Source organism: Streptomyces sp. NPDC020362 (genome assembly GCF_040642095.1).
Taxonomy (GTDB): Bacteria; Actinomycetota; Actinomycetes; order Streptomycetales; family Streptomycetaceae; genus Streptomyces.
The window spans coordinates 1-40,624 of sequence record NZ_JBFAET010000075.1 but is presented as its reverse complement, the minus strand read 5'-3'; the positions used below and the strand labels follow the sequence as shown (position 1 = coordinate 40,624).

Sequence of the window (40,624 nt, the reverse complement as noted above, 5' to 3'; positions counted from 1 at the left end):
ACACCCCCCCCCCCCTTCCCCCCCCCCCGCTGTTTGCGGCCGGGGTGTGGGGGGGGGGGGGGGCGGTACTTTGCGGCCCCCCCCCCCCCCCCTCGACCGCATTGGCACGTCCGCAAATTCGTGCCCGAACTGACGCGTACGCGCCGCATATCCACTGTTTCCCAGCGGTACAAAGCACCTTGGTGGCAGTCTGCTCAGCAGCAGATACACAAAGTGTCAGGTACAGGCAGGCAGCCGGAGGTGCACGTCCCGTGGCGTCCAATGTCAATCCCACCGTCAGGCGACGCCGGCTGGGCCAGGAGCTGCGCAGGCTCCGCGAGCTCAAGGGCATGACGGCCGAAGAAGTGGCGGAGCGGCTGCTCGTGTCGCAGTCGAAGATCAGTCGGCTGGAGAACGGCCGCAGAAGTATCAGCCAGCGCGATGTGCGCGACCTGTGCGGGGTGTACGAGGTCGAGGACCAGCGCATCGTCGACTCGCTGATGGAGATGGCCCGGGACTCGCGGCAGCAGGGCTGGTGGCACACGTTCGGCGACATCCCGTACAGCGTCTACATCGGCCTGGAGACCGACGCCGAGTCGCTGCGGGTGTACGAACCCCAGCTGGTGACCGGTCTGCTGCAGACCCGTGCCTATGCGGAGGCCCTGGTGCAGGGCGCGTTGCCGGAGACGTCGACGGCGGAGATCGAGAAGCGCGTGCAGGTGCGCATGCGCCGACAGGAACGTATCACCGCCGAGGGCAACCCCCTGCGGCTGTGGGTGGTGCTGGACGAGGCGGCGCTGCGCCGGGTCGTCGGCAGCAGGCTGGTGATGAGGGAGCAGCTGGAGCACCTGATCGAGATGTCCCAGCTGCCGCACGTCACCGTGCAGGTCCTGCCCTTCGAGGTGGGCGCGCATCCGGGGCTCAACGGGCAGTACGCGATCCTGGAGTTCACGGACGCCGCCGACTCCAGTGTCGTCTACCTGGAGGGCGTCACCAGCGACCTGTACCTGGAGAAGGCGCTGGACGTCCAGAAGTACGCCGTGATGTACGAGCATCTGCGGGCACAGTCCCTCAATGTGGAGCAATCCCGGCAATACATCTCCGATGTAGCGAAAACCTACGCCGATTGACCCCTGCTCCACAGGAAGTGCCGGATCGTACACCGTGAGTCCGCTTTCTCGGAAGGCTCACTTGGAATATGCCATCCGCTTGAGTGAACGGCTACTCCGGCAGAGGCAGTTGCCCGGTAGCGTCGATCACGCCAATCAGACGACAAGGTTGGCGTGAACCGCACCACCAGCAACTCGCAACAGGAGTGGACATGGCACTGATTCAGGGCGCTTCGGAGACGTGGATGAAGTCCTCTTATTCCGCGGGCAACGGCGCCTGCGTCGAGGTCAAGTCGCCCACCACCGCGGAACTCGCCGTACGCGACTCCAAGGTCACCGAGGGGCCGATCCTGGCCTTCCCCACCGAGGCGTGGAACGCCTTCGTGGCCTCGGTCAAGGCGTAGGGAGCCCTCTCTGACGCTCCCTCGTAGACACGTCCGACGACAACTGCACAAGCACCACCCGCGCAGAGCCCTCTCGACGAGTCGCCGTCCTTGCCGAGGGGGCTCGGCCCCTTTCCTGTCGGGCCTGGTTCGCCTCCGGGGCGCCAGAGCCGGTGTCGGGACCACGACCGTACTCAGCCCGTCGGGCCTCCGCCCGCTCGAGCCCTCGACACCGGCGCGCCCCTTCGGCTCACTCGCCCTCGGCGGCCGCCTGCGAACGCACGGGGAAAGCCACGTCGCAGACCGGGTCCCCGGCTCCCGCCGCATCCCAGTCCGCGAAGTACACCTCGCGGCAGGGGCCGGCCATCTCCAGCCCCTCCTGGGCCATCCAGTGCTCCACCGCCTCGAAGGCGGCGAGGATCTGCGGATGCGCCACCTGCGCCTTGCTGATCCGGGTGTAGGCCAGCCGGGCCGCCGGCTCCACCCGGACCCGCGTCGCCCAGGGACCGCCGTGCCGCTCCACCCAGGCCCGGGCCGCCGCCTCGTCGGTCACCGGCACACAGGACTCGGCCGGCCCGTCGCTCTCCATCGACACCTCGGAGTGGTAGACGACGAACGGCGCAGCGGCGACGCCCCCGCACTCCTGCGCGGCCTTCTCCAGACGGCCCAGCGACGCGCCGATCCACGTCGGCAGCTCGTCCGCCAGCGTGTGCCGCGACTCGGTGATCACCACCTGCGCCGGCACGTCCACCGTTTCGACCACGAACTTCTCGTACATCTCGGAGCTCCTCCCCGACAGCCGTCCACGGAGGTACTCGGCGAGGGTCCGCTGCCCGGCCACCCGGGTCTCCACGGCCGCCCAGTAGGCGGCGAGCCGGTCGGCAGCCTCGGCGCCCTCGGCCCCGACCACCTCGGCGATCCCGGCCAGCGGCATGTCCAGCTGCCGCAGCAGAGCCACCAGACGGGCACGCTCCACCTGGCCGGCGCGGTAGTAGCGGTAGCCGCTGGCCTCGTCGACCTGCGCCGGCTCCAGCAGCCCGAGGCGGTCGTACAGCCGTAGCGCCTTGGCCGACAGGCGGGCCCGCGCGGCGAACGCGCCGATGGTGAGCAGCTCCTCGTCCACGATGTCCATCCTCCGTCACCGGGCGGCTCTTTCCGCCCGGTGACAGGGACGCTCTCCCTTGCCCCAGGGGCAAGGTCAACCGGTCAGGCCAGCTGCTTCTCGATGGCCGTCACGACCTCGGCGGACTCCGGCTCGGTCTGCGGCGAGAACCGCGCCACGACCTGCCCGTCCGGGCCGATCAGGAACTTCTCGAAGTTCCAGCGGATGTCCCCGCTGTGTCCCTCGGCGTCGGCGAAGCCCACCAGACGCTCGTACAGCGCGTGCCGGCCCTCCCCGTTCACCTCGACCTTCTCGGTCAGCGGGAAGGTCACGCCGTACGTCGCCGAGCAGAACTCGGCGATCTCCTCGGCGGTGCCGGGCTCCTGCCCGAGGAACTGGTTGCAGGGCACCCCGAGCACGGTGAAGCCCTGCCCGGCGAACCGCTCCTGCAGCCGCTCCAGACCCGAGTACTGCGGGGTCAGGCCGCACTTGGAGGCCACGTTCACGATGAGCACGGTCTTGCCCGCGTACTGGGGCAGGTTCGCGGAGCCGCCCTTGAGGGCTCCGATCTCGGTCTTCAGCACGGAGCCGTTGTGGTCAGTAGTCGTCATGGTCCGGATGCTAGCCCCGGCGGGTTACGGCCCCGGGTTACGGGCACCTTTTTCCAGTCCCCGTCGACACCCGGCCGCCTCGGCTCCCGGCCGCCCCTGCTCCCGTCGGCTCCCGGCCCTCTCGGTTCCCGGCCTCCCTGCTCCCGTCGGCTCCCGGCCGCCCGGCTCCCGTCAGCCGTCCGCCGCCCCTGCTCCCGTCCGCGCCGGCTGCCCGCTCACCGTCCCCGTCCCGCCCGTCCGCCCGTCCCGGCCTCCATCAGCACCTGACCCGCCGGCGTCCGCGAGTAGAGCACCGACCGACCGGCACGCCACCGCTGCACCAGCCCCGCCTCCCGCAGCACCTTCAGATGCCGGCCCGTCGAGCCCAGCCCCTGTCCGGTGATCGCGGTCAGCTGCGTGGTGCTCATGGGGGAGCCGAGGAGGACGAGGACCGCGGCCCGAGCGGGTCCGAGCAGCGCGCCCAGACTCGCGGGCACGGCACGCTCGCCCTCACCCGCGAGAACACCGGCGCAGGGATAGACCACGGCGTACCGCTCTCCCTCCTCCCAGGCCACCCACCCCGTACGCTGCGGGGTCACCGGCACGAAGAGCAGCTCGGAGCCCGAGATCTCGCGGGGCGGGTACTCGTGCAGATTGACCTGGAAGCGGTTGTCCCCGAGCCATCGCGTCCCACCCGGCCGAAGCGAGTCCAGCACGCTCACCCAGCCACCCCGGCTCACCTGGGCGGTCCGTGCCATCACGTCCGCTTCCAGCACCCGCCGGCGCCGCTCCCAGTACGGAAGCACCGTCTCCTCCCACACCCACTCCAGCAGCGCGGCCGCCCGCTCGGGCAGGTCGTCCCGGTCCAGTGCGGCAGGGAGCGGCCCGGCGAGGGAGAGCCGCAGATGGGCGCGGGCGGCGGCGGGCCCGGCCGCGCGCACCCGGGCGACCTCGTCGGCGAAGCCCTCCCCGGCGCGCGGGGTGGGCGTGAGGAAGTCCGCGATCCACTCCCGGCCGAGCCCCGCCCGCACCAGCCGGGCCGTCACCGGGTCGGCCGTGAGCCGTGCCCGGTAGCCGGGCATATGGGCACGCAGCCACTCCCCCTCACCGGGATGCGCGCCCTGCCCCGAGTGCAGCAGCTTCAGACTCGCGAAGGTCTCGGCGAGGGGGGACAGGACGAACCGGCTGCGGGCCAGGGTGTCCGCGTTCAACTGCCACCAGCCCACGGCACCCTCTTCCCAAGACCTTTGCCGCTACCTGTGACACGACCTTTGCCGCTACCTGTGACACGACCCTCGCCATGACCTTCGCCACGACCCATGCCACGATCTCTTCCATGACCTTTCGCGTGACGGCGAAACAATAACGGGGCCTGCCGGGCCCGCCCGAGACTCCGGGGCATGCCCAGCTACCGATCCCTGTTCCGCACCCCGGAGTTCACCCCGCTGTTCCTCGGTGGGGCCCTGACGGCCGCCGCCCAGACGGTCGGCGGACTCGCCCTCGGCACGCTCGTGTACCGGGCGACCGGCTCCCCGCTGCTGTCGGCGATCAGCATGTTCGGCCCGTCGCTGGCCCAGGTGCTGGGCGCGACCCTCCTGCTCTCCGGCGCCGACCGCCTGCCCCCGCGCACGGCCCTCGTCGCCGTCTCGCTCGCCTTCGCGGCCGGTACGGCCCTCCAGGCACTGCCCGGCCTCCCGGCCGGCGCCCTCTTCGCCGTCGTCCTGCTGCTGGGCCCGGTCGAGTCCCTCGGTGGCGGGATCCGCTGGGGCCTGCTGAACGAGATCCTCGCCAAGGACGGCTATCTGCCCGGGCGTTCGCTGTTCAACATGATGAGCGGGCTGATGCAGATCACCGGGTACGCCACCGGCGGCGCCCTGCTGACCACCCTGTCCCCGCGGACCTGTCTGCTCGTTGCGGCGGCCCTGTATCTGACGGCCGCGCTGGTCCTGCGCCTCGGGCTCACCCGCCGCCCGCCCCGTGCCACCGGCCGCCTCTCCCCGGCGGCGACCTGGCGCACCAACGTGCTGCTGTGGTCCGTCCGCCCGCGCCGCCTCACCTATCTGGGCCTGTGGCTGCCCAACGGGCTCGTCGTCGGCTGCGAGTCGCTCTACGTGTCGTACGCCCCCGACGCGGCCGGCACCCTGTTCGCCTGTGCGGCGCTCGGCATGCTGGCCGGGGACGTGACGGTCGGACGGCTGGTCCCGGCCTCCGTACGTCCCCGGCTCGCGACGCCGCTGCTGCTTCTCCTGGCGACGCCGTACCTGCTGTTCTGCGCGCACCCGCCGGTGCCCGTGGCCGCGGTGTGCGTGACGGTGGCCTCCGCCGGGTTCGGGGCGAGCCTGGTCCAGCAGGAGCGGCTGATGAGCCTGACCCCGGACGAACTGGCCGGTCACGCCCTGGGGTTGCACTCGGCAGGAATGCTGACCCTGCAGGGCGTGAGCGCGGCGCTGGCAGGCTCGCTGGCCCAACTCACCTCACCGTCCGCGGCGATGGCCGTGATGGCAGTGGGCTCGCTGGCCGTGACCGGCTCGCTCGTTACGGCCGGGCGTCGTTCTCCTGCGGCTGCTGTTCCGGAACGCTCTTCGCGATGAGGTCGGCGGCGAGACCCAGGGCGTTCTGCATACCGGGGTTCTCCAGGGCCGGGTTCTCCAGAGCGGGATTCTGCGCGACGGCGTTCTGCGTGCCGGCATTCTGTGCGTCGCTGTTCTGCGCGACGGGGTTCTGCGTACCGGCGTTCTGCGTACCGGCGTTCTGGGCGCCGAGGTTCGCGGCGGCGCGGTCGAAGTACCGCAGCAGCTCGACCGGGAACGGCATCACGAGCGTGGAGTTCTTCTCGGCGGCGACCTCGACGACGGTCTGGAGGAGCCGCAGCTGCATGGCCTCGGGGGTGTCCGACATGATCCTCGACGCGTTGGCCAGCTGCTGGGCCGCCTGGAACTCACCGTCCGCGGTGATGACCCGGGCCCGCCTCTCCCGCTCGGCCTCGGCCTGCCGGGACATGGACCGCTTCAGCGACTCGGGGAGCTGGACGTCCTTGATCTCGACGCGGTCGATGTGGATGCCCCACCCCGCGGCAGGGCTGTCGATCATCAGCGCCAGCCCCTCGTGCAGCCGCTCCCGGTCGCTCAGCAGATCGTCCAGGTCGCTCTTGCCGATGATCGAGCGCAGGGAGGACTGGGCGACCTGTCCGACGGCGAAGTGGTAGTCCTGCACCTCGATGGCGGCCCGCACCGGGTCGGTCACCCGGAAGTAGACGACGGCGTCGACCTTCACCGACACGTTGTCCTTGGTGATGCCCTCCTGCGTGGGCACCGGCATGGTCACGACCTGCACGTTCACCTTGCGCATGCGGTCGGCGAACGGGATGAGGAAGGTGATCCCCGGCTGCCGGTGGCTCGGCAGTGCCTTACCCCACCGGAACACGACCCCGCGCTCCACCTGGTTGACGACCCGCATCCCGCTCTTCAGCACGATCAACCCGAGCAGGGCCACGAGCACCACTGCGACGACAGTGCCTTCCATGGCACTCCATTCTCCGACGCGACTTCCATCCGGTTCCGGACAACGGGGAGGACATCACGGGGGCGGCTCGTGGATGCGGTCGCGGCGTCAGGGATCCGTAAAGAAACCGACACGTGTGCGTCGCCGACCGTCCCGCGCGAAGAACCCCGCCGCACCCCTGATCGTCTTCCAGTCGGCCGCGCGGTGCACCTTGCGGGCGGCCGACTGCCGCAAGAGCCGGAACCACGGGGGACACATGCACGATCCGAATCCGACGCCCGAGGCCGTGCCCGCGCCCTCGTCCGCACCGCCGGAGACCGACACCCTGCCGCCGGAGGCGGAGACGCTGACGCGCTTCCTCGCGGCGGATCCGGCCGACCGCGTCCGTCTCGCGCCCGCCGTCGCGGAAGCCGTCGGTGCGGACACCATGGAGCAGATCGTCGCGACGACGCTCGCCCGCACCGGGACCCCCGTCACCGTCACGGACAGCCCCGACGGCCTGATCGTCACCGGCCCGCACGGCAGGGTCCGCGCCTGGGCCAAGCAGACTCCCGACGGCGAGGAGATCACCGGCCTGCTCCTCGAAGGAGTCCCCTACAAGCCCCAGGCCCGCGGCGGACGCCTCGCGGAATCCGTCCCCTGGCTGGTGTACCTCCTGCTGATCACCCTCTGGAACGTCTTCACCATCTGGACCGCCGACGACCGCACCTCATGGGGCGCGGGCATGGCCACCCTCGCCGCCATCGTCGTCTTCGTCGAGGGCCGTAGCGCCCTCGCCCAACAACCCCGTCTCCGGCACCGCTCGGTCCGGGCGCTCGCCCTCACCTCCCTCCTCTCGGCCTACCGTCTGCCGTCCCTGCCGAACGGGCACTTCACCCCGGCGCTGGGCATCGCCCTGGCGTTGCTCGTCGCAGGCGTGTTCCTGGTGGCCAGGGCCCGTCTCCACCACTGGCGCGCCCCCGTCTCCCAGCCTCTCCGCTTTCCCCTGGAGGGCACCTGGTACGTCCTCCAGGGCGGTGGCCGCCTCATCAACCACCACGCCGACATTCCGGAACAGCGCGGCGCCCTGGACCTGGTCGCCCTCGGCCCCCATGGCACCCGTACCCGTCCCGGCCACGACCTGACCGCGTACGCCGCCTACGGCCGCCCCGTCCACGCCCCCTGCAACGGCCGCGTCGTCTCGGCCGCCACCACCTTCCCCGACCAGCGGCCCGGCGAGATCCGCTACGAACCGCCCTACGGCAACCACGTCTTCCTCGACACGGGCCGCGAGATCATCAAGATGGCCCATCTGCGGCCGGGCTCGGTCACCGTGAAGCCGGGCGATGTCGTCGAGGAGGGCCAGTTCCTCGGCGAGGTGGGCAACAGCGGCAACACGACGGAACCGCACCTGCACCTGCATGCCGAACGTGACGGGGTGGGGCTGGATCTGCGCTTCGTCGGGGTCGGGGGACGGTTCTACCGGGGGCGCAGGATCCGGGGGGACGGGGCGAAGTAGGGCCCCGGGGAGCCGGGCCGAGCCGCGTGCAGAGCCGACCGGATCCCGGTCAGCCCAACCCCAATTGCTCGACTTGTTCTATTAATCCAGACTCGGCCGTAGTGGCACCATCCCCTGAAGGAAGGAGTATCCAGATGGACCTCATTAGCCACCTGCTCGGTACAGTGCTCGGCCTCCTCGGCGGCTTGCTCTAGGCAGTTACCGGCAGACCCATTCGGCGTAAGGCCGGCCCAGCCCCGTCGTGTCCGATGGCGGGGCCGGACGCCTTTGCGGACATCGGCCGTCCCACCGGCCGACGGCACCTCCCCGCACCTCAACCCCGGACCCACGGACCGCCGCGCCGCAACACCTGTGGCGCCCGGGCTCGCTACGAGCAGGATCCCGCTCGCCGCGCGGGCGGTCGATCACTACTGGTCGGCTACCCGTCGACCACTCGTCGGCCGATTCCTTGGCCGGCTCCTCGACCAGCTCCTCGACCAGCTCCTCGACCAGCTCCTCGACTACTCGTTGCGCTCAGCGCGGTGGCGCTCGATCTTCAGCGCGAGGTCGCTGCGCTCCCTGCGGGCAGCGTCGGCCTCCTCGCGCACCTTGTCGAGACGGTCCTCCAGCCGGCCGACCCGCTCGCGGTAGCGTTCGAGCTCGGCGCGCACGAACTCGGCGTCGGCCACCTGCTGCGCGGCTTCCTTTCGGATCCTCTCCGTCTCCTCCTCGAACCTCTGCCGGGCCTCGTCCAGCTCCGCGACGGCCATGTCCGCGGCATCTTCCGCCAGCGCGGTGCGCTGCTCGGCTGCCAGGGTCCGCTGAGCCGAGGCCTTGGTCACGGTCTCGATGCGTGCCTCGGCGGCAGCCGAATCCGTGATGATGGCCAGCTCCTCGATGTACACCGGCAGGTCCGTGGCCAGTTGGGACATGAGCGCCAGGAGATCGTCGCGACCGGCAGCGCCGTCCGTCATGGCTTCCACCACCTCCTCGACCGGGACAAGGTCCAGGTCGGGCACCTGGGCTGCGGGCGACGGCGTCATGGGCCGAGCGGCGGGCCGAGCCTCGGTGCCTGCCTCGGCCGCCTTCTTGGCCTCGGCCGCCTGCCGCCTCTCCTCCTTGCGCTGCTGCCTCTTGGCGCGGAACCTGCGGAAGGCACCCAGCGCGTTGTGCTCGGGGTGATCGCAGTAACGAGGCGCCGGGTCGTCGGGCGTCGGCGCGACCGGATGGGTGCATTCCGGGTAAGCGCAGACCGCAAGCGTCTCGACAGTCATCTTCCTGCCCTTCCAGGGATGTACGGAGCTCTCGAAGCCGAACCGGCATACCGACGCAACGGCGCCGACCGTTCGCACACGGGGATGTACCGATCACGCTAGACGCGGCCAGGGCACCATGGATGTCGCCCGAGCCGCTCGTCAGCAATCGGTAAGATCGCCCGCCGGTCTCGGCACTGTGATCGCCGCGGCGGTGACCGGGGCACGGTGCAAGGAACAGCAGCCTCCAGAACTCGGATGCCATGGCTTCGAGTTCGACTTCCCCGGGAAGGAGGGCAGCGGTGCCGAGCAATGTCGGCAGGGATGCGAGGGGCCGCCGGCCGGGCCGCACCTAGCCGGCCGGTTCGAGCCCCTTGTCCGGCGCGCAGAACTCGCACGGGGCGAGGATGCCGAGGGGATCGCGGAGCCCGAGGCGTATCTGATGCGGAGTGATGGGCGACGTCCTGCGCTGGATCATGGTGCAGTCGGCCAGATGGTAGAGCGCGGGCAGCGGGTGCGCCGGGTGCTTCTTCGGCTCGATGACGTATCCGGTCGCCGGGGGTTTGCCGGAGCCGGGTTTGCCGGAGTCCGCTACGGCGGAGCCGGGTTTGCCCGAGCCGGGTTTGCCCGAGCCGGGTCCGGCGGCGGGGGATGACGCCGGGCGCCGTGGCCCGGATCGCCGCTGCCGTGAGGTCGCGGCTTGTTGTTCGGCGGCGGCGAGGGCCTTGCGGGCCGCCTCGCGCCGGAGCTGCAGGTAGATGCCGACGGTCTCGTTGTCCGTTATCTGCCTGTCGAGATACGCCAGGATCGCTCTCAGGCGGGGCAGATCAGGCGGCAGCTCAGACATGTGTTCGATTCTATGCCGGGTGGAGCGCCCCTGGTCGCCCTGTGGAGCAGACTGCCCCGCGTCACCGAACCCTGAGCATGTGCCGTCGCACTCTGACGGATGCACGTTTGCGCCACCGAACGTTGAGTGCGCTGGTCGGAGGCTCGGCAAGGCGGTCCATGCCCTCGGGTCCGGGCTTTCAGAGGCGTGAGGTCAAGCCGCGGTGCCACTGATCCACATGCTGTTGCCACCGTGCGGCCTTAGCGTTCTGAACATGGGCATGAGGTGCTGCGTGGAATGACCGGTTCTGGCGAGCAGCCAGATGCAGCTGATCCGCTCGGTGCGGCCTTGGCGGCGGCTGTGCGCCGTACGAGTGCCTGGCTGGGGGGCGTCTATCTGGTGGACCCGGATGAGTCGGTGCTGGGCCTGGTCGCGCTGTGCGGTGTGCCGGTCGACGCGTTCACGCCGTGGTGGCGGAGTGCTTTCGCCCCGCCGGGTCCGCTGCGGGATTCGATACACGACGGGCGGATCGTCTGGCTGAGTTCCCTGGAGGAGCTGGCACGCCTCTACCCGCGTGCCGCGGCGAACCTCCCGTACCAAGTCGCGCTCGCGACCGCGCCCTTCACGCGAGTCCGACACTGCCGGGGTGCGCTGCTGCTCGCATGGCCTCCCGCCCGTGCGCCGCATCTCAGCCGCAGTGAGCGCCGACGCATCGCCTTCAGCGCCCGCCGCATCGCGGGCGTGCTGAACGCGGCTGTCCGCCCTCCAGTCATTCCGGAGCGGCCCCGTTTCGTCCCTCCCCGTCCCGAAGAGCCGACGCCGCAGTCCCCGTCGTCGGCGGCCGGCCTGGTCGAACGCCTTCCCCTCGGCATCCTCGCCCTCGACCTCGCGGGGCACATCACCTACGTGAACACCGCCGCCGTCGGGCTGCTCGGCAAACCCGTGGAGCAGCTTCTGGGCACCCAGCCGTCGCAGTCACTGCCCTGGCTCGACAACATGACGTACATGGACGCGTACCGCACTGCTCTGAGCAGCCGCGAGGACGTCGCCCTGACCGTCCTGCGCCCGCCGGACCAGTGGTTGGACCTCCGCCTCCACGCGGACGACAGCGGCACGAGCATCCTCGCCATGCCCCACCGCTCGTCGAGGCCTCTCAGCACGCAGCCCTCCACCGGGGCCGCAGCCTCGCCGGAGAGCCGAATCCATCTTCTGATGGTTCTGGCGGCCGCACTGACCGAGACTGTCGGCGTTCAGGACGTCGTCGACCTGGTCGCCGACCAGGTCCTGCCTGCCTTCGGCGCCCACGGCATGATCATGTCCGCTGCCGATCCCGACCGTATTCGGATCATCGGGCACCGCGGGTACGACCCTGACGTCATCGAGCGGTTGGCCGGCCTGCCCACGGACGCCGATCTGACCCCCGCCGGCCGCGCGATGGCAACCGGAATGCCCTTGTTCTTCGCCAACCGGGAAGAGCTTGCCCACCTGTACCCGAAGGCGCCGCAACTCACCGACAAACAAGCATGGGCCTTCCTGCCGCTGCACAGTTCCGGACGCCCGATCGGCGTTCTCCTGCTCGCCCACAACACCCCCCACCGGTTCACCGCCGCCGAGCGTTCCATCCTCACGCCGCTCGCCGGTCTCATCGCCCAGGCCCTGGACCGCGCACGCCTCTACGACGTCAAGCACGGCCTCGCTCACGCTCTGCAGCAGACCCTCCTGCCCCACGCCCTGCCCACGGTGACCGGGCTCGATGTGGCCGCCCGTTACCTCCCCGCCAGCCACGGAGTGAACCTCGGCGGCGACTTCTACGACCTCATCCGCCTCACCGACACCACCGCCGCAGCCGTCATCGGAGACGTGCAAGGCCATGACATGTCGGCAGCTGCCCTCATGGGCCTGGCGCGCATGGCCGTCCACTCCCACGCCACGGCCGGAGCCGCGCCCGACCAGGTCCTCACCCGCACCGACCGCGACCTCGCCGACCTGAACGCCAGCCGCTTCGTCTCCTGTCTCTACGCCCACCTCGACCTCGCCCGCCACCAGGTGACCCTCGCCAGCGCAGGACACCCGCCCCCGCTCCTTCGACACCCCGGCAACCGGGCCCATGCCGTCGCCATCCATCCCGGCCCGCCTCTCGGCGTCGGTCTCGGCACCCACTCCTATCCGCTCACCACGCTGCCGCTGGGCCCGGGGGCGCTCCTGGCCCTCTACACCGACGGCCTCGTGGAGCTCCCCGGCATCGACATCGCCCAGACCATCGCCGATCTCGCAGACCGCCTCGGCGAGTGGAGCGACCTCCCCCTGCACCAACTCGTGGACAGCCTCGTCCACCGCACTCGACAAGCCACTCGACACACCGACGACATCGCCCTGCTCCTGCTTCGGCCCGACCGGATCGCCGAGCTGTGACCAAACCTCAATGACAGACGCTCGGGGTTCGACGTCACGGGACACAGACCCGAGTGGGAGGTGCGGGCACGCCCCGGCATCGGCGCCCATGCTCAGGCTCAAGGCGCCCACTGCGTAGGACACTTCGCAGGGCCGGCAGCTGTCGGAGAAGCAGCTCGGTACGTACGTCGTGCTGCCGAAGGCCGGTGCGACGGCCACGATGACCGGCGTGGGGCCCACGTACCAGGTGACCGTAGAGCTGCGGTGACGGGCCGGATCCGCTGGACGGGCAAGCCGTTCAGGAACCTGTCCGGGGGCGAGGCACCCGGCGTGTTCGCCGTTACCGCGGGCGGCAAGGAATACCCGGTGACCTGGTCCCGGGGAGAGGAGGACGGGGACCATCGTCGGCCTAGGTCTCGGTCCGCTTCTCCAGACGACTGCCACGCGGCACGGTGAGGGACATGATGTCGCTGGGGGCGTCCAGCGCGATGCGGTGCCATCGCCCGCGCGGCACGATGGCCGCGGTGCCCGCCGCCAGCTCGATCTTCTCCTCCTCTCCGCCCGGCCCCTCAGGGCGGAGGTAGAGGCGTATCCCGCCGGTGAGGCAGGAGACGACCTCGTCCGCGGCGGAGTGGACTTCCCAGTGGTCGGCGTGGACGTCGGCGTCGGACTCCACGTGGAAGGTCATCAACTGCCAGCCGGTCCGCCCGGGGTCGAACACGGGCTTCTCGGCGCGCACCTGGCCCCCTTGGCCGAGGTGGATGAAGGAGGCGTAGAGATCGATCGGGGTGACGGTCATGCCAGGACGTCCTCTCTGCGGTGGTCGTTCATCGGGTGGGGTGTGAGACGGGGTGGCCGGCCGCCCCGCTCACTCGGCCAGAGCACGCCGCAGGGCGTCCCCGAGTTCGGCGATCTGCCGCTGCGAGACCTCGGCGGACAGGATGGCCTGCGATCCGTGGAAGGTGCCGGGCCACTGGTGCAGCTCGACCGAGACTCCCGCCTGCAGCATGCGCAGCGCGTAGGCGAGGTCTTCGTCGCGGTTCGGGCAGAACTCCGCGGTGGCGATGTAGGCGGGCGGCAGGCCGGACAGGTCGGCGGCCCGCGCGGGCGCGGCGTACGGCGAGGCGGGCGTGGTGCCCAGGTAGTGACGCCACGACGCGGTGACCTTGTCGCGGTTCATCCAGGGCGTGTCGGTGAAGTTCCGCTGTGACCATGTCTCCTGCCGGTCATCGAGCCCCGGCTGGTTGAGCAGCTGGAAGCGGACGGGCGGCCCCTGCTGGTCGCGGGCCCGCAACGCCACCGCGGCCGCGATGCCCGCGCCGGCGCTGTGACCTCCGACCGCGATCCGCTCCGGGTCGACGCCGAGTTCGGCCGCGTGCTCGGCGGTCCATGCCAGTACGGCGCAGGCGTCGTCCAGTGCGGCCGGGAACCGGTGTTCGGGGGCCAGACGGTAGCCCACCGAGATCACCGTTGCGCCGGAGCCGTCCGCGAGCCGGGCGGCCCACGGGTGCTCGGTGTCCAGGTCACCCATGACGAATCCGCCGCCGTGCAGCCAGACGATGGCGCCCTGCGGTCGATGCGGCCGATAGATCCGCACCGCAACGTCCGGATCGGCGGGCACCGTGCGGTCCTCGATCTCCAGGCCCGTGGTGTCCGGTGCCGGCACCGCGGCGGCCAGCTGGGCGAGGTTCTTGCGCTCGGTGACCGGATCGGTCAGGTCGGCCTTGGGGAACAGCGGGATGAATGCTTCGAGTTCGGGATCCATGTCGGCCATCCTCACGGTCGACACCCACAGGGGGCATCCGCCATCCGTCGGCCAACCTGCCGTGATCACGCACCGATTGGCGGCCCTCCTCCCCGCCATGGAGCCGTATCCTCCTGTCATGGAGGCACTGGCCGCACGGCTGTCGCACCTGGATTCCCAAGCCGAAGGCGCGATCCGCGTCGTCATGTTCTACGACACGCTGATGCGCCGACGGGTGGATCTCCCGGCGCTCGCGCGGGCTTCGGCGGGCCTGGCCGAGTGTGTGGCCGGGATTCGGCTGTACAGCACGGGGCGGGCGATCCGCGTCTCGCCGGACGGCAGGCAAGCGTCCGACGGCAGGCGAGCGTCCGACGGCAGGCGAGCGTCGGAGGGCAGGGAAGCGTCGGAGGGCAGGGAAGCGTCCGTCCCTCCAGCACCCGCGTCCAGCAAGACGCCGATCACTCTCGACGGGGAGGAGATCGGCGCGGTGTGGCTGGAACGGCCCGGTCCGCCCGTACCGCTCGACGAAGTGCTGCTGGACCGGCTCGCCATCGCCGCCGCGGCGGTCGTCGAGAGGTACGGTCCGGCCCGTACCACCATGGCCGACCCCGCCCTCGTCGAGCTGGTGGTCAGCGCCGACAGCGACGATGCGGCCAGAGCCCGGGCGTTACGGCTCCTCGGCTTCGCCGCCGACCTGCCCGTCCGTGTCGTCGCCGTACGGTCGCAGCTTCCGCTCGACCGGATCGGTGGCCTGATCTGCCCGGCCCGCCCGGTGAAGGCGGCACCGCTCGCCGGCGCAGGCGTGCTCCTGGCCACCACCGTGGACGGGGCACGGTTCCCGGCAGGCGTACGAGCGGGCATCGGCGCGGCCGAGAGCCCCGACCGGTCCTGGGAGCAGGCCCGCACCGCCCTGCGTTTCACCACTCCCCGCAGGCCCGTCGTCCACTACGACAGCCTGGGGGCGTTGGCGTTGCTCGCCCAGGTGCCTCCGGACGCGGCACGGGACAACGCCGACGTGACCGCGATCGCCCGTGTCGCCGGCAACCCGGAAGATCTGGAGACCCTGGACGCCTACTGCGCCACCGGCTCCCTGCGCCGGGCCGCCGACCTTCTCCACCTGCACCACAGCAGCGTCGCCCGCCGGCTGGAACAGATCGGAAGGGCCCTGGACATCGAACTCACCGAGCCCACCGGCCTGACACGGGCCGAGCTCGCCCTCACCATGTGGCGGCTGCTCAACGACTGAGGTGCCGGTCGGCCCTTCAGCTGTGGAACGCTGTCGGAGACCGGGGTGGCCCGGCCGCCGCGGGATGACCGTCAGGATGCCGACGAGGCGGCACACGACGGTGGCCGGGCCGTTGGCGCCTGGTACCGCTCGCCCGAAGTATCGGACTACGGTCCGGGTTCGGCCGAGGGCCACCGCATCACGCACGTCATGCAGCACACCCGGGAGAACCCCGCGAAGCCCGCTCACGGAGTTTTCGACACGGGCAACCAGGGCGTGCTGGAGACGGGCGACGAGGCATGGAGCCGCTGCGCGATGGCGGCGTCGGTCAACCGGCAGGGCGCTCGTACGACCTACATCATCCCGATGGGCCGGCAGGTGGGTTACAACCCTGGAGAGGAATGGGTTTCGATCACCGTCGAACACGGCAACGAAGTGATCACGGCCTTCCCTGGGAGCTGGAGCTGATGGACAAGGTCGCCTGTGCGCACTGCGGCCAGGACTGGGTTCGCCGTTACGAGCGTAAGGACACGGGGCAGAGGTTCTTCCTCTGCCCCGAGTGCGAGTCCGTCTGGGACCTGGAGGACGACCTCCTCGAGGACACGGACATGCATCTGAGCGAGTACCTGCTGACCGGTGACCACGCAAAGGACTGGGAGCTCATCACTCCCTGCGGCTGAGAGGCGTCGCCGTGGAGTCCTCTACGACGGCGACCCCACCCCGGAACGTCCACTGCTCCTTCACCCGCGTCGCCCCGTCCGCCGGCCTCCGGGTGATCCGGCTGCACGACGCCCGGCACGGCACCGCCGCCCTCCTCACGGCGGCCGGGGTCGCGCCCCGCGTCGTGACGGAGATCCTCGGCCACTCTCGGATCAGCATCACCACGGATGTCTGCACGCACGTCGTGCGGGACACCCGGCGCGAGGCCATGCGCCACATGGACCGGCTGCTCAGGAAGAGGCGCCCCGACCGCGGGTGACCGCCCGCGTTGATGTCAGAAGTGGATGTCAAAGGCCACCCACCAAGATCTGTAGGTGGTCCTTTCCCTTGTGCCCCCGGCAGGACTCGACCCTGCGACACCTGCTGTGGGTGTTTTCCCTGGACGGGTTGTGACCTGCGGAAATGTCGCCCAGGTGCTGCGCTGTGCTTCCCACGCGCGGAGGGACTGCTGGTCGCAGCCCCTCCGCGAGGCGATCAGCCGGCGGTTCGACCCGGTCCGGCACGGAGGCCGTGGGGCATGACCGCCTGGTCCAGGGAGGCCGGTCAGTCCTCGTTGGGGTCGAGGACCCGGGCCTTGAGCCTGACCGGATTGGCGCTGCCGACCGTGAGCTGTCCGTCGGTGTAGCGGCCGGGTGTTGCTCCGTTGACCGCGGAGATCTGGGCCGAGTAGCCCAGCGCCTCGGTGTTGTCGGAGAAGTAGGGGTTCTGGGTGAAAGCCAGGGTGCGTCCGCCGTCGGAGAGGGTGCCCTGGGTGGTGTTCATGTTGCTCTTTGCCTGCATCGTGTTGACGTCGTGGTAGGCCCAGGAGAGCCAGCCGGTGAATGCGAAGCCCGTGGGGGCCTTGAGGGTGAAGGTGATGTCGCCGGGGTTCACCGGGGTCGGGATGGTGCTGACGATGCCGAAGGCGAGCTGGGTCGGGACTCCACCCGGGGCATCCTCGGGGATGCCCTGCTGGAAGATGTAGAGCTTCTTTTCGTCACCCTGCTTGACGGGCGACTGGGTCTGGGTGGCCATGCGGACTTCCTTTCTGCGAACGCGCCGGCGCGTGAGAGGTATCGCGCAGCGCGGGTCTGGGTGGTCGCTCAGTCCTCTTCGCCGGGGTCGAGGACTTCACCCGGGAGCTTGGCCGGGGGCGCGGTGCCGATCTGGGCGGTGCCGTTGGTGTAGCGGCCGGGCCGGGCACCGTCGGCGGCTTTGATGCCGCAGATGCAGACGAGGACGCCGCGGCCTTCTTCGTCGGTGCAGACGTGGGGGCGTAGGTGAACCTGAAGGCCGTCTTTGCTGACGTGCCTGGCGACTGGTGGGGCCGAAGCCGGTCGCACCAGTCGCGGAGAGGCCGTTGGGCGTTGCTACGGCGCGCCGGTCCTGTTGAAGCCCCTGTCCAGGTAGGGGTACTGGTCCACGACGAAGCCGTCGTGGACCAGGCGGCCGATGCCGCCCTGGTCGCGCCAGACCTCCTCGGAGGAGCCGAAGGAGAATCCGCCGAACTCCTGGTGGACCTCGTCCGTGTAGACCCGGTAACGCTGGCCGGGCTGGATGACTGTCCCTGGAGGGAAGGTGTAGGCGTGCCCGGTGGGCTTGCTCTCCAGGACCCAGCCGGTCAGGTCCTGGGGCGCGCCGCCCTGGTTGAAGATCTCGATGTATTCGTCGGGCTGGCCCGTGCCGTTGCCCAGGTAGCGCAGGCCGGAGATGATCACGTCCGGCTCGTCGAAGGTGAACATGCAGACGACCTCGGCGAAGTTGACTCCGCCCTCGGGGCTGCGGAACTGCCGGACGATCTGGCCGTTTTGCTTGAACCCGCTCAGGACTGCCCTGTACTGCTTGCCGTCGATCGTGACCGGCTGAGGGTGGATGAACTCCTGAAGGTCGACCAGATCGTCGTCCACGGGACTGCTCCCGGTGGTGTTGGGTGTCTCGTAGTGATGGAAGGCGAAGTTCAGATCGGTCGTGCTGCCGTCCTCGAACATGACGTTGATGGCGAGCATGACGTTGAACCGGTCCGGACTGACGCTGGTGGGCAGATTGCGGTGCACGAAGGTACCGACGACGAACTCGGTGCCGTCGAGCTGGACGTCCGCGGCCGAGCCGCGGAACTGGTACCCGCTCTGGGAGCCGCTGCTGCCCCACCTGACGTCCGCGGTGCCCAGCCCGTTGATCGGGGAGACGGCCGGGGTGGTGGAGGGGAAGACGCCGGAGGTGACGACGGTGGTCATGGTGTGTGACTCCTGCTCTCTCAGTCCTCGTCCTCGACGACCTCGGCCTTGAGCTTGGCCGCGGGCGCGGTGCCGATCTGGGCGGTGCCGTCGGTGAAGCGGCCGGGCTTGGCACCGTCGGCGGCCTTGAGACCGCAGATGTAGACGATGCAGTCCTTGTCCTGGCCGTTCGTGTTCAGGTGCACGTGATAGGTGAAGGTCAGAGTGCGCCCGTCGTCGCTGACCTTGGCCTGGACGGGCGGCAGGCCGCCTCCCGTGGTCTGGTCCATGCGCTTGTACTGGGCGCCCACCATGCCGTTCCAGCGGAATCCGGTGGGTGCGGTGAAGACGTGCTCTCGCTCACCGGCGTCGACGGTCTCGGTCCAGTTCGGTGTACGGACGCAGATGTTGATGGTGGTGCCGAGGCCGCCGGGGGCGTCCTCGACGCCGCCTTCCTGCCAGACCACGAGGTCCAGCTTCTGCGCACGGCCCTGTTCGTAACCCCAGTCGTAGCCGTTCGCGTAGTGGTCCTTCTCGCCGCGTGTGCCGTCGCGCGGCGGGTCGGCGTGGGGGCGTCCGGCGAGCGCGTCGGCCCGCCCCTGATCCTCCCCCCGTTTGTAGGCTTCCTTCTTCGCGGACTGCACTTCAGTGGCCATCTCCGAGTCCTCCTGGGCTGTGATCGAAGCGTGCGCAGAGCGGGGACGGCCCTGCGCGGATCACCCCGGCACGCGGGCGCCGGACAGGGCCTGGCACCGCATGCCGCGGGGGAAACGGAGCACAGAGGCGCCATGAGCGGTGCCGGGGAGACGGGCACAGGGCGCCGTCGGCGGCATCGTCCGGGCGCCGCGCAGCAAACGGCATGCACCGGGCCGCCATCCCACGTTCATCGTTAGCCCGGCACGTGAGGGTGCTATGCCGCTGATACCCCATTTGGAATACAAGATCGATTATGTGCCACTTGTTCGAGTGGAGCTGAGGCACGCGGGGGCGCACGGTTGCGGAGCGCAGTAACCCCGCGCTCCCCCTGAAGCCGTCGGCACACGAGGGCGCCTCCCCCCTTCCGCCTGCCGCCGTCCGTCATCGACAGCGGCTCCTCCCTCATGTGGGTGGAGTGCTCGGTGCGCTGCTCCTGCGGGGGTCGGCCCGGCCGGTATGCAGGGGGCTGTCAGTGACGGCCCGGAAGGGAGACGGACATGCGGGTGACGAAGCCACGGAGCGTGAGAGACGCCGTTCGGGCGCCACTGCCACCGCGACGGTGCCGGGCGGTGATGGCGTGATGGCGAAGGCTGCGGCCCGGACACGGAAGGCGGTCACCCCCGACCGACAGGCCCCGCTCGTCACCGTGGCGGGAAACGGCACCGCCGGATTCTCCGGAGACGGGGCATCGGCGACGGAGGCGCAGTTGGCCTTCCCCGCGGATGTGGCCGTGGGGCAGGGGGCTGTGTTCATCGCCGACCACGCCAACCACCGGGTCCGCCGGATCGACGGCGCCGGTGTGCTGACGACGGTCGCCGGGGACGGGCTGCGGGGCTTCGCCGGGGACGGCGCGGATGCGGTACGAGCCCGCCTCGGTTTCCCGTCGGCCCTCGCGGTCGGCGCGGACGGGGGCGTGTTCGTCGCCGACGAGATGAACCACCGCATCCGCCGGATCGACCCCTCGGGCGTCATCGACACCGTTGTGGGAGACGGCTCCCGCGGTGGTGACGGCGACGGAGGCCCCGCCGACCGTGCCCGGCTCGATTCCCCGTGTGCCCTGGCCGTGGACGGCGCGGGATCACTGTATGTCGGGGAAGCAGGCACGCCCCGGGTGCGCAGGGTCGGCGGCGACGGAATCATCAGCACGGTCGTCGCGGTATCGGGAGGGGCCGCGGGCTCCGGTGCGGCCGACGCCGGCGAGGCGTTCTTGCCCGCAGCTCTGGTGGTCGACGCATCGGGGCGGCTGTACATCGCCGACCCGGTGGGCCGCCGGGTGCTGCTGCTGGACCCGGACGGAACGCTTCGGGTGCTGGCGGGACCGCCGGAAGGGAGCGTTGGCAGCGCGGCGGTCGACTGGAGCGCCCCGTGCGCCGCGGCGATCGACGCCCAGGGTGCCGTCTACGTCGCCGACATGAACGGCCACCGCGTGTGGAGGCTGGCCGACGGAGCGGCTCGCGTCGTCGCGGGACCGGATCCAACGGCTGGTGAGGCGGCTCAGGGCGGCGACGCGGCGGATACCGTCATCGGCGCCTCGCTCGCCTATCCCTGCGGTCTGGCCGTGGACCCGGCCGGTCGGCTGCTCGTCGCGGACAATTTCCACCACCGCATCGTGGCCCTGCCACTCCCCACCGCTCCCGTCCAAGTCGTCGAACCGGCACCGGACGAGAAGCCGGAGCCGAGACCGGAGGCAGAAGGGGAGCCGAAGCCGAAACCCGAGCCGGATGAGAAGCCGGACAAGAAGCAGGAGGCGGAAGGGAAACCAAAGCCGAAACCCGAGCCGGAAGGGAAACCCGAACCGGAAGAGAAGCCGAAGCCCGAACCGGAAGAGAAGCCGAAACCCGAACCGGAAGAGAAGCCGAAGCCCGAGCCGGAAGGGAAACCCGAACCGGACCGCGAAGCCGACAGTGCTCGGGGCGGAAAGGAGTCTGCCGCGACGGCCGCGCGGTTGCTGGTACGCCAGGAAGGCGGAGTGGAAATCTCGTGCGGCGGGAGTGAGTTGCTCCATGTGCGGGTCTCGTCCACCGATGCCTGGGCCCCCGGGCGCGTGGAGCACGGCTTCACCGCTCCGACAGGTTTTGTTTTCGACGGCCGGGCGACGTGCGCGTACTACCGCGTGGACGGCTCCGTGGTGGCCGCACCGGAGCCGACGGCAACAGTGCGCGAGAAGGGCAGGTCGATGTCCGTCACGGACGAGCCGAGTCTGAACACTCGCGGCAATCCCGCGGCGGCTCTGGTGTACACCCTCGGCGTGCGGGCCCGGCCCGATGCGGCGCCGGGCCGGTACACCGACGGACGAGCGCTGATCGCGGGACAGCCGGAGGTACGCCTGAAAGCGAGCGTTCTCGGCGACGACGAGGACTGACGACGAGGACTGGCTACGAGGACTGGTGACGAGGACTGGTGACGAGGACTGACGAAGAGGACTGACTGCGAGCACTGACGACGAGGACTGGCGAAGAGGACCGGCGAGAGCCGGTGCGCGAGCCGGCGCAAACCCTGAGCCGTCTGTGGCGTACCGCCTGCCATGGACGGTTCTTTGCGTTCTCAAACTCCACATGGGGAAGTAAACGTTTCTGTGCTCCCAGGTCACCCTCCCTGTCATTACTCAATGTGACATTGAGCGAACGTTGAGTTAGCTTTCGGAACGTGCTCACCTCGACACTGCCGAGCCTCGGGCCTCCGGGACCCTTCCCGAATGCCCCGCTCACCCATCCCCTCGATCGCAAATGGCTGCACTACGCCTTCCTGTCCCGGTGCGGCCGACAGGCCCTGATCGCCAACCTGTCCGTCCTGGGGTCCTCCACCGGCGCGGTCTTCGCGGATCCGGGCGCTCCGGTCACCGGGCGGCGCAGCGGCACCGGCACGGCGGCCGAGGGACAGCACATGGCGATCCTCCTCGTCTACGAGGAGGGGCACGGCTGGAGTGCGACGCAGTTCAACGCCGAACAGCCCGAACTGCCCTGGTCCGCCTTCCGGTTACCGCACCCCCGCGGTGAGTCCGGCGCGTTCCGGGTGGCGGCCCGGCCGGCGGCACCGGCGGCCGATGTCCGGCTGACCCGGACCAGCAGGCCGTGCACTTCGCAGTGCGCGCCCTTCGGCGAGGACGAGTACCTGCGGTGGCAGTCGGAGCCCGGTGTCCTGGGCGAGGGAACCCTGCGGCATCGCGACGGCACGGTCACCATGACGGACCTGCTCGGCTACCACGAACGGGTGCGTGGCCGGTGGTCCTGGCCCACGCTGGGCGGCTGGGTGTTCGGCTTCGTCAACGACCCCTCCGGCCCCGCCGGTGCAGCTCCGCCCTCGGCGGTGGTCTTCACCCTGATCCAGCCCACGCGTCCGGCGGACGCGGCCAACGGATCGGTGATGCTGTGGCGCGACGGGCGCATGGTGCGCCACTTCCCGCGCCGTAACCTGCGGGTCGCGGTCAGCGGCAGCCTGGACCGCGACCGGGTGGCGATGGTGCCGCCGCTGGCGGACATGCTGGGCACCCCGCCGATGGCCGCGGTACCCGGCCGGCTGCTGATCACCGCCCGGCTCGGCGACGACCGGCTCGTCCTCGACTTCCGTTCGTACACGGCGGGCCGCATCGTCAACCCGTCCGAGACGAGCCTGCACCCCTTCAGTGTCCACGAGACCCTCGGCCCGTGCACGGTGGAGGGCCGGGTCGGCGGACGTCCCATCGCCTTTCGCACCGAGGGCATCGTGGAGTTCGCCGGGGGTGCCCATGACTGACCGGCAGTACCCACGACTGACCGGTGGTGCCCATGACTGAGACCATGCCCGCGCCCGAGTTCACGGGCGCCCGGCTGCTGGACGAGACCGTCACCGCACTGTCCGACCGGGCACCGGCCATCCTCGCCGCCGCCGCCGACCAACTGCGCGACATCCGGCTCGGCCTGCACTTCAACGACGGCAGCCAGGCCACGCTCACGGCGCGGCACAGCCGAATCGTCGTACACCAGGAGCGCTGCCCGGACCCCGACGTCGAGGTCGCCTTCGACGACCGGGCCATGAACCTGCTGTTCGACCTCCAGCGCCCACCCGTCGACCAGGTACTCCCCGACAGCCTCGACGTCCGTGGCTCCCAGGAGGACACCCTGGCCGTGTGGCGCGCCTTCATGCTGATGTCCCAGCGCGCGGCGGGCCTGCGCAGCATGCAGGAACTCTGGGGCGCCTACCGTGAACAGGCACCCCAGCTGTGGGGCAGCGCGGCACCGGCCGAACAGGCGCAGGTCGGCGCGCCGGTCGACTGGACCGCGCTGGACTTCCTCGCCCGGCGCTCTCCCGAGGACGCGCCCGCACCACCCCCACTGATCGGCGACACCACCATCAGCGCCCCGCGCCTGCTGTGGGACGGATACACCAGCACCAGCTGGTCGCTGGAAGACGCCGTCCGCGACGCGGACCTGATGGAGACCATGCGCCGCTGCCGGGCCCGCACCAACGAGGAGATCGACCGGCTGATGCCGGACCGCGAGCCGCGCGCCGAGCTGTATGACCTCATGCGCTCCTACCCCTCGCGGCAGGGCAAGGGCCTGCGACCCACCCTCACCATCGCGGCCTGTGCCGCCTTCGGCGGACGACCCGACGACGCCGTACGCGCCGCCGCCGCGCTGGAGCTGTTCCACAACGGCTTCCTCGTCCACGACGACATCGCCGACGAGTCCACCCACCGCCGCGGTCTGCCCACGATGCACGAGGAACACGGTCTGGGCCTGGCGGTGAACGTCGGCGACGGGCTGAACCTGCTCGCCGTCGACGCAGTCCTGTCCAACCTGGAGACACTCGGCCTGGCCCGCACCCTCGGCCTCATCCGCGAGACGCTGCACATGTGCCGGGAGTCCATCGAGGGCCAGGCCATGGAACTGGGCTGGATCCGCCACGACGTCGTCCCCGAGGCGGACGACGCCTACTTCACCATGAGCACCAAGAAAACCGGCTGGTACACCTGCATCAGCCCGTGCCGCATCGGCGCCGTCTGCGCCGGCGTGACCGACCCGGCCGTCCTGGGCCGGTTCGACGAGGCGTTCCGCCTGATCGGCATCGCCTTCCAGATCCAGGACGACATCCTCAACCTGGTCGGTGAGGAGGCCCTCTACGGCAAGGAGCCCCTCGGGGACCTGCTCGAAGGCAAGCGCACGGTGATGCTGATCCACCTCTTCCGCACCGCATACACCCACGAACGCCCCCGCCTCTTCGACGTCCTGCGCCGACGCCGCGTCGACAAGACCCAGCAGCACGCCGAGGAACTCCTCGCCGCGATGCGGCGGCACGGCTCCATCGAGTACGCCACCGACCTCGCCGACCGGCTCGCCGCCGAAGGCATCACACGCTTCGAAGAAGACCTCAGCGTCATCCCCGAAAACGAAGGCAAAGCCGTCCTGCGGCAGATCGCCCACTACGTCACCTCAAGGCCACTGTGACCACCACCACGACCACACCCCCGCCGGCCGACGCCCACGCCACCGGCCCGCTGACCCCGACCGACCACCGGGCGTTCGCCTTCCTCGGCCAGGTCAACAGCCGCCTGCGCCAGCGCCTGTGCACCCTTGCCAGGCACGGCGTGGCGCTGCGTCTGCGCGAGCCCGACCGCGCCCGCCTCCTGCTCGACACGGTCCGGCCCTGGCCCCTCTACAAGGGTGGCCAGTTCCTCTTCGACCTCATGGAGTGGGAGGACCTCATGATTGACGGTGACCCCCCGCCCCTGGAGCCCGTCGAGCAGATCGTCTCCGCCTGCACCCTGCCCGTGCAGTGGCTCGCCGCCACCACGGCGGAGGCCCCCGCCGCGACGAAACTGATCCCCGGCCAGCGCACCGCCGCCGCCCTCGACCTGCCTCTACGCCTGCTGGCCACCACCGCGCGCGCCGCCTTCCAGGGCGCCGCGAAGGACCTCACGGACCTGCTCGGCACGCCTGCTCCCCAGGACGAGATCGACGACGACACCGGACAGGCCGCGGCTCCGGGCGCGGATGTCGAGGGCGGCGATGGCGAACTGCCGTCCCTGGAAGCAGGGTTCTACCTCTACGAGGACGTCATCCTCGGCGCCCTCGTCGTCCTGGGGCCACTCCTGGCCGACCACGCGCCCATCGCCACCACGCCCCCCACCTAGCCAGGCCGGGTGTCCCTTCGGAATACCCATCGCCGGGCCGGGGATCTGGCGGCATGCGACGGATCGCGGGGGCACCAGGACCGAGGTCGGGCTTGAGGGCGGCCCGCATCACCGGCTCAAGACGCTCGACCAGCTTCTCGTACCGCGCCGGCCGGCTCATCCTTGACGGGCACCCTGCACAGCTCCCCACCATCCGCGCGCACGGCATGCGTGCCATAGCCATATGTGTGCTGCAAGCGCAGGAGCCCTCCCGTCCGCTGGACGGAAGGGCTCCTGGCCTGCTGTTTCCCTGCGCCTCCGGCAGGATTCGAACCTGCGACACCCGTTTTGAGGAGTCCGATCCGGGGCCGCTCCGGCCGCTCCCGCCGCTGCCGTCGACTGGTGCGACAGCCGGACAGAGGCGCTGGTCTACGCCTCCCTCCGGCCTCGTTGATGTCAGCCGTGGATGCCAGAAGCCTTCGGATCCGTAGCTCTACAGCTCTACGCGGATCGGTCGCTGACGGCCATATCGTCGCGCTGCTTCTCTGAAGGCCGGCCGCTACTGAACGTTGGCGGTGCGGTACCCGGGCAACAACCGCACGATGCGGCACGTGGCCGGAGGGCCGAAGACCGAAAGGAGAACGGTCTTCGGCCCTCCGGCTGGGTGTGGTGGGCATGCCGGCTGTGACGACGCGTGGCAGAGGGTGTGGGCCTCCGCGTCACAGCACAGCCTCCAAGGCGGGCTAGCGGTGGCCGAGGTAGCGGTCGCGGTCGCGGTCCCAGCCCCGGTCGCGGTCCCAGCCGTGGTGCCCGCGCCGGTCGCGGTCCCAGCCCCGGTCGCGGTCCCAGCCGTGGTGCCCGCGCCGGTCGCGGTCCCAGCCCCGGTCGCGGTCGCCGAAGCGGCCGTCGTGGTCGCTCCTGTGGCTGTGCGGGTAACCCCTCCCGTTGTCGCGGTCAGGGCCGGCCCCGGCGGCCAGAGCTGGCATGGCGGCCGCGCCGACGAGTGCGCCCGAAGCCACCCAGGTGGCGATCAGGCGGACCGTCGTACGAGAAACAGGCATGAATCTGTCACCTCACGTTCGTGCACACCGACCCTGGTCGGGGCTGGGCGTGCTATCCGAAATTCCCGGCTCGGTGCCGAGGTCCCACACTGTGGCCCTCCACGACGACACCAGACCGAGGAAACGATTCGCGTTACAAAGCGCAGATATGTCCGTAACTCTCCCTTGTATCGGCCATTGATGCTGGAGAGGAGTAGGGGTGCCGGCCCTGTCCCGGCTTGGAATCATGCCGAGAGCAGGGAAAAGAGCAGCTGACGGTCCGTGACACTCTTGGCTGTCTCGCTGTCTCAGCTCCTTCGAACGGTCCAATGGGTTCAGTAACGACGGGGGGCCTCTGTTCGGGGGACCCGCGGCGATCCGGTCGATCGGCGGCAGGGCGTCGCCGTGATTCCGGGACGTTTGGCGGAAGCAGCCTTCGCGGCCTGGAGGCCAGGGCCGGGGCGAGGGTGGCCAGTACCTCCACGGCGTTGGCGAGGCGGCCAGGCCCGGGTCAGCACCCGCTTGGCCCCTGGCATACGTGTCACATCCACCGGGTGAGCCGGTTGTCAGACCTGGATGCAAAAGGGCACCTACAGCGATCTGTAGGTGCCCTTCATCGTGTGCCCCCGGCAGGATTCGAACCTGCGACACCCGCTTTAGGAGAGCGGTGCTCTATCCCCTGAGCTACGAAGGCCCGGCACTCGGTCCACAGGGTACCGGATCAAGTGCCGGGCGCGTGAAAGTCCGGCCATGCCGGGGAAGGTGCATGCGTCAGGTCGGTGGGACGGGGGTGAAGCGGGATGCCGTGTGGAGGTCCGTCTGGAGGCGGTCGGCGGTGGTGCGCAGGGCGGGGAGGAGGTCGTGGACGCAGTCCTCGAGGGTGCGGCGGGCCGGGTGGGTCGCCACGTTCAGGGCCGCGACCGCCCGGCCCGCCCGGTCCCGTACCGGAACGGCGATCGATCGCAGCCCCGACTCCAGCTCCTGGTCGACCAGGGCGTAGCCCTGGGCGCGGACCGCGGCGAGGGCGTGGGGCAGGGGCCCGGAGCTGTCCGCGAGGAGGACGCGGCCCAGGGACGTCGAAGCCGCGGGCAGCCGCGCGCCCACCGTGATGTCCACGGTCAGGACGCGGCTCGCGCCGGCCCCTGCCGTGTACTGGATCTCCGCGTCCGGGGCCGCTCCGGTGCCCGGCGCCAGGATCGCCAGTGCCGTCGGCTCGTGCAGCCGGCTGGCGAGGTCTCTGAGGTGGGGCTCGGCGAGGCGGGACAGCGTGGTGCGGGACAGGGGAGGGAAGCCCAGGTCCAGGACGCGGGGCGTCAGCGTGAAGGCGCGGTCGGCGGCCGGGGCCACCAGGCCGAGGTACTCGTAGGTGATCAGAGCCCGGCGGGCCGTCGCGCGGGCCAGGCCGGTCGCCCGGGCCACCTCGGTCAGGGTCAGCGCCGAGCGGCCCTCGCCGAACGCGGTCAGCACGGTCAGGCCCCGGGCCAGGGACTCGACGAACTCCCGGCCCAGCTCGTGCTTGGACGCCGTCGTCCAGGTCGCCAGGCCCGAGGGCGGCGGGCCGGGCCGCGGCGGCGCGGCCTCGCGCAGGTCGGCCTCCATCGCCGCCACCGCCGTACGCAGCCGGGGGAGCAGCACGGCACGCAGTTCGGCCGCCGAGTGCCTGCTGGTGTGGCTCACCACGCTCGCCACGCAGGATGTGCGGCCGGTGCCCGGTTCCCGTACCGGTGCGGACACCGCGACCAGCCCCGGTTCGATCAGCTGGTCGTCCAGCGCCCAGCCGTCCCGCCGGGCCCGCTCCGCCCGCTCCTCGAAGTCGTCCGCGGTGGCCGACGGTGGAGGTGGTACGGCTGGGAAAGCGGCGTCCTCGGGATCCTCCGTCCGCCGGGAGCGCCACCGCTGCCAGTCCGCCTCGGTCCAAGTGGCCGCGAACAGCGGGCCGGGCGCGGTGCGTTCGGCCGGGAGCAGGTCGCCGATACGGAAGCTCACTGACATCGCGCGGCGGCGGGTGGCCTGGTGGATGAAGCGGATGCCGTCCAGATCGGCGACCGCGAGCGACACCGACTCGTCCAGTTCGTCGGCGAGCGCGTCGGCGCGCGCGTCCAGCAGCGCGGGCAGGCGCAGGGCGGCCAGGTAGGAGTTGCCGAGCTGCATCACGTGGGGGGTGAGGACGACGTCCCGGCCGTCGGGACGGACGTATCCCATGCGGGCGAGGGTTGCGATGATCCGGTCGACCGTGGAACGAGCGAGCCCGGTGGCCCGCTCCAGTGCGCCGGGGCTCAGTGTGCCGCCCGCCTCGGTCAGCCGCCGCAGCACCGCGATCCCGCGGATCAGCGGCGCGACCGCCTCGGCCGGCGGCCCACCGGCCACGTCGTGCAGTGCGGTCTTCGCGGGCATCGGCTCTCCGGTACGGCGTTCGGGCAGGCCTACGGTAAACCCGCCCGGCCTCACCATCAGCGTCGCCTCTGACTGCCTGCGGTGGTCTTCAGCGTCGCCTCTGACTGTGTGCCGTGGCTTTCAGCGTCTTCTTCCGCTGCGTGTCGTGGCCTTCAACGCCGTCTTCGCTGCGTGCCCTGGCCTTCAACGCCCTCTTCGCTGCGTGCCCTGGCCTTCAACGCCCTCTTCGCTGCGTGCCGTGGCCGTGGCCGTGGCCTTCAGGGCCTTCTTCCGCAGGGTGCCGTGACCTTCAGCGCCGTCTCTCGCCTTCCCGCTGTCGGTCTTGAGCCCCGCCTCTTGCCGTCCGCCGTCGGGATTCAACCCCCACCTCCCGCTCCCCGCCCCTGCCCGTCGGCCTCCCCTGCCCGTCGGCCTCCCCTGCCCGTCGGCCACCCCTTCTATCGCTCTCTACCGCCGCGTCACGCGCACCTTGTACTCCCCGTCGGCACCCACCCCCACCACCTCGACCGTGATTCCGTGACGGGGGTCCTTGAAGCGTTCGCCGGGGCCGAAGGGGGCGTCGGAGAGTTCCGTGTGGACGTTGGGGCTGCGGGTGCAGCCGCCGCTGCCCCGGTGGGCGTCGAAGACCGTGACCGGGCCGCGGCCGGTGTCCACCGTGGCGTCGACCTTGTAGATGAGGATGCCCGGCTTGCACACCGCCTCGTCGTTGCCCCCTTGCGTACGCAGCTCCATCGCGTACGTGGTGCGCGCGTCGACGGGGATGAGGATCAGCTTTCCGCCGCCCTTCTTGTACAGCGGCGTCAGTGTGTACTCGGCGCTGCCCTTGGCCGCCGCGCAACCGACCTGGGAGCCGTCCAGCCAGCCCAGCTTCCACTTGTGCCAGCCGAGCAGGTCGTTGTCGGCCCCCCAGTCCTCGCTCATGATGTCCCAGTGCCCGACGGCGCCCCCGCCCTCCTGGGTGTACAGGTCGGGCAGCCCGAAGGTGTGGCCGTTCTCGTGCGGCAGCACCCGGTAGCCGGTGCGGGAGTAGGAACCGGAGCCGTCGTCCTGGCGGGAGTAGACGAAGGACGCGTTGGCGACGGGGACCCCGTCGGCGACCGGGGCGTCGGAGTTGCCGGCGAAGGTCACGGACAGCACCGTGTCCAGGGCGGAGGGGCCGGCGTTCGGGGTGATCAGCACGTTCAGCAGGTCGTACGAGCGGAAGTCCACGTCGGGATCGGCGGCGGCCACGATGTCCTGCACCAGCTGCCGGTAGCCGGGGTCGAAGGGGGCGCCGCGCTCTATGCCGTACGCCTTGAACGGTTTGGGCATGCGCAGCCAGGTGGGGATGGGGGCCTCGGGGTGGTAGTCGAGGCGGCCGTACGACGCTCTGCTGAACCACTCCTGGGTCTGCGGGAAGAACTCGTGGAAGCGGTCGAGCGCGTTGCCCTTTCCGGGCGCGTCGGAGAAGTCGATCATCAGGGTCAGGGCGTGGACCGTGCCGGTGGAGCGGGAGTAGCCGGCCGGGGTGGGCACCCCTTCCGTCATCTGTACGTCCGCGCCGCCGTGGATCATGCAGGGCAGGAGGGCGGAGGAGCGGCCCAGGCCGATCGGCCCGGCGGTGGTGGGCGCCGTCAGATGCCCTGTCCCGGCCGAGGTGCTGACCGCGAGGGTCAGAAGGGTCACCGCGGCGAGAGCGGCCACACGGCGCCGGCATATGCGGCACGGGCGGATACGGCGTCCGCGTATGCGGCACCGGTGGGTACGGCGCGGGTGTATGCGGCGGCGGGGCTTCTGCGGCTGCATGCATGGACCTTCCGCTCCACGGCAGCCGCCGTCGGCGACGACGCCGCCCCGGTGTCCGGCTGCACCCTTGCGCTCACCCTGTGTCGCCGCGGCACAGGGCGCGCGCTGGGGGAGACCGATCGTGGGAATCCGGCGCGAGCAGGTGTGAAACACCCGGTGGGATCCGTTTGAGCCGGACCTCGTCCGAGGGGTGTGGCGCCCAGTGAGGGAATGTGGCCCAGCTCACATGAGTTTCTTCCGGTGGCGGGAAATAACCGGGGAACCTCTCCCCGTTTAGACCTGTGTCCGAGCGAAACGGGGACTGCTTCCCCGGATCGCCCTCACCACCGTCATCAATCTCCACGACCGATCGACCCAAGGAGTACGCCGTGCAGACCGCGACCCCCGTGCGCAAGGTGGCCCGGCCCCGCGCCGACGCTCTGCGCAACCGGGAGCGGATCGTCACCGCCGCCCGGGAGATGTTCGTAGAGCACGGCCCCGATGTGCCGCTCGACGAGATCGCCCGCCGGGCCGGCGTCGGCAACGCCACGGTGTACCGCAACTTCCCCGATCGTGACGCCCTCGTCCGCGAGGTCGTCTGCTCCGTGATGGGCCGTACGGCCGAGGCGGCCGAGCGGGCCCTCGCGGAGACCGGGGACGCGTTCGCCGCTCTGGAGCGTTTCGTGCACGCCGCCGCCGACGAGCGGATCAGCGCGCTGTGCCCGATGGTCTCCAGCACCTTCGACCAGCACCACCCCGACCTGGAAGCGGCTCGGGGACGGATCGAGCGGCTCGTCGACGAGATCATGAGCCGCGCCAAGACGGCGGGGCAGCTCCGGGCCGATGTGGGAGTCGGCGACCTGCTGGTCGTCGTGGCCCAGCTCAGCCGGCCCCCGGCTGGTACGGACTGCCTGTTCAGCGACCGCTTCGTCCACCGTCATCTGCAGCTCTTCCTGGACGGACTGCGGGCCCCGGCCCGCTCCGCCCTGCCCGGCAAGGCCGTCACCATGGAGGAGCTGCGTCAGAACTGACCGCTTCCCCGATCGCGCCCGCCCTCGCCGGCACCACCTCATCGCGGGCGCAATCGTGATCCCTACCTCGACCGACTCGACCTCGACCGACTCGACCTCGACCTCGACCGACTAGACCTCGACCGACTCGACCTCGACCTCGACCTCGAACGACTCGACCTCGAACGACTCGACCGCGACCGATTAGTTCCGTGCGGCACATCGGTCCACACGACACGCACGCCACCCAACGACCGTCACGACCTGCTCTTTTTCCGTCACGAAGTCCCGAAGTGGGTACCCCCATGTCCGAACCAGCCCTCAAGGCTCCCCGCGTAGCCGCGTCCAGCGGCGACGCCAACCGCTGGAAAGCGCTCGTCTTCATCGCGCTCGCCCAGCTGATGGTCGTCCTCGACGCCACCATCGTGAACATCGCCCTGCCCTCCGCCCAGACGGACCTCGGCATATCCGACGGCAACCGGCAGTGGGTCGTCACGGCCTACGCCCTCGCCTTCGGTGGGCTGCTGCTCTTCGGCGGCCGGGTCGCCGACCTGTGGGGCCGCAAGCGCGCCTTCGTCATCGGCCTGACCGGCTTCGCGGCGGCCTCCGCGCTCGGCGGCGCGGCCACGAGCGGTGCCATGATGTTCGGCGCCCGCGCCCTGCAGGGTGTCTTCGGTGCCATGCTCGCGCCCGCCGCGCTCTCCCTGCTCGCCGTGATGTTCACGGACGCCAAGGAGCGCGCCAAGGCGTTCGGCATCTACGGTGCGATCGCCGGTGGCGGTGGCGCCGTCGGCTTCATCCTCGGCGGTGTGCTGACCGAGTACCTGGACTGGCGCTGGACGTTCTTCGTGAACATCCCGTTCGCGATCGTCGCGGCCGCCGGTGCCTACTTCGTCATCCGTGAGCCGGAGGGCGGCCGCAACCGCTCCCCGCTCGACCTCCCCGGAGTCGTCCTGTCCACCCTGGGCCTGGTCTCGCTGGTCTACGGCTTCACCCGCGCCGAGTCCGACGGCTGGGGCGACACGGTGACCGTCTCCCTGTTCGTCGCGGCGGCGGTCCTCCTGCTGGCCTTCGTCTTCACCGAGACCCGGGTCAAGGCGCCGCTGCTGCCCCTGCGTGTGGTCACCGACCGCAACCGCGGTGGCATCTACCTCTCCCTCGGCATCGCGATCATCGCGATGTTCGGCACCTTCCTCTTCCTGACCTACTACCTGCAGGTCGTGAAGGGCTACTCGCCGATCAAGACCGGCTTCGCGTTCCTGCCGATGATCTTCGGCATGATGGTCGGCTCGACCCAGATCGGTACCCGTCTGATGACCCGGGTCCCGGCCCGGCTGCTGATGGGCCCCGGCTTCCTGGTCGCCGCGTCCGGCATGTTCCTGCTGACGCAGCTGGAGATCGGGTCGTCGTACGCCTCGACCATCCTGCCGTCGATGCTGCTGCTCGGCCTCGGCATGGGTACGGCGTTCATGCCGGCCATGTCCCTGGCGACCCTGGGGGTCGAGCCCCGGGACGCCGGTGTCGCCTCCGCGATGGTCAACACCTCCCAGCAGGTGGGCGGCGCGATCGGCACCGCCCTGCTGAACACGATCGCCGCCTCCGCGACGACCGCGTACGTCAAGGACCACATCGCCGCCGCCACCACCAAGCAGCAGCGCGGCCTGGTCCAGCTGCAGGGCATGGTGCACGGCTACACCAACGCCATCTGGTTCGCCGTCGGCATGCTGGTGCTCGCCGCGGTGATCGTCGTGACCTTCGTCAACGCCGGCCGTCAGGACTCCACTCCCGTGGCCTCCGGTGACGGTGTCGAGGACGAGGTCCCGGTGCCGGTGGTCGCCCACTGAGGCACCGAGGCGGTGCGCCACTGGGGCAGTGAGGCGCTGGACCGCAGGAACGAGAGGCCCTAGCGCAGCCAGGGCAGGTCGGCACCCGCTTCGTTGGGCTGGAGGCCCTCGGCGACGATCTCCATGATCTCGCCGAGGGCCTTCTGCTGTTCCGGGGTCAGCCGCTCGAACAGCGCCTGCCGTACGGCGGCCACGTGGCCGGGCGCGGTGCGCCGCAGCACGTCGGCGCCCTCGTCGGTGAGCACGGCGAACTGGCCGCGCTTGTCGGAGGGACAGTCCTCGCGGCGGACCCAGCCGTTCTTCTCCAGGCGTGCGATCGCGTGCGACAGCCGGGAACGGGTGATCTTCGACCTCATCGCCAGCTCCGTCATCCGCAGCCGGCGGCGCGGCGCCTCGGCGAGGCCGACGAGCAGTCCGTAGTAGATGTGGGGCATGCCCGCGTCGCGCTGCAGCTGCCGGTCGAGATGGTCCTCCAAGAGGGTGGTGGCGTGCAGGTAGGAGCGCCAGACGCGCTGCTCCTCGTCGGTGAGCCAGCGGTGCCGGTCCGCGGAGTCGCTTGCCGTGTTCATGTGTCCCACTGTACGGGGCATCTCCTTGAAACTTGAACAAGTTGGGCGTACGCTGTCGTGTGAAGCTTGAGAGTTAAAACATCGGGGCCGTCCAGAGCACCCGAAGCATCCGAAGCCGCTGGACGTGTCCGAAGTATTCGAAGCAATGGGAGCCGCCGTCGTGTCCGCCGCCGCCCAGGAGCGCATGCCCGCCCTCTACCTCAGCCATGGCGCCCCGCCGCTCGCCGACGACCCGGTCTGGCCCGGCCAGCTCGCCGCCTGGTCCGCTGATCTGCCGCGCCCCAAGGCGATCCTGATGGTCTCGGCCCACTGGGAGGAGGCCCCGCTCGCCCTCGGCGCCGTCCGGACCCTCCCCCTCGTCTACGACTTCTGGGGCTTCCCCGAGCACTGCTACCGGGTCCAGTACGCCGCCCCCGGCGCGCCCGCGCTCGCCGAGTCCGTCCGCAAGCTGCTGCGTGCCCCCGGCGTCCCCGTCCAGGACATCCCCGACCGCGGGCTCGACCACGGCGCCTACGTCCCCCTGGTCGAGATGTTCCCCGCCGCCGACATCCCTGTCCTGCAGATGTCTCTGCCCACCCTCGACCCCCGGCGTCTGATGGACATCGGCCGCAAGCTCGCCCCGCTGCGCGACGAGGGCGTGCTGATCGTCGGCTCCGGCTTCTTCACGCACAACCTGGCCGCGCTGCGGTACACGGGCCGCGGAGTACCGACCTGGTCGTCCGAGTTCGACGACTGGGGCAGGGGAGCGCTGGAGGCGCGCGACTGGGACGCCTTGCTGGACTTCCTCGACAAGGCTCCGGCCGGCCGTTACGCGCACCCGCGCACCGAGCACTTCGCCCCGCTCTTCGTCACCATGGGCGCGGCCGAGGCGGGCGGTGAGCTGGATGCGCAGAAGTCGGTGATCGACGGGTTCTGGATGGGGATGGCGAAGCGGTCGGTGCAGTTCGGCTGACCTGCGCGCCCTTCTCGTGCGCCGGCCTGGGGGTCCTTCTCGTGCGCCTACAGGTCCTTCTCGTACCAGGCCACGTCCCAGTAGCGGCCGAACTTGCGCCCGACCTCCCGGTAGGTGCCGACGTACCGGAAGCCGAAACGGGCGTGCAGCCGCTCGGAGGCCTGGTTGGGCTGGGCGATGCCGGCGTAGGCGCGGTGCACGTCCTCGTCGGCCAGGATCTTGAAGAGGGCGTCGTAGAGAAGGGTGCCGATTCCGCGGCCGCCGGCGTCGGGAGCGACGTAGACCGATGTCTCCACGGATGTCGAGTATGCGGGCTTCGGCCGGTAAGGGCTGGATGTGGCGTACCCCAGAATTTGCTGAGAGTCCGCCTCCGTGGCAACCATCAGGCGGTATGGGCCGTCTTCCGGGTGGGAGAGCAGCCAAGGGCGGCGCTTTTCCGCAGTGAAGACCGCCGTGTCGAAGGTGATGGCCGTCTCGCGTACGTAGTGGTTGTAGAGGGCTGTGAGGGCTTCGAGATCCCCCTCGACTCCCGGCCTGACCTGCACCTCTGTACGTCCGGCCGACATCACGCCTCCCTGTGTGGCGGACAGGGTACTGCATGATCAGAAAAATAGGGGAGCGGGTTGGGAATTCTGTCCGGATTCCAGTCGTTGTTTCCCACGGATGCAGGGCACTCCAGGAGAGTCCCAGAGACAGTCCCCGGAGTGCTGAGCGTCCGACAGGACCACCCGCCAGCCCACCACGCAAGGGAGCACGCATGGCAACCCGTGCCGTCGCCCGTCGTCAGTCCGCCACCGGCGAGACGGGCGACTCGGCAAGCAGTGTTCGCGCCCATGGCGGCGAGATCGCCGACCGCGACCTGGTCGGCATGTACCTCGACGAGATCGCGCGTACGCCGCTGCTCGACGCCGCCAAAGAGGTCGAGCTGTCCCAGACCATCGAGGCGGGTGTGTTCGCGCGGCAGGTCCTCGACGGATTCGAGGACAGCGAGACGGACGCCAGCCGCGAGGAGCTGGAGGCCCTGATCGCCGCGGGCGAGCGGGCCAAGGACGTCTTCATCCGCTCCAACCTCCGCCTGGTCGTGGCGGTGGCCCGGCGCTACCCGCGCAGCGGCCTGCCGCTCCTCGACCTGATCCAGGAGGGCAACGCCGGTCTGGTGCGCGCCGTTGAGAAGTTCGACTACCGCAAGGGCTTCAAGTTCTCGACGTACGCCACCTGGTGGATCCGTCAGGCCATCACCCGCTCCATCGCCGACCAGTCCCGTACGATCCGGCTCCCCGTCCATCTGGTGGAGGAGCTGGGCCGCATCCGGCGCGTCCAGCGCGAGTTCAACCGTGAGAACGGGCGCGACCCCGAGCCCACGGAAATCGCCACCGAGCTGGGCTCGACGCCGGAGCGCGTGACCGACGTGCTCGACTGGTCCCGGGACCCGGTCTCGCTCAACATGTCGGTGGACGACGAGGGCGAGACGCAGTTCGGCGACCTCCTGGAGGACACCTCCGCGGTCTCCCCCGAGCAGTCGGTGCTCACCCTCCTGCGCAGCGAGGAGCTGGACGGCCTGATCGGCCGCCTCGACCAGCGCACGGCCTCCATCATCAAGATGCGGTACGGCATCGAGGACGGCCGTGAGCGCACCCTGACCGAGGTCGGCAAGGAGCACGGCCTGACCCGCGAGCGCATCCGCCAGATCGAGAAGCACGCGCTGCTCGAACTGAAGAAGCTGGCCCGCCAGACCGGCTTCGACGCGGCGGCGTAACGGGGCGTACGCCCGCTTCGGCCGCGTACGCCCGGTGCCCGAAGACGGCGCAAACATGGCGCGCTACCGTCGCTTCAACTCCGGGGCCCGAGGGAAAAACCCTTGCGAGCCCAGGAGTTGAGCCCCGGGGACCGCACTCCCGCCCCCCCACACGCACCACTCGGCACGACGAACAGCCGGCACGACCCACCATCTGTATGAGCCACGTCCCGACGCACATCCCCCCCGGCGCCGGGACCTTCCAGAGCCGGGCTCCGGCGCCTACCCCCCCCAGGCGCCGGGGCCCGGCTTTTTGCCTGCTGCCAGGGGCGCTGCGGGGTGGCCGTCCGAGGGGCGTGAGCGTGCGCGAACACGGCGGACAGGCTGAAGCCGACGGACGGGCTGAAGACGGCGGACACGCTGAAGTGGCGGGCCACCCCGTACCTGAACCCCGGGGTGGCCCGCCGGATGGCAGATTCTGCCACACCGGCATAGCCTGCCGAGGTGAGCACCCCCCGCACCACCGGCACCACCGTCCACGAGCAACTTTCAGCCTCCGCCCCGGCGTCCCTCACGGAGCGCCGCAAAGCGGAGACCCGCATGGAGATCGCCCGCGCGGCGGCCGCCCTCTTCGTCCGCCAGGGCCTGCGCACCACCCGTGCCGAGGACATCGCCCAGGCGGCGGGCATCGCGCCGCGCACCTTCTACCGGTACTTCGCCTCCAAGGAGGAGGCGGTGGCCCCCCTCTACGCGGCAGGCGCCGAGCGATGGACCCAGGCGGTGCGCGAGGCCCCGCCCGCCCTCACCGTCCCCGAGGCCCTGCGGCACGCGGTCGACCGGACCCTCACCCCCGGCATCGCGGTCTCGGCGTCGTCCTGGGAATGGGTCCGCACCCTGATCCGCCTGGCCGACGCCAGCCCGGCACTGCGGAAGGTCTGGGCCGAGGTCTGCCAGGCCTCGGAGAGCGCGCTCGCGGAGATCCTCGCGCAGCGGCTGGCCCCGGCGGGGGAGGGCACGGCGGACAATTTTGCCGCCCCGAAGGTCGCGGAGGTCGCGGAGGTCGCGGTGGCCGCGGTGGCTCCGGAAGCTCGGGAGGTGCTAGGGGCCCCGGAGGTCCTGGTCAGCCCCCGCCTCCGCTTCGCGGCGGCCGTCGCCGGCGCGGCGGTCCGCGTGGCCGTCGAGAACTGGGCGACCACCACAGCCCCGGCCACCGGCCCCACCGGCCCGGCCTCCCTGGCCCTGCAAAACCTCGACGCCCTGGGGGACTTCGGGTGGGGGCAGCAGCCGTACGGCCGCATCCCCGGCTAGTTCCCCTCGGGTTTCCCCGTCCCCGTCCTCGCTCCCGCCCGGCTCAGCCGTCCCCCCAACTCCCTCACACACTGCGCCAGTTCATCCGGCATCCGCACCGTGAACTCGCACCCCACCATCGCCAGCCGCACCGCCAGCCACTCCACGGGATCCCCGCTGCTCCCGCGCAGCACGCACCCGCCCCCGTCGCCCTCCGCCTCCGGCACTCCGACCCACGCCGGCACCCGCGACGAAACCGTCTCCGCCGACCCGGCGAACCACACCTCGAACCCGTACGTCTCCTGGCGCCGCGGCCGGATCGACCGCCGCAGATACTCCGCCGCGTTCTCCGCGGGCAGCTCCCGCGGAGCGAACCGCACTCCGGTCGCCAGCGGTTCCGTCACCCGGTCCACCCGGAACGTCCGCCAGTCCTCCCGCCCGAGGTCGTAGGCGACGAGGTACCAGCGCTGCCCCGTCGACACGAGCCGGTACGGCTCGGTCAGCCGCCGCGACTCGCCCCCGTCCTTGTCGCGGTAGGCGAACCGCAGCCGCTCCCGCCCGGCCACCGTCGACGCCATCACGGTCAGCGTCTCGGGCGCGATGCTCGCCCCGTCCCCATGGGTCAGTTGCGTCGTCGCGGCCTGGAGCGTCGACACCCGGTGCCGCAGTCGCGCCGGCAGCACCTGCTCCAGCTTCGCCAGCGCCCGCACCGACGCCTCGTCCACCCCTTCGACCGCGTGCCCGGCCCCGGCCCGCAGCCCGACGGCGATGGCCACCGCCTCCTCGTCGTCGAGTACCAGCGGCGGCATGGCCTTGCCCGCGACCAGCCGGTATCCGCCGTCGGAGCCCATGCTCGCCTGTACGGGATATCCCAGTTCCCGCAGCCGGTCGATGTCCCGGCGCACGGTGCGGCGGGACACCCCGAGCCGGTCGGCCAGCTCACTGCCGGGCCACTCGCGCGGGGTCTGCAGGAGGGAGAGCAGCTGAAGGAGCCGAGCCGGAGTGTCCGTCGTCATACTTTCGAGAATGCCGCACATCTAGGACACGATCTGACCTAGAGGCCTTCTACCTTGAAGTCATGACCTCCACGGAACAGACACTCACCGCTCAGCAGGCGGCCGGCGACCGCCGCCGATGGTTCGCGCTCGCGATCGTGATGACCGCGGCCTTCATGGACCTCGTCGACGTCACGATCGTCAACATCGCGATCCCCTCGATCCAGCAGGACGCGGGCGCGTCCCTCAGCCAGATCCAGTGGATCACCGCCGGGTACGCCCTGGCCTTCGCCGCCGGGCTGATCACGGGCGGCCGTCTCGGCGACATCCACGGCCGCCGGCGGCTGTTCCTCATCGGCATCGCCGGTTTCACCGTGGCCTCCGCGCTGTGCGGCTTCGCGGCGAACCCGGAGATGCTGGTCGCCTCCCGCATCCTGCAGGGCGGCATGGCGGCGATGATGGTCCCGCAGGTCCTGTCGATCGTGCACGCCACCTTCCCCGCCCACGAGCGCGGCAAGGTCTTCGGCCTGTTCGGCGCGATAGTCGGCCTCGGCGCGGTCTCCGGGCCGCTGCTCGGCGCCCTGCTGACGGAGTGGAACCTGTTCGGCCTCCAGTGGCGCCCGATCTTCCTGATCAACCTGCCCGTGGGCATCGCCGCCTTCCTCCTCGGCCGTCGCTACATCACCGAGTCCCGCGCGCCGAAGGCCATGAAGCTGGACCTGGTCGGTGTCGCCCTGGTGACCCTGGGCCTGCTGATGCTGCTCTACCCGCTCACCCGCGGCCGCGAGCTGGGCTGGCCGCTGTGGGGGTACGTCTCGATGGCCGGCGCGTTCGGTGTCTTCGCGGCGCTGGTGGCGTACGAGCGACGCAAGGCGGCCCGGGACGGCTCCCCGCTCATCGAGCTGTCGCTGTTCCGCGTGAAGAGCTTCGCCGCCGGTATCGCCGTACAGACCGTCTTCGGTGTCGCGCTCGGCATCTTCTTCCTGGTCTGGACGCTGTACATGCAGATCGGTCTGGGCTGGAGCCCGCTGCACGCAGGCCTGACCGGTGTGCCGTTCTCCCTCGCGGTCTCCACGGCGGCCGGGATGTCGGTGCAGAAGCTGGTCCCGCGGTTCGGCCGCAAGGTGCTCCAGGCCGGCGCGCTGGTGATGGCGACGGGCGTCCTCCTCTACATCTGGGAGTCCCACCGCTACGGCCTCGCCATCGCCTCCTGGCAGATGGCGCTCCCGCTGGTCGTGATGGGCGCCGGAATGGGCCTGATCGTCGCCCCGCTGACGGACGCGGTCCTCTCGGAGGTGCCGCGTGAGCACGCCGGGTCCGCGTCCGGCCTGATCAACACCGTGCAGCAGATGGGCAACGCGCTCGGCCTCGGCCTGGTCTCGGTGGTGTTCTTCGGTGTGATCGGCGACCGGCTGACCCGCGCCCAGGTGGGCCCCGCCTTCGTGAACGGCTTCGAGCACGCCCTGTGGTGGGTGGCCGGTGTGATGGGCGTGATCTTCCTGCTGATGTCCGCCCTGCCCAAGCGGCCCGCACAGCACGTGGAGGGTGCGGCCCCGGCCGAGCCGGAACTCCCGGTCGAGGACAAGGAGCCCGAGTTCGCGCGGTGACGCCCGGCGGAGGTCCGTTACCAGCATCTCGTCGTGGTTCCGGGGGGGCGGCGCCCAGCGGGGGGGGGTCCGTAGGCCGCGGTGGCCTGGGGGGGGGGGGGGCCCCCCCCGCCGGGCGGGGGTGCGGGGGTGGGCGGTGGCCCGGGGGCGC

At 70.6% G+C, this 40,624-nt stretch carries 36 protein-coding genes, 1 tRNA gene and 1 pseudogene; 19 read left to right on the top strand and 19 right to left on the bottom strand.

The features are described 5' to 3' along the window. Nucleotides 1–251: 251 nt before the first annotated feature. Together AB0H32_RS25145 and AB0H32_RS25140 are read left to right on the top strand one after the other, a co-directional pair. On the top strand, nt 252–1,109 hold the full coding sequence (locus AB0H32_RS25145) for a helix-turn-helix transcriptional regulator (protein ID WP_361124512.1): 858 nt from the start codon (nt 252–254) through the stop codon (nt 1,107–1,109). 191 nt (nt 1,110–1,300) lie between these two features. Then, nucleotides 1,301–1,492 carry a DUF397 domain-containing protein gene (locus AB0H32_RS25140; protein ID WP_361124511.1) on the top strand — a complete coding sequence of 64 codons (192 nt, stop codon included), beginning with the start codon at nt 1,301–1,303 and terminating at the stop codon, nt 1,490–1,492. Between the two features lie 229 nt (nt 1,493–1,721). Here the strand turns inward: AB0H32_RS25140 and AB0H32_RS25135 are convergent, their stop codons facing one another. The 3 genes from AB0H32_RS25135 to AB0H32_RS25125 all read right to left on the bottom strand — a co-directional run bounded on the left by AB0H32_RS25135 (nt 1,722) and on the right by AB0H32_RS25125 (nt 4,389). After that, nucleotides 1,722–2,603, bottom strand: coding sequence for a MerR family transcriptional regulator (locus AB0H32_RS25135; RefSeq protein ID WP_361124509.1), 882 nt, complete (start codon nt 2,601–2,603; stop codon nt 1,722–1,724). A 74-nt stretch (nt 2,604–2,677) separates the two neighbouring features. After that, nucleotides 2,678–3,184, bottom strand: a complete 507-nt coding sequence (locus AB0H32_RS25130) for a glutathione peroxidase (protein WP_361124508.1) — start codon at nt 3,182–3,184, stop codon at nt 2,678–2,680. A gap of 215 nt (nt 3,185–3,399) precedes the next feature. After that, entirely contained in the window at nt 3,400–4,389 is a 990-nt protein-coding gene (locus tag AB0H32_RS25125; protein ID WP_361124506.1) for an ArsR family transcriptional regulator, read from the bottom strand. Nucleotides 4,390–4,563: 174 nt separating this feature from the next. Here AB0H32_RS25125 and AB0H32_RS25120 point away from each other — a divergent pair, with 174 nt between their 5' ends. Next, on the top strand, nt 4,564–5,754 hold the full coding sequence (locus AB0H32_RS25120; protein WP_361124504.1) for an MFS transporter: 1,191 nt from the start codon (nt 4,564–4,566) through the stop codon (nt 5,752–5,754). Here AB0H32_RS25120 and AB0H32_RS25115 read toward each other — a convergent pair. After that, nucleotides 5,699–6,685, bottom strand: a complete 987-nt coding sequence (locus AB0H32_RS25115; protein ID WP_361124503.1) for a slipin family protein — start codon at nt 6,683–6,685, stop codon at nt 5,699–5,701. The genes AB0H32_RS25120 and AB0H32_RS25115 overlap by 56 nt on opposite strands. A gap of 115 nt (nt 6,686–6,800) precedes the next feature. Here AB0H32_RS25115 and AB0H32_RS25110 point away from each other — a divergent pair, with 115 nt between their 5' ends. After that, on the top strand, nt 6,801–8,162 hold the full coding sequence (locus tag AB0H32_RS25110) for a M23 family metallopeptidase (RefSeq protein WP_361124501.1): 1,362 nt from the start codon (nt 6,801–6,803) through the stop codon (nt 8,160–8,162). 500 nt (nt 8,163–8,662) lie between these two features. Here the strand turns inward: AB0H32_RS25110 and AB0H32_RS25105 are convergent, their stop codons facing one another. Both AB0H32_RS25105 and AB0H32_RS25100 read right to left on the bottom strand, forming a co-directional pair. Next, nucleotides 8,663–9,415, bottom strand: a complete 753-nt coding sequence (locus AB0H32_RS25105) for a hypothetical protein (protein ID WP_361124499.1) — start codon at nt 9,413–9,415, stop codon at nt 8,663–8,665. Between the two features lie 331 nt (nt 9,416–9,746). Further along, entirely contained in the window at nt 9,747–10,241 is a 495-nt protein-coding gene (locus AB0H32_RS25100) for a DUF6233 domain-containing protein (RefSeq protein ID WP_361124497.1), read from the bottom strand. A 276-nt stretch (nt 10,242–10,517) separates the two neighbouring features. On the opposite strand from AB0H32_RS25100, the gene AB0H32_RS25095 reads away from it, so the two are divergent. After that, on the top strand, nt 10,518–12,632 hold the full coding sequence (locus AB0H32_RS25095; protein WP_361124495.1) for a SpoIIE family protein phosphatase: 2,115 nt from the start codon (nt 10,518–10,520) through the stop codon (nt 12,630–12,632). Nucleotides 12,633–13,020: 388 nt separating this feature from the next. Here the strand turns inward: AB0H32_RS25095 and AB0H32_RS25090 are convergent, their stop codons facing one another. Together AB0H32_RS25090 and AB0H32_RS25085 are read right to left on the bottom strand one after the other, a co-directional pair. Further along, entirely contained in the window at nt 13,021–13,410 is a 390-nt protein-coding gene (locus tag AB0H32_RS25090) for a cupin (protein ID WP_361124493.1), read from the bottom strand. 69 nt (nt 13,411–13,479) lie between these two features. Beyond that, complete coding sequence (locus tag AB0H32_RS25085; protein ID WP_361124491.1) at nt 13,480–14,376, bottom strand: alpha/beta hydrolase; 897 nt, start codon at nt 14,374–14,376, stop codon at nt 13,480–13,482. A gap of 118 nt (nt 14,377–14,494) precedes the next feature. Between AB0H32_RS25085 and AB0H32_RS25080 the strand changes: the two genes are divergently transcribed. The 4 genes and pseudogenes from AB0H32_RS25080 to AB0H32_RS25065 all read left to right on the top strand — a co-directional run. Then, on the top strand, nt 14,495–15,601 hold the full coding sequence (locus AB0H32_RS25080; protein WP_361124489.1) for a helix-turn-helix domain-containing protein: 1,107 nt from the start codon (nt 14,495–14,497) through the stop codon (nt 15,599–15,601). A 189-nt stretch (nt 15,602–15,790) separates the two neighbouring features. Continuing rightward, nucleotides 15,791–16,048 (top strand): hypothetical protein, encoded by a 258-nt coding sequence (locus AB0H32_RS25075; RefSeq protein ID WP_361124487.1) that lies wholly within the window; start codon nt 15,791–15,793, stop codon nt 16,046–16,048. Beyond that, nucleotides 16,048–16,260, top strand: a complete 213-nt coding sequence (locus AB0H32_RS25070) for a hypothetical protein (RefSeq protein WP_361124485.1) — start codon at nt 16,048–16,050, stop codon at nt 16,258–16,260. Before AB0H32_RS25075 ends, AB0H32_RS25070 begins: the two co-directional genes overlap by 1 nt. A 38-nt stretch (nt 16,261–16,298) precedes the next feature. Then, a pseudogene (locus AB0H32_RS25065) lies at nt 16,299–16,559 on the top strand (tyrosine-type recombinase/integrase); the annotation flags it as partial. 284 nt (nt 16,560–16,843) lie between these two features. Here the strand turns inward: AB0H32_RS25065 and AB0H32_RS25060 are convergent. The 4 genes from AB0H32_RS25060 to AB0H32_RS25045 all read right to left on the bottom strand — a co-directional run bounded on the left by AB0H32_RS25060 (nt 16,844) and on the right by AB0H32_RS25045 (nt 19,148). Then, nucleotides 16,844–17,314 (bottom strand): hypothetical protein, encoded by a 471-nt coding sequence (locus tag AB0H32_RS25060; RefSeq protein ID WP_361124484.1) that lies wholly within the window; start codon nt 17,312–17,314, stop codon nt 16,844–16,846. Nucleotides 17,315–17,382: 68 nt separating this feature from the next. Next, the gene (locus AB0H32_RS25055) at nt 17,383–17,622 is read right to left on the bottom strand and encodes a hypothetical protein (protein WP_361124483.1); all 240 of its coding nucleotides are present in this window, start codon (nt 17,620–17,622) and stop codon (nt 17,383–17,385) included. Between the two features lie 27 nt (nt 17,623–17,649). Next, nucleotides 17,650–18,513 (bottom strand): lamin tail domain-containing protein, encoded by an 864-nt coding sequence (locus tag AB0H32_RS25050; RefSeq protein WP_361124481.1) that lies wholly within the window; start codon nt 18,511–18,513, stop codon nt 17,650–17,652. Nucleotides 18,514–18,533: 20 nt separating this feature from the next. Continuing rightward, nucleotides 18,534–19,148, bottom strand: a complete 615-nt coding sequence (locus AB0H32_RS25045) for a hypothetical protein (RefSeq protein WP_361124479.1) — start codon at nt 19,146–19,148, stop codon at nt 18,534–18,536. Between the two features lie 620 nt (nt 19,149–19,768). On the opposite strand from AB0H32_RS25045, the gene AB0H32_RS25040 reads away from it, so the two are divergent. The 4 genes from AB0H32_RS25040 (at nt 19,769) to AB0H32_RS25025 (ending at nt 25,297) form a co-directional block, all read left to right on the top strand. Further along, complete coding sequence (locus AB0H32_RS25040) at nt 19,769–21,550, top strand: serine/threonine protein kinase (RefSeq protein WP_361124477.1); 1,782 nt, start codon at nt 19,769–19,771, stop codon at nt 21,548–21,550. A gap of 284 nt (nt 21,551–21,834) precedes the next feature. Then, nucleotides 21,835–22,920, top strand: a complete 1,086-nt coding sequence (locus AB0H32_RS25035) for a hypothetical protein (protein WP_361124475.1) — start codon at nt 21,835–21,837, stop codon at nt 22,918–22,920. A 32-nt stretch (nt 22,921–22,952) separates the two neighbouring features. Then, nucleotides 22,953–24,611, top strand: a complete 1,659-nt coding sequence (locus tag AB0H32_RS25030) for a polyprenyl synthetase family protein (protein ID WP_361124474.1) — start codon at nt 22,953–22,955, stop codon at nt 24,609–24,611. Continuing rightward, nucleotides 24,608–25,297 carry a hypothetical protein gene (locus AB0H32_RS25025; protein ID WP_361124472.1) on the top strand — a complete coding sequence of 230 codons (690 nt, stop codon included), beginning with the start codon at nt 24,608–24,610 and terminating at the stop codon, nt 25,295–25,297. Before AB0H32_RS25030 ends, AB0H32_RS25025 begins: the two co-directional genes overlap by 4 nt. Nucleotides 25,298–26,019: 722 nt before the next feature. Here the strand turns inward: AB0H32_RS25025 and AB0H32_RS25020 are convergent. From AB0H32_RS25020 to AB0H32_RS25005, 4 genes are all read right to left on the bottom strand, one after another. Continuing rightward, entirely contained in the window at nt 26,020–26,337 is a 318-nt protein-coding gene (locus tag AB0H32_RS25020; RefSeq protein ID WP_361124470.1) for a hypothetical protein, read from the bottom strand. 600 nt (nt 26,338–26,937) lie between these two features. After that, a tRNA-Arg gene (locus AB0H32_RS25015) sits at nt 26,938–27,010 on the bottom strand. Between the two features lie 77 nt (nt 27,011–27,087). Continuing rightward, nucleotides 27,088–28,710, bottom strand: a complete 1,623-nt coding sequence (locus tag AB0H32_RS25010; protein ID WP_361124468.1) for an IclR family transcriptional regulator C-terminal domain-containing protein — start codon at nt 28,708–28,710, stop codon at nt 27,088–27,090. A gap of 447 nt (nt 28,711–29,157) precedes the next feature. Next, on the bottom strand, nt 29,158–30,393 hold the full coding sequence (locus AB0H32_RS25005; protein WP_361124466.1) for a M6 family metalloprotease domain-containing protein: 1,236 nt from the start codon (nt 30,391–30,393) through the stop codon (nt 29,158–29,160). A gap of 470 nt (nt 30,394–30,863) precedes the next feature. Here AB0H32_RS25005 and AB0H32_RS25000 point away from each other — a divergent pair, with 470 nt between their 5' ends. Both AB0H32_RS25000 and AB0H32_RS24995 read left to right on the top strand, forming a co-directional pair. After that, nucleotides 30,864–31,505, top strand: a complete 642-nt coding sequence (locus AB0H32_RS25000; RefSeq protein ID WP_361124465.1) for a helix-turn-helix domain-containing protein — start codon at nt 30,864–30,866, stop codon at nt 31,503–31,505. Between the two features lie 284 nt (nt 31,506–31,789). After that, a complete protein-coding gene (locus AB0H32_RS24995) occupies nt 31,790–33,328 on the top strand; it encodes an MFS transporter (RefSeq protein ID WP_361124463.1) in 1,539 nt (512 codons plus the stop codon). A 59-nt stretch (nt 33,329–33,387) separates the two neighbouring features. Here the strand turns inward: AB0H32_RS24995 and AB0H32_RS24990 are convergent, their stop codons facing one another. Next, a complete protein-coding gene (locus tag AB0H32_RS24990) occupies nt 33,388–33,897 on the bottom strand; it encodes a MarR family transcriptional regulator (protein ID WP_361124461.1) in 510 nt (169 codons plus the stop codon). Nucleotides 33,898–34,057: 160 nt separating this feature from the next. Here AB0H32_RS24990 and AB0H32_RS24985 point away from each other — a divergent pair, with 160 nt between their 5' ends. Next, nucleotides 34,058–34,849 (top strand): class III extradiol ring-cleavage dioxygenase, encoded by a 792-nt coding sequence (locus AB0H32_RS24985; RefSeq protein ID WP_361124516.1) that lies wholly within the window; start codon nt 34,058–34,060, stop codon nt 34,847–34,849. Nucleotides 34,850–34,896: 47 nt separating this feature from the next. Here the strand turns inward: AB0H32_RS24985 and AB0H32_RS24980 are convergent, their stop codons facing one another. Continuing rightward, nucleotides 34,897–35,415, bottom strand: a complete 519-nt coding sequence (locus AB0H32_RS24980; protein WP_361124459.1) for an N-acetyltransferase family protein — start codon at nt 35,413–35,415, stop codon at nt 34,897–34,899. Between the two features lie 191 nt (nt 35,416–35,606). On the opposite strand from AB0H32_RS24980, the gene AB0H32_RS24975 reads away from it, so the two are divergent. Together AB0H32_RS24975 and AB0H32_RS24970 are read left to right on the top strand one after the other, a co-directional pair. Then, nucleotides 35,607–36,605, top strand: coding sequence for a sigma-70 family RNA polymerase sigma factor (locus AB0H32_RS24975; RefSeq protein WP_361124457.1), 999 nt, complete (start codon nt 35,607–35,609; stop codon nt 36,603–36,605). Between the two features lie 579 nt (nt 36,606–37,184). Next, nucleotides 37,185–37,892, top strand: a complete 708-nt coding sequence (locus tag AB0H32_RS24970) for a TetR family transcriptional regulator (protein ID WP_361124514.1) — start codon at nt 37,185–37,187, stop codon at nt 37,890–37,892. Here AB0H32_RS24970 and AB0H32_RS24965 read toward each other — a convergent pair. Beyond that, entirely contained in the window at nt 37,889–38,887 is a 999-nt protein-coding gene (locus AB0H32_RS24965; protein ID WP_361124455.1) for a YafY family protein, read from the bottom strand. The genes AB0H32_RS24970 and AB0H32_RS24965 overlap by 4 nt on opposite strands. A 62-nt stretch (nt 38,888–38,949) precedes the next feature. Between AB0H32_RS24965 and AB0H32_RS24960 the strand changes: the two genes are divergently transcribed. Next, nucleotides 38,950–40,473: an MFS transporter gene (locus AB0H32_RS24960; protein WP_361124453.1), complete on the top strand. Its 1,524-nt coding sequence runs from the start codon at nt 38,950–38,952 to the stop codon at nt 40,471–40,473. The last annotated feature ends 151 nt before the right edge of the window (nt 40,474–40,624 follow it).

What these genes read in the sequence shown, in the direction of transcription:
- AB0H32_RS25140 (WP_361124511.1), top strand. Translation starts at nt 1,301, where the DNA reads ATGGCACTGATTCAGGGCGCTTCGGAGACGTGGATGAAGTCCTCTTAT.
- AB0H32_RS25135 (WP_361124509.1), bottom strand. Translation starts at nt 2,603, where the DNA reads ATGGACATCGTGGACGAGGAGCTGCTCACCATCGGCGCGTTCGCCGCG.
- AB0H32_RS25130 (WP_361124508.1), bottom strand. Translation starts at nt 3,184, where the DNA reads ATGACGACTACTGACCACAACGGCTCCGTGCTGAAGACCGAGATCGGA.
- AB0H32_RS25120 (WP_361124504.1), top strand. Translation starts at nt 4,564, where the DNA reads ATGCCCAGCTACCGATCCCTGTTCCGCACCCCGGAGTTCACCCCGCTG.
- AB0H32_RS25115 (WP_361124503.1), bottom strand. Translation starts at nt 6,685, where the DNA reads ATGGAAGGCACTGTCGTCGCAGTGGTGCTCGTGGCCCTGCTCGGGTTG.
- AB0H32_RS25105 (WP_361124499.1), bottom strand. Translation starts at nt 9,415, where the DNA reads ATGACTGTCGAGACGCTTGCGGTCTGCGCTTACCCGGAATGCACCCAT.
- AB0H32_RS25100 (WP_361124497.1), bottom strand. Translation starts at nt 10,241, where the DNA reads ATGTCTGAGCTGCCGCCTGATCTGCCCCGCCTGAGAGCGATCCTGGCG.
- AB0H32_RS25095 (WP_361124495.1), top strand. Translation starts at nt 10,518, where the DNA reads ATGACCGGTTCTGGCGAGCAGCCAGATGCAGCTGATCCGCTCGGTGCG.
- AB0H32_RS25090 (WP_361124493.1), bottom strand. Translation starts at nt 13,410, where the DNA reads ATGACCGTCACCCCGATCGATCTCTACGCCTCCTTCATCCACCTCGGC.
- AB0H32_RS25085 (WP_361124491.1), bottom strand. Translation starts at nt 14,376, where the DNA reads ATGGATCCCGAACTCGAAGCATTCATCCCGCTGTTCCCCAAGGCCGAC.
- AB0H32_RS25080 (WP_361124489.1), top strand. Translation starts at nt 14,495, where the DNA reads ATGGAGGCACTGGCCGCACGGCTGTCGCACCTGGATTCCCAAGCCGAA.
- AB0H32_RS25075 (WP_361124487.1), top strand. Translation starts at nt 15,791, where the DNA reads ATGCAGCACACCCGGGAGAACCCCGCGAAGCCCGCTCACGGAGTTTTC.
- AB0H32_RS25070 (WP_361124485.1), top strand. Translation starts at nt 16,048, where the DNA reads ATGGACAAGGTCGCCTGTGCGCACTGCGGCCAGGACTGGGTTCGCCGT.
- AB0H32_RS25060 (WP_361124484.1), bottom strand. Translation starts at nt 17,314, where the DNA reads ATGGCCACCCAGACCCAGTCGCCCGTCAAGCAGGGTGACGAAAAGAAG.
- AB0H32_RS25050 (WP_361124481.1), bottom strand. Translation starts at nt 18,513, where the DNA reads ATGACCACCGTCGTCACCTCCGGCGTCTTCCCCTCCACCACCCCGGCC.
- AB0H32_RS25045 (WP_361124479.1), bottom strand. Translation starts at nt 19,148, where the DNA reads ATGGCCACTGAAGTGCAGTCCGCGAAGAAGGAAGCCTACAAACGGGGG.
- AB0H32_RS25040 (WP_361124477.1), top strand. Translation starts at nt 19,769, where the DNA reads ATGGCGAAGGCTGCGGCCCGGACACGGAAGGCGGTCACCCCCGACCGA.
- AB0H32_RS25030 (WP_361124474.1), top strand. Translation starts at nt 22,953, where the DNA reads ATGACTGAGACCATGCCCGCGCCCGAGTTCACGGGCGCCCGGCTGCTG.
- AB0H32_RS25020 (WP_361124470.1), bottom strand. Translation starts at nt 26,337, where the DNA reads ATGCCTGTTTCTCGTACGACGGTCCGCCTGATCGCCACCTGGGTGGCT.
- AB0H32_RS25010 (WP_361124468.1), bottom strand. Translation starts at nt 28,710, where the DNA reads ATGCCCGCGAAGACCGCACTGCACGACGTGGCCGGTGGGCCGCCGGCC.
- AB0H32_RS24995 (WP_361124463.1), top strand. Translation starts at nt 31,790, where the DNA reads ATGTCCGAACCAGCCCTCAAGGCTCCCCGCGTAGCCGCGTCCAGCGGC.
- AB0H32_RS24990 (WP_361124461.1), bottom strand. Translation starts at nt 33,897, where the DNA reads ATGAACACGGCAAGCGACTCCGCGGACCGGCACCGCTGGCTCACCGAC.
- AB0H32_RS24980 (WP_361124459.1), bottom strand. Translation starts at nt 35,415, where the DNA reads ATGTCGGCCGGACGTACAGAGGTGCAGGTCAGGCCGGGAGTCGAGGGG.
- AB0H32_RS24975 (WP_361124457.1), top strand. Translation starts at nt 35,607, where the DNA reads ATGGCAACCCGTGCCGTCGCCCGTCGTCAGTCCGCCACCGGCGAGACG.
- AB0H32_RS24970 (WP_361124514.1), top strand. Translation starts at nt 37,185, where the DNA reads ATGGAGATCGCCCGCGCGGCGGCCGCCCTCTTCGTCCGCCAGGGCCTG.
- AB0H32_RS24965 (WP_361124455.1), bottom strand. Translation starts at nt 38,887, where the DNA reads ATGACGACGGACACTCCGGCTCGGCTCCTTCAGCTGCTCTCCCTCCTG.
- AB0H32_RS24960 (WP_361124453.1), top strand. Translation starts at nt 38,950, where the DNA reads ATGACCTCCACGGAACAGACACTCACCGCTCAGCAGGCGGCCGGCGAC.